The organism is Pseudomonas sp. MF09150, from assembly GCF_059862355.1.
On record NZ_JCBCUS010000004.1, the window covers coordinates 228,415 to 285,473 of the forward strand.

The following is a 57,059-nucleotide window of genomic DNA, read 5'->3' on the forward strand; positions in this document are numbered from 1 at the left end:
GCTGGTTGACGGTCGGAAACTGGGCCTGATCCTCGACGTCGGCGGCTACTACAAGAACGTGATCACCCTGGCACCGTCCCTGGAGATCAGCTACCCGGAAATCGACCTGGGCCTGAAGCTGCTTGAGCAGTTGCTGGTTCGAGCCATGAAGCGGTGAACGTGGCAGGGATCGATCTGGGTCAAGGCGACTCGGGCTTCGTTCTCGGCAATGGTCCGGTCGGGGTCCTGTTGATCCACGGCCTGACCGGCACCCCGACGGAGTTGCGTCGGGTGGCCCAGGGCCTGGCCAAGCAGGGCTGCACGGTGTATGTGCCGACCCTGGCCGGGCATTGCGGGGACAACAGCGACCTGCAGGCCACCGGCTGGCAGGACTGGTACGAGGGGGTGCGCAGAACCTTCGTCGGCGTGCGTCAGCGTCACCAGCAGGTATTCGTCGGCGGCTTGTCCATGGGTGCAGTCATGTCGATGTACGTGGCGTCCGAGCATCCGGGGCAGGTCACCGGCCTGCTGATGTATTCGACCACCCTCAAGTACGACGGCTGGAGCATCAACAAACTGGCGTTCCTGACCCCGTTGCTGATGAAGATTCCGTTCGGCGTGCACATGTGCAGCTTCGAGGAAAAACCGCCCTACGGCATCAAGAACCAACGCCTGCGGGCTATCGTCGAGCGGCAGATGAAAGCCGGCGAGAGCAGCAATGCCGGGCTGCTGACCATGGAGGGGGTGACCGTGCGCGAACTGCATCGGATGAACGCCGTGGTGAAAAAACGCATGCCGTCGATTACCACGCCGGCCCTGGTGCTGCACTCGATCGAAGACGACATCACCAGCCGCTGGAACGCCGATTATGTGGAACGCAAACTCGGTGGCCCGGTGACCAAGATCCTCCTCGACAACTGCTATCACATGATCACAGTCGACCTGCAATACCGTCGGGTCGTGGAGTTAAGCCTCGCGTTCATCGAGCAACAGGCTCACTCGCCAGCCGTGCGCGAAGACTATCGACAGCTGGCGTAACTTAAGGACGAGACGTGATTACCGCCCAAGCCTATTCGACCATCCAGGCCATCGACCGCCGTGCCTGGAATGACTGTTTCCCGAATGCCTTGGAGGACTGGGACTATTACCTGGCGGTGGAAAACGCCGGGATCGAAGACTTCCAATGGCGCTACCTGGCGCTCTATGAAGGCTCGACCCTGGTGGCGGTGGCGCCGGCCTTCACCACCGGGTATCGGCTCGACACCACGGTCCAGGGAATCGGCAAGCGCATCACCGAGCGCCTGCAGCGCTATTGGCCGGGGCTGTTGCAACTGCGCCTGTACGCCATCGGTTCGCCGGTGGCCGAACAGTGCAATGCCGGCACCGCCAGCCATGTGCCGGTCGAACGGCGCCAGGCCTTGCTGGAACACCTGTTGCTGATCGCCCAACGCGATGCCGACGCCCTCGGCATCGGCCTGCGGGCGGTCAAGGACGCCCCCAGCAGCGACCGGCAATGGGCCGACAGCTGCCAGGCCGCAGGTTTCCAGGCGATGCCCAGCCTGCCGAGCGCGCTGCTGCCGATTCCCTTTGGTTCCATCGACGCTTACCTGGGCACCCTGGGCAAATCCACCCGCAAGGACCTGCGGCGCAAACTGCGCGCGCCGGGCCCGCGGATTGAATGGCGGCGCTCGATCGACGACGTCATGCCCGACATCATGCGGCTGTATGAGGCGACGCTGGCGCGCAGCGACCTGCAATTCGAACGCCTGCCGGCGGACTACTTCACCGGCATCCTCGAACACCTGGGCGAGCGCGCGGCCTGCGTGCTGTACTGGATCGACGAACAACTGGTGGCGTTCAACCTGATCCTCATCGACCGGCATCGGCTGATCGACAAGTTTTTCGCCCACGACCTGGACCTCACCCGGGAGCACAACCTGTACATGCGTAGCTGGCTGGCCAATGTCGACTACTGTATCGAACACAAGATTGCGCTGTACGAGTGTGGCCAGGCCGGCTACGCCAGTAAACTGCGCCTGGGCTGTTCCTTTACCGGCAATACGCTGTTCTTCCGGCATCGAAACCCCTTGCTCAACACCCTGCTCAAACTGATAAAACTGTTTGTCCGCCCGGATCGATCCGACCCCGCCATGGCTGCTGCAATAAGCGAAAGTTCATGACCAAAAAAGAACGCCGTCCCCCGCGCCCGTTTGCCATCTCTCGCTGGAGCCTGCAGCGCAAGCTGGTATTGGCCTTCTGGATGGTCAGCGTGATCCCGACCATGATCGCCGCCGAGCTGGCAGCGGCCACCCTGTCGGAAATCTTCGACAGCAACGTGCGTATCTGGCTGCAGGAGTCGACCAAGATCGTCGAGGACGAGATCACCGAAATCCTCCACGACAACGCCCGTATCGCCCAGCTGTTCCTGCGCTACACCCGCCCGCCCACCGATCGCAATGCGGCCAAGCACGACAAGCTGACCGCCGACATTGCCGACTCGATGGGTATCGACGTGGTGGCGCTGATCCGCAAAAGCGACCACAAAGTGGTGTTCAGTACCGCTGCCGACAACATCGTCGGGCAGATCAGCACTGCGTCCAATGCCGTGCTGCAGACGGTCCAGGTCGGCGGCGTGGCGACCGGCGTGGTGGTCTCGACCTTCCAGACCACCCTGGATGGCATCGACTACCAGCTGCTGATCGCCACCTACCTGGATGCCAGCTTCCTCACCAGCGTGGCCGAAGTGCACTCCCTCGACCTGCGCCTGTACCTGGCCAAGGCCGACGATTTTGCCGAGATCTTCGCCACCCAGCGCTTCGAGGATCACCCCAACCGGGTGCCGGAAAAAATCGAAGCGATCCTGCGCACCACGCGCCAGCCCAGCGAACAGTTCACCAGCCGCTACAGCGGCCTGTATCGGCCGATCTTCAATGACAGCGGCGACCTGGTGGGGGTGATTTTCAGCGGCCTGCTGCGCCACAGCAGCCTGGTGGGGCTGGTCAACCAGAGCAACCTGTTCATCCTGATTTTCCTTCTCAGCTCGGCAGCCTCCCTGGCCGTCGGCTGGCTGGTCTCGCAACGCCTGACCCGGCCCTTGCGCGGCCTGTCCAAAGGCGTGCAAGCGGTGATTGCCGGCGACTACCGACAGCGGGTGCCGGTCAGCGGCGGCGATGAACTGGCCGAGTTGAGCAGCACCTTCAACCACATGACCGAGCGCCTGGGCGAGTTGCAGCACCTGGAGTCGCAACTGCGTCGCCGTGATCGACTGCATGCCCTGGGCGAGGTTGCCATGGGCCTGGCCCATGAAATCCGCAACCCGCTGGGCATTATCAAGACCGCGACCCAGTTGCTGCACCGCCGTGCCGACTTGCCCGACGGCGATAAGCGCCACCTGGAATACGTGATCAGCGAAGTCAGCCGCATCAACGACCTGATCACCGACTTCCTCGATTTCGCCAAGCCCAGCGCGCCCATGCGCTCGACCCAGCCGGCCCGGCCGCTGATGGAAGAACTGATCGGCTTCTGCGAACCGGAACTGGTCCTGCACAAGATCGATGCGCGGATCGACGACCAGGCCCCGGGCGCGACCCTGTACGCCGATGCACGCCAGCTCAAGCAGGCCTGCCTGAACCTGGTCCTCAATGCCATAGACGCCATGCCCGAAGGCGGACGCCTGACCCTGGGCATCGCCCAGGACGAGGACTACACCATCATCAGCGTCACCGACACCGGGCAAGGCATCGAGCCGGACATGCTTGAACGCATCTTCACGCCGTTCGTCACCACCAAGGCCTCGGGCACCGGCCTGGGCCTGGCGAAGGTGTTCTCGATCATGGAAAACCATGACGGGCACATCGAATGCAGCAGTGAAAAAGATGCCGGCGCCACGTTCAGCCTGTACATTCCGGCCAACGGTGAAGATGACGAAGAGGACGCTGATGACGCATAACCTGCTGGTGGTCGATGACGAGCCCAAACTCTGCGACCTGCTGTCGTCGGCCCTGAGCCAGAACGGCATCCAGGTGTTTACCGCCAGCAACGGCCTGCACGCGCTCAAGGTCCTGGAGCAGGAAGACATCGACCTGGTGATCAGCGACTGGCGCATGCCCGGCATGGATGGCCCGCAACTGCTGGCCGAGATCAAGCTGCGCTACCCGCAGTTGCCGGTGATCGTGATGACCGCCTACAGCACGGTGAAAAACGCCGTGCAGTCGATGCGTGACGGCGCCTACGACTACATTGCCAAACCCTTCGATATCGACGAGCTGGACATCACCGTCAGCAAGGCCCTGCAGTTTCGCGACATCCTCAAAGACAACCAGCGCATGCGCGCCGAGCTCGACGAGCACCAGCAGATCGACAGCCTGGTGGGCGACAGCCCGACCTTTCGCCGGGTGTTGCAAGCCGTGGATTCGGTGCGTGAAAGCAGCGCCACCATCCTCCTGACCGGCGAAAGCGGCACCGGCAAGGAAATGGTTGCCCGAGCCATCCACAAGCACGGCAACCGCGCCGGCCGGCCGTTTGTGGCGGTCAACTGCGCGGCGATTCCCGAAGGTCTGCTGGAAAGCGAGATGTTCGGCCACCGCAAGGGCGCCTTCACCGGCGCCGTGGCGGACCGGGTCGGGCGTTTCCAGCAGGCTGACAAGGGCACCCTGTTTCTCGATGAAGTCGGCGACATGCCCCTGGCGTTGCAGGCCAAGATATTGCGCGCCCTGCAAGAACGGGTGATCGAACCGGTGGGCGACCCGCGCGAGCGCAAGGTCGATGTGCGGGTGATCGCCGCGACCAACAAGAACCTGCTCGAAGCGGTGGCCAACAAGGAGTTTCGCGAGGACCTCTACTACCGCCTGAATGTCTTCCCCATCCCCCTGCCCGCCCTGCGTGAGCGGGTCGAAGACATCGCGCCCCTGGCCCGCCACTTCGCCCATACCCTGGGCGCCACCGCCGGCAAACGCATCAGCGGCTTCAGCCCGCAGGCCCTGCAGGCCATGGCCAACTACAGCTGGCCGGGGAATATCCGTGAACTGCAGAACTGCGTCGAACGCGCGACCATCGTCGCCAAGGGTGCAGTGATCGAAGAGAACGACCTGCCCGATTACCTGTTCACCCCAGCACCGGCCGACAGTGCTCCGGGGGTCGCGCTGAGCGCAGGGGCCAGCGTGCCCAGCGACCTGGAAGCGGCCCTGGCCGAGGTGGAAAAAGCCTACATCCTCAGCGCCCTGCAACAGAGCAATGGCGTGCAAGCCGCCGCCGCGCAATTGATCGGCATCTCCGAGCGCAGCTTCTGGTATCGCCTGAAAAAGCTCGGGATCCAGGTCGATAAAATCATTCGCTGAGCCTCAGCCTGTGGCCGCCCCTGCTCACAGCAGGTTCGGTGCGGCCAGGGGTTCGATCTGCGCCCAGTGCGAGGTGTCTTCACGGTGGGCTTGCAGGTACGGCAGCACCGCCGCCAGCAACGGCGCCTTGAACGCCTCCTGGAAACGATGGGCCAGCCCCGGGATCAGCTTCAATTGGCTGCCCTGGATATGCGCGGCCAGGTGCACGCCGTGCATCACCGGCAGCAGCGGGTCGGCGGTGCCGTGCACCACCAGGGTCGGCACCCGCAATTGGTTGAGCAGGGTGACCCGACTCGGCTCGGCGAGGATCGCCATGATCTGACGCTTCACGCCTTCGGGGTTGAATGCACGGTCGTAGGACTCCGCAGCCTGGTGCAACAGCACCTGGCGATCGTCACTGACTTCGGGGCTGCCCAGGGCCGCCAGCAAATCGGCCTGCTGCTCCAGGGCCACCGCGCGGTTTGGCGCACCGCGTCGCGAGAGCAACTGCACCAGCGCCGCATTGGGCGCGGGCAGGCCCTCGGCGCCGGAGCTGGTCATGATCAAGGTCAGGCTTTCCACCCGCTGCGGCGCCATGGCGGCCAGGTGCTGGGCGATCATCCCGCCCATGCTCGCGCCCAGCACATGAAACTGCTCGATATGCAGGGCATTCATCAGGCCCAGGGCATCGTCGGCCATGTCCGTCAGGGTGTAAGGCGCCGCCACCGGCAGGCCGAGCTTGTAGCGCAGGACCTCGAAGGTCAGGTTGGCGCTGTCCGGCACCTGGCGCCAGGTGGACAGGCCCACGTCGCGGTTGTCATAGCGGATCACCCGAAACCCCTGCTGACACAAGGCGACCACCACCTCGTCGGGCCAGTGGATCAGTTGCCCGCCCAGGCCCATCACCAGCAATAACGCCGGGTCCGAGGCACGGCCGATGCTCTGGTACGCCAGGCTGACCTGCTCCAGTTCGACCCGTTGGGTGAGGACATTGACGTCGCAACGCGAAGCGCCAAAAGACAACTGGCCGAGCGTCAGCCCGGCCAGCAACAGCATCATTGAAAAGAATCGTACCCGCATGAACAAACACCGAAACGCAGAACCCCAGTAGAGCGCGAGTCTGATGAAGTCTGTTCAAGCGCGCTGCCACAGTTGCGTGACAGTTTGATGAAGATTGCCCAGCGGTCGTCTTTCGACGACACCTTGTAGCCGCTGCCGATAGGCTCGGGCCGCGTTCGGACGCTGGCCCGTACCCGCGCCGGGGTTCCAACGGGTGTAATCAACCCAACTGGCTGCGCAGTTGCCGGGCGGCGGCGACCATGTTGATCAGGGCCGCTTCGGTCTCGGGCCAGGCGCGGGTTTTCAGGCCGCAGTCCGGGTTGACCCACAACCGCTCGGCAGGGATGCGTTTGACCGCCTTTCTCATCAGCTTGACCATTTCCGCGGTGTCCGGCACCCGTGGCGAGTGAATGTCATACACCCCTGGCCCAATGTCGTTGGGGTAGTCGAACGCCTTGAACGCCTCCAGCAGCTCCATGTCCGAGCGCGAGGTCTCGATGGTGATCACGTCGGCGTCCATGGCGGCAATCGACTGGATCACGTCGTTGAATTCGCTGTAGCACATATGGGTGTGGATCTGCGTCTGGTCCTGCACCCCGCTGGCACTGAGGCGGAACGCCTGCACCGCCCAGTCCAGGTACTCCTGCCACTGCGCCCGGCGCAGGGGCAGGCCTTCGCGGAACGCCGCTTCGTCGATCTGCACGATCTTGATCCCGGCGGCTTCCAGGTCCAGCACTTCATCCCGCAGGGCCAGGGCCAGTTGCTGCGCCTGCACCTTGCGCGACACATCTTCGCGGGGGAAAGACCACATCAGCATGGTCACGGGACCGGTGAGCATGCCTTTCATCACCTTGTCGGTCAGGCTCTGCGCGTATTGAATCCAGTCCACGGTCATGGCCTTGGGCCGACTCAGGTCACCGTAGATCACCGCCGGTTTCACACAGCGCGAACCGTAGCTCTGGACCCAGCCGAAGCGGGTGAACAGGTACCCGTCCAGTTGCTCGGCAAAGTACTCGACCATGTCATTGCGCTCGGCCTCGCCGTGCACCAGCACATCCAGCCCCAGCCTTTCCTGGACCTCCACCGCGTGGCGGATCTCGCTGTGCATGGCATCGGTGTAGTCGTTGGCCGACAACTTGCCCTGCTTGTAGGACTGGCGCGCCAGGCGGATCGAGGCGGTCTGCGGAAAGGAGCCAATGGTGGTGGTCGGGAACAGCGGCAACTGCAAGCGTGCGCGCTGCACGTCGATGCGCCGGGCAAAGGGTGACTGGCGCTGGCTGTCGGCCTCGCGGATCGCGGCGATGCGGGCCTGGACCTGGGCCTTGTGGATACGCGGCGAACGCGCCCGGCTGGCCTGTACTTCACGACTTTGGGCCAAGGCAGACTGAACGCTGGCGGCCTGTGGATCGTTCAGCGCATCACGCAGCACGGCAATTTCGCCGCACTTCTGCACGGCAAACGCCAGCCAGCTCTTCAACTCGGTATCGAGCTGGTCTTCACGCCCCAGATCCACCGGGCTGTGCAGCAACGAGCAGGAACTGCTGACCCAGAGGTTGTCGCCGAAACGTTCCTGGGCCACTTGCAGTTGCTCCAGGGCCTGCTCCAGCTCGCAGCGCCAGACGTTGCGCCCGTTGACCAGGCCCACCGACAGAATCTTGTAGGTCGGCAGGCGATCCAGTACCTGGCCCAGTTGCTCCGGGGCCCGCACGGCGTCGATGTGCAGGCCGTCCACCGGCAGGCCGACGGCCAGGCCAAGGTTGTCTTGCAGGCCGCTGAAGTAGGTCGCCACCAGTTTTTTCAGCGGTGAGTACTGAAGGATGTGATAGGCGCGCTCAAAGGCGCTCTTCCATTCCAGGGGCAGGTCCAGGGTCAGGATCGGCTCGTCGATCTGCACCCATTCCACGCCCTGGGCCTGAAGCCGCTTGAAGATTTCGCCGTACAGCGGCAGCAGGCGCTCCAGCAGCGTGAGCTTGTCGAACTCATTGCCCTTGGCCTTGCCCAGCCACAAGTAGGTCAGCGGGCCGATGATCACCGGTTTGACCTGGTGACCCAGGGCGTGGGCCTCATCGACTTCGTCGAACAGCTGGTTCCAGCTCAGGCTGAACCCCTGGTCAGCGCTGAATTCCGGGACCAGGTAGTGGTAGTTGGTGTCGAACCACTTGGTCAGCTCCTGGGCGTATTGCGCCTGGCCATGCTCGCCGCCGCAGCAGCCGGTGCTGGCGCCACGGGCCATGGCGAACAGGGTGTCGAGGGTCGGCAGGCCCTGGCCGTCCTGGGTGCTGGCGAAACGCTCGGGAATCACGCCGAAGCTCAGCGAATGGGTGAGCACCTGGTCGTACCAGGCGAAATCGCCCACCGGCAGCAAATCGATGCCGGCGGCTTTCTGCAACTGCCAGTGCCGGGCCCGCAGCTCACGGCCGACGCTCAGCAAGGCGCTCTGTTCAAGGTCGCCCTTCCAATAGGATTCGAGGGCTTTTTTCAGTTCGCGGTCAGCGCCGATACGTGGAAAACCGAGGGTGTGGGCCAAGGCCATGAGGTGTTCCTCCCTATAAAAGATGGCGCCATTGTCGACAGCCAGCCCAACATGAGACAAACTCAACCTTTTCGTGTTGATCACAAAATTTATTCATGGAGAACCTGGTGCTCGAAATCCGTCACCTGAAGACCCTGCACGCCCTGCGTGAATCCGACAGCCTGGTGGAAGCCGCCGAGCGCCTGCACCTGACCCAGTCGGCCTTGTCCCACCAGTTCAAGGAACTGGAAGACCGCATGGGCATGCCATTGTTCGTGCGCAAGACCAAGCCGGTGCGCTTCACCAGCGCCGGCCTGCGCCTGCTGCAACTGGCCGATGCCACCCTGCCCCTGCTGCGCGGCGCCGAGCGTGATATCGCGCGCCTGGCCGGCGGCACCGCCGGACGCCTGCACATGGCCATCGAGTGCCACAGCTGCTTCCAGTGGTTGATGCCGACCATCGACCAGTTCCGCGACGCCTGGCCGGAAGTCGAACTGGACCTGGCATCGGGTTTTTCCTTTGCGCCCTTGCCAGCCCTGGCCCGGGGCGACCTGGACCTGGTGGTGACCTCCGACCCGCTGGAGCTGGCGGGCATCACCTACGTGCCGCTGTTCACCTACGAAGCCATGCTCGCGGTGGCCAACCAGCACTCGCTGGCAAGCAAGGCCTACATCGTGCCCGAGGATCTGATCAACGAAACCCTGATCACCTACCCGGTCGAACGCGATCGTCTGGATATCTTCACCCGCTTCCTGGAGCCAGCGGACGTCGAGCCGGCGCAAGTGCGCACCTCGGAACTGACGGTGATGATGATGCAACTGGTGGCCAGTGGGCGCGGCGTGTGCGGCATGCCCCATTGGGCGCTGCATGAATACAGCTCGCGGGGTTACGTCAAGGCCAAGCGCCTGGGGGACAAGGGCTTGTTCGCCACGCTGTATGCGGCGATTCGCGCCGACATGCTGGATGCGCCCTACATGCGCGACTTCCTGCTGACGGCCAAGGACACCTCGTTCTCGACCCTGGACGGGGTCAGCGCCGTTCGCTGATCCGGGCATTCCCGGTGGCGCGGCGTGCGGCGGGTGCCGCTAAAGCTCGCGGGCTTCGCGGCACATATGGATTTTGTCGAAGTAGTCATCGCCGACCCGCACTGCCAGGGATTCGAGGCCTGACTGCATAAAACCGCAGCGACGATACAAGGCGATGGCCGCGTCGCTGCCGGCGGTCACGGTCAGCTGAATCAGGCGCACCTGGGGCTGCTCGCGCGCCTCGGCGAGAACCCCCTGCACCAGTTGGTAGCCCACCCCGCCTTGACGCCAGGCCTGGCTCACATACAGACCGAACAGGGTCGCCTTATGCCGGGCGTGCGCCTCAAGCTCCAGGGCCAGGCCGACAATCCCCACCAGCACCTCGCCCTCGAACGCCCCCAGCAGCAGGTCCAACTCATCGTCCAGGCGCGCCGCCCACCAGGCCAGGGGGATCGCCGCACGGTCGCCGATGCTGGAGGCAAACGCCTGGGGATGGCGCGCGTAGGCTTCCAGGGACAACGCCCGATATTGCGCGGCGTGGCGCCCGTTCAGACGCTGGATAAGCACGTCGCTCACGGCGGGCTCAGGTTCCGCGACCCGGCGCGGGCAGCAGGCGCAAGACCGGGGCGGCCAGTAGCGTCAGCAATGAAGCGGCGGCGAAGATCAGGTCATCGTGGCGTGAAATCATGGCAATCCTCGGCGAGGGCCCAGGTCAGGCCGGGGGTGTCAGCGAGGCACGATAAAACGGCAGGATCAGATCCCTTGTCAATGGCGCCAGGTGCAGGTTGATATCACTGTGCGGGTCGACCCAGCACACCTCCTCGATTTCTGCAGCCGGGGCCACTTCGGCGTCGATCTCCAGCAAAAACACCTCGGCCTGCACCACGTAACCGGGCTCGTTGGCCGCGGGCGCCGAGAACTGGCCGAGAAAGCGCGCCTGGGCCGGATCCACCTGCAAGCCCAGTTCCTCCTCCAACTCCCGCGCCAGGGCGACGGCCGGTGATTCGCGGGCTTCGATCTTGCCCCCCGCCTGCATAAAGGCCTGGGTTCCGCGCTTGCGTACCAGCAGCGTGCGGCCATCCGGGCTGAGCAGGAGGCCGGCGGCGATGTGAATAATGGCGTTCTTGGAGTCGGTACAGGCAGTCATGGGAGCGGGTCGGCCTTGAATGAAAGGCGCAAGGATCCCACGCACGGCCCCTTCGCGTCACGGCGCCAGGGCTGGTTTTTCGCTGCCGGACTGCTCCTGGACCACCCTGACAAATACGCTGTAGCGCGCGCCCTCCATGGTCTCGAAGGCAATCAGCTTGTCCACCAGGGGCAGGTTGAGCACCTTGCCGGCATTGAGCAGGAGCATGCCGTTGTCGGCGTTCAGGTTGCGCGCCAGCAGCATTCCGGCTTGCAGTTCCCGGGTGCCGAGAACCTTGACCGAGGGGTCGCCCAGGGTCACGTCCGTGAGGTAGACCGCGCACACCTGGACAAAGTCTTCGACCAACTGCGGGTCATAGAACTTGCCCGCGAACTTGCGGATAAACACCAGGGCCTCGTCGCTGTTCATCTGCCGCTCGAGGATCAGCCCGCGCTGCAATTCGATGAAATCCACCGCCAGCTTGAGCAAGCGCGAGCCAAAGGGAATGGTTTCGCCCTTGAGGTGATCGGGGAAGCCGCTGCCGTCCCAGTGCTCCTGATGGTGAAGAATCAGCCGGGCCGCATCCTGCATCGGCTCCAGGGTCATCAACAATGATTCGCTCTGCTTCGGATAGGTACGGTACAGCTCGCGGTCGTGGTGGTGCATCAGGTCCGCCGGGGACCTCATCATGCTGTCGCTCCAGCTCAACTTGCCGATGTTGTACAGCGCGGCAGCCATGGCCAGGTCCCGACTGCTGCCTTCGTCCAGGGCGTGCACCCTGCAGTAGGCGCGCACCAGCTCGATGATCTGGCGGTTGGTCTGCTTGGCCGGTGGCAGGCGCTGGTTGACCAGCAGCGAGAACAGCTCGGTGCCGGTCGCATAACTGTGCTTGAGCTCCTCATAGGCCAGGTCGAGCATGTCGGCGGTCTGCTGCAGCTCGGCGGTGCGGGCAGCGACGCGTTTTTCCAGCTGGCTATTGAGGGCCCTGAGTTCGCCGTTGCGGGTTTGCGCGAGGGTTTCCAGGCGCTGGCGCTCACGCTCGCTGTGCTGATGGGCCAGGGCCTGGCGCAGGGTCAGCAGCATCTCCTGGTCGTTCCAGGGTTTGCTCAGGTAGCGGTAGATCTGGCCTTCATTGATCGCCTTGACGATCAGCGCCAGGTCCGGATCGCCAGTCAGCAGAATGCGAATGGTCTGGGGATAGTCCTGATGAATGCGCGCCAGCAGGCTGGCACCGTCCATCTGCGCCAGGTGCGCGGCGCTCATGACCAGGTCGATCGGGTGCTGCGCCATCAGCTCCAGGGCCTGGGCGCTGCCATGGGCCAGGTAAAGGTGGTAGGGCTCTTCACTCAGCAGTTCAGCCAGGCTGGTGAGAACCGAATCTTGCTCGTCAACCAGCAGCACGCCGGACGCTGGTGTGGAAATGGCAACGCTGTGCTCACCCATGGCGACACCTCGGGTCAACATCGATGCACTGATCCTTATTGGAAGGGCAACAGCAATCCGTGTTGTTTGAGCTAAGCGTAGCCAGGTTTCAGCAAGCAATGATGGCTTTTTAATACCACTGATCCGCACACCCGAGCGCACTGCTGCCACCGCAGTGCTCCCGGGGCAGCTGGTTCAGGCGTTCTTGCCGCCCGAACCGAAGGACGCAAAACGCTTGTTGAAACCGGCGATACGGCCTTCGGACTGGGTCTTGCGCTGTTGGCCGGTGTACACCGGGTGCGAGGCGCTGGACACGTCCAGGGTCACATAGGGGTAGGTCTGGCCATCGCTGTGGGCCAGGGTGCGATCGGTGTCGACAGTGGAGCCGATCAAAAAGAACACATCGGCTGCGGTGTCGTGGAACAGCACGGTGCGGTAGGCGGGGTGGATTCCAGGTTTCATCTGTGGCCTCCGAGGGCTTGGCATGTGATTAATACGTTATATAGTAACATATAACGCCCACCCAAACGAGAACCGATTGCAATAAGCGCCAAAGCAAATCGTCTATCCGACCACCGAAACCCGCGGGACAGACGCCAGCGGGTTGCCCCGAGACGGAGATCGCTCGTAAGCTCCACCCTTCGCCAACACCGTGAACCACCCTGAGCGCCCCGACCGCGACAAGCTGGACACCCCGTTCCGGCCCCCGTTGTCTGCCTATTTCCACAGGCCCCGAGCCTGACTGGATTGATGAGTCCGAACCCAAGGAAACCGTATGAGCCTGTCACTCCTGAGCCGCTACGCCTTCTTTGCCGCCTGTGTGATCTTTACCCTCGCCAGCCTGCCCTTTCTTGAACACGACTGGCTGTGGCCGATCACCCTGGTCACTGGCCTGCTCAGCCTGCTGGGTATTTTCGACCTGATGCAAAGCCCTCATGCGGTGCGCCGCAACTACCCGATCCTGGGCAATATCCGTTACCTGGTGGAAGGCATCCGCCCGGAAATCCGCCAGTACCTGCTGGAGTCCGACAGCGACGCCCTGCCCTTCTCCCGGGCCCAGCGCTCCCTGGTCTATTCCCGGGCCAAGAATGAAAGCGCCGACAAACCCTTCGGCACCCTGATCGATGTGTACCAGTCGGGCTTCGAATTCATCGGCCACTCCATGCGCCCGGCGCCCCTGAGCGACCCCAGCAGCTTTCGCGTGATCGTCGGCGGCCCGCAGTGCACCCAGCCGTATTCGGCCTCGGTGTTCAACATTTCGGCCATGAGTTTCGGCTCCCTCAGCGCCAATGCGATCCGCGCCCTCAACCAAGGCGCCAAGCTCGGCAACTTCGCCCATGACACCGGCGAAGGCAGCATCAGCCCCTACCACCGGGAAAACGGCGGCGACCTGACCTGGGAGCTGGGCAGCGGCTACTTCGGCTGCCGCACCGCCGACGGCCGTTTCGACCCGGACCGCTTCGCCGCGCAGGCCCAGAACCCGCAAGTGCGGATGATCGAAATCAAGATGAGCCAGGGGGCCAAACCCGGCCACGGCGGAATTCTGCCCAAGCACAAAGTCACCGAGGAGATCGCCGAGACGCGCGGCATCATGATGGGCGAGGACTGCATTTCGCCGTCACGTCACAGCGCCTTCTCGACGCCGATCGAGCTGATGCAGTTCATCCAGCAACTGCGCGAACTCTCGGGCGGCAAGCCGGTGGGCTTCAAGTTCTGCCTGGGCCACCCCTGGGAATTCATGGGCATCGCCAAGGCCATGCTGGAAACCGGCATCCTCCCGGACTTTATCGTGGTCGACGGCAAGGAAGGCGGCACCGGCGCGGCACCCGTGGAGTTCACCGACCATATCGGCGTGCCGATGCGCGAAGGCCTGCTGTTTGTGCACAACACCCTGGTGGGCCTGAACCTGCGGGACAAGATCAAGCTCGGCGCCAGCGGCAAGATTGTCAGCGCCTTCGACATCGCCAGCGTGCTGGCCATCGGCGCCGACTGGGCCAACTCGGCGCGCGGCTTCATGTTCGCCATCGGCTGCATCCAGTCGCAGTCATGCCACACCAACAAATGCCCGACCGGTGTCGCCACCCAGGACACCCTGCGCCAGCGCGCCCTGGTGGTGCCGGACAAGGCCCAGCGGGTGTTCAACTTCCACCGCAACACCCTCAAGGCCCTGGCCGAGATGCTTGCTGCCGCCGGCCTCGACCACCCTTCGCAACTGGAAGCCAAGCACCTGGTGCGGCGCATGTCGGCCACCGAAATCAAACTGTTCTCGCAGCTGCATGTGTTCCTCAAGCCCGGCGAATTGCTCACCGGCGAGGTGGACGGCGCGTTCTACTCGCGCATGTGGCAGATGGCGCGGGCCGACAGTTTCGAACCCAATGAACAAGCCGCAGCTTGATTGACCGGATTACGTGTGCCCGCCCCGCAAGGGTCGGGCGCAGCGACAAGGATTGCCATGCTCAAAGTCATCGCTGAAGACTTCATCCTCCCCGAACACCTCGACACCGTACGCCCGTGGTACACCGAGCTGGTGGAAAAAACCCGCCAAGAACCGCTGTGCATTGCCTACGAGCTGTTTGTCGACCAGAAAGACCCCGGGCACTTTATCTTTATCGAGCTGTGGCCCGACCAGGCAGCACTGGATGCCCACTGCCGGACGGAGCACTTCACCCGGCTGGTGCCGCAGATCAATCAGTTCCAGGCCCGGGACTGCCGGGTGCTGCTGATGAACCCGTTCTGATACGCCCCCTTACGCTGACCGGACCACCGAAAGCACCGCCCCCCCTGCCCCTTTCGGAGTGACCCCATGCCGTTATTACCCTTTGACTCACTGGCCAGCCAACTGCCGGGCACCTGGCGCTCGCAAGTGCTTGGCCAGGTCGGCCCCGCACGCATCAAGGTGCTGCGCATGGACCCGCAGGCCTACATCGAAGAAACCCACGACTACAACGAAGGCCTGCTGGTCACCAGCGGCTGCCTGCAACTGACGGTGGCCGGCGAGCCGGTGACCGTGGAGGCTGGCCAGATGTACCTGGTGGAAGCCGGCGTGCCCCACGCGGTGCTGGCTGGCAGCCATGGCACCCTGGTGATCATTGACCTGTAGCGCGCAACCCTCGGCGCTACTCGGCAGGCAGCGGCCTGGGGCCCCAGATTGACTCCAGGGTCCGGCCGATCGCCAGCAGGCGCGCGTCGCTGCCCGGCAAGCCATCGATCTCCATGGCCACAGGCAAGCCGCTGTCCGCCCCCAACCCCACTGGCAGGCTCAGGCCGGGCATGTCGACCTGGCTGCCGGGGTCGGTGTTACGAATGATCCGGGCAAAATGCTGCGCGCTGCTGGCCTGTTCGTCGGCCTTGATCGCCACCTCGGGCACCGTGGGGAAGACCAGCGCATCCAGCTGGTGATCGGCGAAAACGCTGTGATAGAGCTCGCGCAAGGCCGGCAGGTGGCGAGTGATTGCCTCCTGATAGGCCTCGGCACCGGGCTGCAATTGCCCGTCCGGCCCCGGCACCCGCCCAGGCACGATCATCCGGGTAAAGATGGCCTGGACATCGGGGCTGGCGATGCCCTCGACCAAGGCCTCGAACGACACCCCGGCGGCCTGTTCCTGCAGATACGCGGTTAGCGCCTGGCGCGTCTCCATGATCACCACCGGCAGCGCGACCTTGGCATGCAATTGGGTCAGCCCGGGCATGGCCACTGGCACCAGCTGCACCCCGGCCAGGCGCAGTTTTTCCAGGGCTGCCCGGGCCTGGGCGGCGACTTCAGGGTCCAGGTCGGCCCAGTGGAAATCCGCCACCCCCAGCCTGATGTGTGACGCGGGCACAGGCGTTGCGGCCAGTGCCGGGGCGCCACTGAGGATGGCATCGAGCAGCACAATGTCGCCCAGGGAATTGGCCATGGGGCCAGGGGTGTCACGCCGCGGCGAGATCGGCGTGACGCCCTGGCCGCTGTAGCGACCCACGGTCGGGCGAAAGCCGACGCAGCCATTCAGGGCGCAGGGTTCGCGCGATGAGCCGCCGGTATCGGTGCCCATGGCGATCGGGATCAGGCGCGCGCCCAGCGCCGCCGCACTGCCTGAAGATGAGCCACCGGCAATCCGCGATGGATCGAATGCGTTGCGCACGCCCACCGTTGCCCCATGGAACGCCCGGTTGTAGCCACTCGCGCCAAATGACAGTTCGTGCATGTTGGTCTTGCCCAGCACAATCGCGCCGGCAGCCTGGAGCCTGTCGATCAGCGGCGCATTGTGGGCCGGAAAGAAACCGGCCAACGCTGGAGTGCCCGCGCTGTTGGCAAAGCCCTTGACCTGGATATTGTCCTTGATGGCGATGGGCACGCCGCCCAGGGGCAGGCAGCCCTGGCCCGCGGCCAGGCGCGCATCGGCGGCACGCGCCTGGGTCAGCGCGGCCTGCGGCGCCAATGAAATAAAAGCGTTGAGCTCGGGTCGCGCCTCGATACGGGCCAGCCAGAAAGCCACCACCGTCGCACTCGAGACCTGGCCCTCGCAGATCGCACGGGCCGTGTGTTCAGCGCTCAACGACAGCAGGTCCAGCGGCGCTTCGACAGCAGGCGTGGCACCGCTGGCCAACAGGCCAAGCGCCAATAGGCAGAGTCGGGTATTCATAACGATCCTGGGTATCGGTCGAGCTCCACCATGGCGCTCGGAGCCCGCATTAATGCCTCGCCGGAGACCCGTCAGACATCCTCAGGATTGAGGAGGCGCGCCATGCCGTGCCCGCCACAGCGCCAGTTCGGTACGATTGCGGGCCCCGGTCTTGGCCATGGCGTTTTTCAGGTGGGTGCGCACGGTGGTGAAGCCGATATTCATCAAGCGGGCAATCTGCTTGTCGCTGCAGCCCTGGGCCACATGCCCCGCCACCCGCTGCTCGCGTGCCGTCAGCAGCGGCGCCGCACCGGCTTCTAGCACCAGGGCTTGCTGCAAATAAGGGTTCAGCGCATCCAGCAGGCACACTTCGCGCTGGCCGAACGCCGGCTGACCAGCGCCGCGCCAGACCCGGAAATCCCCCAGGTCGCGCTCCTGATCGAACACGAACAGATTGATCCCATGGTGCATGCCACAGGGCTGGAGAAACTCACGGTAATGGGCCCCCTGCTCCAGCTCCCGCCGGCTGATGACCTCATCGACCCGGGTCGCGCGCCGCCGAGCCCGCAGTAACGGGGTGATCCTGTCGTGCAGGTGCACGCGTTGCTCGTAGTCGCGCAGGCGGCTGGCCTCGATATTGATCGCGGTGCCCTGCAGCGACCGGTTCAGCCGGCTGTCCCAGATATAAGAGGCGGCAAAATCGGCCCGCAGCAACTGCGCAAGGTCACCCAACACCTGCTCCCGTACGGATGGGCCTGTTTCCGCGCTGCGCAGGCGCCACACAATGCTCGCGAACAACTCGACTTCAGGACCGGTCATTTTTACGCTGTGCATCGCAGTACTCCCTGATCTGACATTGATGACCCTGCGCCGGGGTAAAGCTGCCCTGTGCCTCGGACTCGTCCGATTAGCCCCCGGGCGCTGCTCCGCCCTTTGCAATTGGCGAGCAATCACGCCACCCTGCGCGCCGCCGATAGGTGGCGCGCAACCTTTTGCGCCGCCCGCGACTCCTTATTAGACCTTCGCTCAAGAGCCCGACGCCATGCTTAACGGACGCGACCCGCGCATCGACTTCTTTCGTGGCCTGGCGCTGATCTTCATTTTCTGGGATCACGTGCCGCAGAACCCCCTGGCCCAATTTACCCTGCGCAATATCGGTTTCAGCGACGCGGCGGAAATCTTCGTATTCCTTGCCGGCTACGCGGCGGTACTGGCCTACGGCAAGGTCGTGCAGCGCGATGGCTACCTGGTGGCCTGCGTGAAAATCCTGCGCCGGGCCTGGGTCCTGTATGTGGTGCATATCTTCCTGCTGGCGCTGCTGATGGGCATCGTGTTCTTCGCCAACAGCCATGTGCAGACCCGCGACCTGGTGCAGGAGATGGGCTTGCAGTACTTCCTCACCCACCCGCAACAGGCGTTGATGGATGAGTTGCTGCTGCGCTTCAAACCCAGCCTGATGGACCCCTTGCCGCTGTATATCCTGCTGTTGCTGGGCCTGCCGCTGGTGCTGCCGATGCTGCTGCGCAGGGCGCAGTATGTGGTCGGGCTGTCAGTGGTGCTGTACCTGCTGGCGCCCTGGTTCCAGTGGAACCTGGCGGCCCAGGAAGGCGGCGTCTGGTTCTTCAACCCGATGGCCTGGCAGCTGCTGTTTATCCTGGGCGGCGCCGCGGCCATCCATGGGCAAAGGCCCGGGTTGGCTGAGCGGCGGCCACTGCGCCGGCAGCCGATGTTTGTCGGTGCTACGGCGTATCTGCTGCTCAGCGGATTGCTGGCCCTGTCCTGGAAATGGCCCGAAGTGCACGACGCGTTCATGCCCAGGATGCTCGGCGAATGGCTGTACCCGATCAGCAAGACCAACCTGTCGCCCTTGCGCCTGCTGCACTTCCTGGCCCTGGCCTATGTCACGGCCAGGTTGCTGCCGGATATCGGCTGGACGCGCCACTGGCTGGCGCAGCAGTGCGCGCGCATGGGCCGCTACTCGCTGGAGGTGTTCTGTTTTGGCGTATTGCTGGCGCCCCTGGCGGACATGCTCAACGCCCAGGCGGACGATGCCCTGGCCATGCAGCTGTTCAGTGCTGTGCTGGGGGTCGCGCTGATGGTAGCGCTGGCATCCTGGCTGGACTTCAACAAGCGCCTGAGCCAGCCGGCCCACGCGGCCATCGCTTAGCCGGCGCAGGACGTTGGCGCCCTGCCCGACGGCCCTTTATCGGGCGCCATAAAAAAGCCCCGGTCACTGGACCGGGGCTTTTTCATTCAGGGACGCGCGGGTTACAGCGTCGAGCCTGCCGAAGCCTGGCGGGCTTCAGTCGGTTGCAGCTTGAACACATAGAACAGCACCGTCAGCAGCACCAGGAACGCCGGCCCGACGTACAGCGCGACACGGGTTTCCGGGAAGTAGGCCATCAGCCCCACCACCAGAACCAGGAACGCCAGGGCCAGGTAGGAACTGACCGGGTACAGCCACATGCGGTATTTCAAGGCCGCACGCTCGGCAACGCTCAGGCCTTTGCGGAACTTGAGCTGGGCCAGGAGGATCATGACCCAGGTCCAGATCGCGCCGAAGGTGGCAATCGCGGTCACCCAGACGAACACCTTCTCAGGCGCCAGGTAGTTGAGCAGCACGCCCAGCAGCAAGGCACCGATCGACAGCAGCAGAGCACGCCGTGGCACACCGTTGCTTGAAGTCTTGGCGAAGCCGGCAGGGGCCTGACCGTTCTGCGCCAGGCTGTAGAGCATGCGCCCGGTGCTGAAGATGCCGCCGTTGCAGGACGACAGCGCAGCGGTGATCACCACGAAGTTGATGATGCCGGCAGCGGTCTTGATCCCCAGGCGCTCGAAGGTCATCACGAACGGACTGCCCTGGGTGCCGATTTCGTTCCACGGGTAGATCGACAGGATCACGAACAGTGCGCCGACGTAGAACAGCAGGATGCGCCAGAACACCGAGCCGATGGCATTGGGAATGGTCTTCTGCGGGTTCTTCGCTTCACCGGCGGTCAGGCCGATCATCTCCACACCCAGGTAGGCAAACATCACCATCTGCAGCGACATCAGCACGCCGCTGATGCCATTGGGCATGAAGCCGCCGTGGGTCCACAGGTTGGAAATGCCCAGCGCCACGCCGTCGTTGCCGAAACCGAAGGCGATGATGCCGATGCCACCAATGACCATGGCAATGATGGTGACGATCTTGATCAGGGCAAACCAGAACTCGAACTCACCGAAGGCCTTGACCGCGATCAGGTTGATCGAACCCATGCTGATCAACGCCGCCAGGGCCCAGATCCAGCGCGGCACATCGGGGAACCAGATCCCCATGTACACCGCCACGGCGGTGATTTCCGCGACGCAGGTCACCAGCCACAGGAACCAGTAGTTCCAGCCGGTGAGAAAGCCTGCCAATGGGCCCAGGTAGTCTTGTGCATAACGGCTGAACGAACCTGCGACCGGGTTATGCACCGCCATCTCGCCGAGGGCGCGCATGATCACCAGAATCGCCAGGCCGCCGATGATGTAGGACAGCATGATGGCCGGACCAGCCATTTCAATGGCCTTGGCCGAACCGAGGAACAGGCCGACGCCGATACAGGCGCCAAGCGCCATCAAGCGAATATGCCGTTCGCCGAGTTCGCGTTTTAGCGGGCCGCCCTGAGCGGTCTCGCCTTGGGGCAGGTGATTGCCAACTGGCATAGGGATACAACCTCATCTTGTTATTGGATATGAGCCACCGAGTCTGCGAAGCACAGGCGGATAACCTGTACGAGCTCTACCGGCCCGACCTTGTGGATCGAACCGTCTGGCCGGACAAACCGGCGAGATCAGCGGGGCGAGCAGTATAAAAAGCTCCCTACAGGGCTTTTCACTCTATAAGTAGCTAAATTCAGCGAGAAATCTCGGCAATAACCCTTTTCACGGAGGAGCATTACCTGGAGATCTGGCCGAGAGTCATTTTTAAACGGCGCCGAGTATTGCACAGCAATGGTGCAGCGTCATGCCCCTACCTAGGCCGTATTTACCGGCGCGAAGGCTCTATCACAGGCCTCAGGCCGACGCTTCGGGGCTTAGTGGGCTCTCAGATCGGAGAGGCATGCCGCGTGCTCAGCCTTTGCGACTGCTGCGCAGTCGAGTGCGAGCAAGCTCCCTCGCCATAAACGGCCGTGTCGGGCCTGGCTAACTGCAAGCGCTCAGTTGCCCTCAGCCACGTTGCGGTGAGGGAGCTTGTGCCTTCGCCACAAGGCTGAAATATCTATAAACGAGGCATGGCCCCCACTTCGAGGTCAAGCTGCTAGCGTCCAGGATTCATTTGTTCAGAACCTGGAGGCAATGGAATGCCGCACCGTCCACAGTCCCATCGATTGCGCCACGGCCGGCACTCTGAAAGCGGCCGGGCCTATCTCATTACCACCGTGGTCTACCGTCGACGCCCCTTGTTTTCCGACTGGCGCTTGGGACGGCTGGTGGTCGCCGAGCTGAAACGGGCTCAGGATTGCGGTCAGGTCGAATCGCTGGCCTGGGTGCTGATGCCGGGTCACCTGCATTGGCTGCTGCAACTCGAAAAAGCCACGTTGCCCCAAGTGGTCCAGGCAGTGAAATCCCGTAGTACCCATCAAATCAATCGACGTCTCGGTTCCGATGGGCCCTTCTGGCAAAGCGGCTATCACGACCGGGCCGTCCGTGACGGCGAAGACTTGCAACACATCGCACGCTACATCGTCGCCAACCCCTTAAGGGCCGGCTTGGTGAAAAAGGTTGGCGACTATCCACTCTGGGATGCCTGCTGGCTATAAACGCTCGTTTTTAATCCCCCTTGTGGCGAGGGAGCTTGCTCCCGCTCGACTGCGCAGCAGTCGCAAAACCTGAGTACGCGGTGTGGTTGATAGGCCTTTGGGGCCGCTGCGCGCCCCAGCGGGAGCAAGCTCCCTCGCCACAGGGGGGTAGAAAGATCGCTTTGACAATTTTTTCAGCGGCGCCAAGCACCGACTAAGCTTCATGCAAGTCCGATCAATCTGCGTGAATGGATCAATCGACTATGGGCGCTTTATGGCAGACCGATTCAAGTAAACCCCAGGTGCCCACTGATCGTGCGGATGAAGCGCCCCCTGCCCAAAAGCGCCGTCCGCGGCGCCATGCCTGGCGCCTGTTCTGGTTATTGCTGCTGTTGACCCTGATTGCCCTCGGGTTTGCCGCAGCCCGCGAGATTCGCACTTCGAAGCTGCAAGCCCGTGAGTTCAGTCGATTCGCCAAGGACCTCAGTTACTCGGTACAACCCGGGGCCAGCGATGCGGTGCTGTATCCCGGCGCCGGGCCCTTTGACAAACGCCTGGGTTACAGCGCCATGGGCGAGTTTCTGCCGCGCCTGCTCAAACGCGGTTACCTGATTGAGTCCCAGGCGCGGTTCTCCCCCGCCTTGATGGACTACAGCGAGCAGGGATTTTTCGTGCCCTATGCCGAGAAGATTCAGGCAGGACTGTCGATCACCGACTGCCGCGCCGCGCCGCTGTATCAATTCAACTACCCGCAACAGCTGTACTCCAGTTTTGCCGCGATCCCGCCGCTGGTGGTGCACAGCCTGCTGTTCATCGAAAACCGCGACCTGCTGGATGCCAGCCAGCCCTTGTCCAACCCTGCCGTGGACTGGCCGCGCTTCGGCAAGGCCGCCTGGTCCCAGTTGGCCAAGCTTCTGCACCTGCCGGGGCAGACCGCCGGCGGCAGCACCCTGGCCACCCAGCTGGAAAAATATCGCCATTCGCCGGACGGCCTCACGGTCTCGGGCGGTGAAAAGCTGCGGCAGATGATTTCCGCCAGCGTGCGCGCCTATCAGGACGGCCCGCAAACCCTCGAAGCCCGCCAGCGAGTGGTGCGCGACTACCTCAATAGCGTGCCGCTGTCGGCGGTGCCCGGGCACGGCGAAGTGCATGGCATGGCCGAGGGGTTACGGGTCTGGTACGGCGCCGACTTCAGCCAGGTCAACGCGCAGCTGGCGAGTACCGCCAGCGACCCGCCAAGCCTCGCGCAACGTGGCTTGGCCCTGCGTCAGGTGCTGTCGCTGATGATTGCCCAGCGCCGGCCCTCGCATTACCTGGCCAAGGGCCGCAGCGAGCTGGCCGACCTGACCGATAGCCATATCCGCCTGCTGGCGCAGAGCGGCGTGATCGACCCGGCCCTGACCGCCGCGGCCCTGGCCAGCAAGGTCAGCTACCGCGACTGGCAACAACAACCGACCCTGCAACCGATCGAGACCAACAAGGGCATCAGCGCGGCCCGCAGCCGCCTGGCCAACCTGCTCAACCGACCGCTGTATGACCTGGATCGCCTTGACCTGTCGGCCACCAGCACCTTGCAAAGTGACCTGCAACGCCAGGCCACCGACTACCTCAAGCACCTGGCTGACCCGGCCTTTGCCGGGCAGATCGGCCTGCTCGGCGAGCGCCTGCTGACCCCCGCCAGCACCACCCAGGTGCGTTACAGCTTCACCTTGTTCGAACTCACCGCCGACGGCTCGCGGGTACGGGTGCAGACCGACAGCACCGACCAGCCCTTCGACATCAACGAAGGCAGCAAGCTGGAACTGGGTTCCACCGCCAAGCTGCGAGTGCTCACCACTTACTTGCAGATCATCTCCGAGCTGCACGACCGCTACGCCGATCAATCCGCCGCGGCCTTGAAGAAAACCGAAGTCTCCGACCAGGATCGGCTGAGCCGCTGGGCCGTCGACTACCTGATCCAGAACAGCGACCGCAGCCTGCCGAAAATGCTCGACGCGGCCCTCGACCGCACCTATTCCGCCAGCCCTGGGGAAGCCTTTTTCACCGGCGGCGGGCTGCATCACTTCCATAACTTTCGCAACGAAGACAACGGCCGCAGCCCCAGCCTGCGCGACGCCCTGCGGGAGTCGATCAACCTGCCGTTCATTCGCCTGATGCGTGACCTGGTGCGCTACAGCACCTATGGCGGTCCCGAAAACAGCGCGCAGTTGCTCAAGGACGACGGCGACCCGCGGCGCCAGGAATACCTGGCCAGGTTCGCCGACCGCGAGGGCACATCCTTCCTGCTGCGGTTCTGGAAGAAGTACCGCAACAAGGACACCCAGGCGCGCCTGGAAACCTTCCTCGACAGCATGCACCCCACCGCCATCCGCCTGGCCGCGGTGCACCGCTACCTGCTGCCGGACGCCAGCCAGGACAGCTTCAACAGCTTCGTGCGGTCCCATCTCAAAGGCGTCAAGCAGCCGGAAAAACTCACCGATGAGCGCCTGGACAAGCTCTACGCCAGTTACGGCCCCGGTGCCTACGACCTTCCCGACCAGGGCTATATCGCCAAGGTCCACCCCCTGGACCTGTGGCTGCTGGGTTACCTGCTGAACAACCCCGACGCCAACTTCACCCAGATCGTCAAGGCCAGCGAGTTCGAGCGCCAGGAGGTGTACAGCTGGCTGTTCAAGAGCCGGCACAAGAGCGCCCGCGACAGCCGCATCCGCACCATGCTGGAGATCGAAGCCTTCCTCGATATCCACCAGCGCTGGCAACAGGTCGGCTACCCGTTCGACCACCTGGTGCCGTCCCTGGCCACGGCCATCGGCAGCTCCGGCGACCGCCCGGCCGCCCTTGCCGAACTGGTGGGCACCATCCTCAACGATGGCGTGCGCCTGCCGACCCTGCGCATCGACAGCCTGCACTTTGCCGCCGACACCCCTTATGAAACCCGGCTGCTCAATGACCCCGACAAGGGCAAGCGAGTGATGCCTTCAGAGGTCGCCACCGCGCTGCGCGGCGCCTTGTCCCAAGTGGTGGATGCCGGCACCGCGAAGCGGGTCTCGGGCAGTTTCAAACTGGCCGATGGCACGCCACTGGCCATGGGCGGCAAGACCGGCACCGGCGACAACCGCATCGAGGCCATCGGTGCCGGTGGGCGGGTGCTGAGCTCGAAGTCGATCAACCGTACCGCGACCTTTGTGTTCTACATCGGCGATCACCACTTCGGCACCCTCACCGCCTTCGTTCCGGGCGCCAGCGCCCAGTCCTTCAAATTCACCTCGGCGCTGCCAGTGCAAGTGCTCAAGGGCATGGCACCGATCCTGATGCCGTACCTGCAACCCGGCAGCAACAGCCAGTGCCTGGGCAGCGTGGCTCAACGCTGAGTTCCCCCCTGACAGCGCCGTAACAGGTGGCCGCGCTCGTCTCACAGCCGTCCCGCGATTCCGACTTTTCAAGCACGATGCAAGACACTTGCCCGTCTTTTCGAGGCCTGGGGCCTCAGTCCTCGCCAACTTGCTCTCCGACCAACGGCGGCTCTGTGCTGCACAGAAGGGCTTGCGTCTTTCTTAAGATATATCTTAAGTTATGTCTAAACCCGAAGAGAGAAGAGAAAATGAGAGAGCACCACCCCCATCACAGAGAACATGGCGACGGCCATGACGGCTTCGAAAAACGCCCCGGTCGCGAGCGCGGCGGGCGCGGGCCCCGGGTGTTCGCCCCCGGTGACTTGAAACTGCTGCTGTTGGCGCTGATCGCCGAGCAGCCGTGCCACGGCTACGACCTGATCCGCCAGATCGAGGGCATGTTCGACGGCGCCTACAGCCCCAGCCCCGGCGTGATCTACCCGACCCTGACCTTTCTGGAAGAAAGCGAAATGATCCAGGGCGATGCCGAAGGCGGCAAAAAACGCTACAGCGTGACGGAGGCCGGTCGCCTGTCACTGCACGATCAGGCGATTGCCCTGGAAGGCGTGCGCATGCGCATCGACGTCAGCAAGCGCTCGCTGCGCGGCCACGACCGCCCGCCGCAGATCCACGAAGCGGTGCATAACCTGCGCCACGCCCTGCAATTGCATCACGGGCGCTGGAGCCCTGAAGAAATCCTGCGGGTCAGCGACCTGCTGAACAATACCGCCAGGGCCATCGTCGATGGCCCGGCCAGTCAACCTGCTCAGGAGCAAGCTGAATGACCGTCGATACTTCGCAAACCATTCACCGGGTCAGCCATGAAATCAAACGCCGCCGCCTGCAAGTGCTGCGGGTCGTCGACCTGACCCCGCGCATGCGCCGCATCACCCTGGGTGGGCCGGAACTGGCGGGGTTCGTCAGCCTGGGCAGCGACGACCACGTGAAGTTGCTGTTCCCGCAGAACGCCGAGCAACAGGCCGCCCTGGAAAACCTGGTACTGGGCGCTGGCAAGGACAACGGGCCGATGCCCGCCATGCGCGACTACACCCCACGTCGTTACGACCTGGAGCGTGGCGAGTTGGATATCGATTTCGTGCTGCACGGCGACGGCCCTGCCTCGACCTGGGCCGAACAGGCCAGCCCCGGCCAATACCTGCACATCGGCGGGCCCCGTGGCTCGATGATCGTGCCGGACATCTTCGACAGCTACCTGCTGATCGGCGATGAGACCGCACTGCCTGCCATCGCCCGGCGCCTGGACGAACTGCCTGCAGGGCGCCAGGTGCTGGCGGTGATCGAAGTGGCCAACGCCGCCGAACGCCAGCCCCTGGAGAGCGCGGCGCAGGTCGAGGTGATCTGGGTTGAACGTGACAGCGGCCAGCAGGACCTGATCAGCACCGTGCGCCAGTTGCAGGTCCCGACGGGCAAGCTCTACGCCTGGGTCGCCACCGAAAGCAAGGTGTCGCGCCAGATCCGCCGCGTGTTGCTCGACGAACATGCCCTGAATGAAGAATTCGTCAAAGCGGCCGGCTACTGGCGCCTTGACGGCAGCGACGACGAGTAACCCGCCTAACCCTTGGGCTCGCGCCGCCCCAGCCAACGATCAACGCCCAGCAGCACCAGGGAAATCAGGACAAAACCCAGCAGGATCCCCAGGGCGTTGATAAACACCTGGGGATAACCCAGCTTGTCCACGTTGATGAACGGATAAGGGTAAAGCCCCAGCAAATCGCCGCGCAGCAACAGGTAAGCGAAATACAGCAGCGGGTAGATCGTCCACAGCCCGACATGCCCCAGGCGCAAGCTGCCTTTGGGCACACACCCCAGCCAATACAGCAGAAACAGCAGCGGCATCACGTCGTGCAGCAACTCATCGGCCAGCCACTGCCAGCCCTGGGGATGCCATAAGTGGCGCAGCAACAGGCTGTAGGCCAACCCCACCAGCAGCATGCTCGCGGCTATCGCGGTGCCGACCCAGGGCCGCAGCAAAAACTGCTGGCCCCTGGAGATCCGCAGGTTCAGGGCGCAGGTCAGCACGCTGGCTGCCAGGGTATTGCTGAGCACGGTGAAAAAACTGAAAAAATTCACCAGCCCACCCAGCAAGCTGGCTTCGGCGTTCCAGCGCGACAGCAGGATCAGGTACAGCTGAATCGTCAGCCCCAGCCAGCCGAGCACGGCAGCGCCGGCCATCAGGCTGCGCCGGTAGCGCGAGAGGCAAAGCGCTGCGGCAAGCATTACGCGGTCCTTAAAGCGGGCGTTTGGTGCGCTGCAGCTTCACGTACAGCTGCTCGACTTTCTCCCGGGCCCACGGGGTTTTACGCAGGAACGTCAGGCTCGACTTGATACTCGGGTCGCTTTTGAAGCAACGGATATCGATGCGCTCGGCCAGCCCCGACCATTCGTAGTGCTGCACCAGCGCCTTGAGGATCTGTTCCAGGGTCACGCCATGCAGCGGGTCGGTAGTGGTGACGGTCATGCCAGGCCTTTGAGCGAAGGGAAAAGGAAGCCGCGCACCTTAGCCGAGGCCATGCGCCCGCGCCAGAGCGCTGACCTAACTGTAGCCGCTGCCGAAGGCTGCGCTGGCCAGCACCGATGCCGTGGGCGTAACAGTTGAACGCAGACTAGGCCCTACAGAAAGCGCGAGGGGGATTTTCCAGGCAGCAGTAAAAGTTCCTGGCTTTTCGAAATAAAAGAGATGTTATATTGTATCAAATCATAATAACTCACCCGCACTCAGGGCACCCCCGTGTCCAGCCTGTTTTCTGTCTCGAAGCGCTCTGCGCAACGCTTGCCAAGGAATGACCGATGTCTCTCTCAGCCCCCCGCCCTTCTCGCTCTCTGCTGTGGCGCCTGTCGCCGCTGTCCGCCGCCTTGCTGATCGCCTCCCAAGCCCACGCCGTGGAATTGCCGCCGCAAGTGATCACCGCCAACCCGCTGGGCAGCGCGCAATTGGCTGCGCCAAGCACCGTACTGGAAGGTGATCAACTGACCCTGGAACAAAAAGGCAGCCTCGGCGAAACCCTGAACAAACAACCCGGCGTGTCGTCGTCGTACTTCGGCCCCGGCGCCAGTCGCCCGATCATTCGCGGCCTGGACGGCGATCGCATTCGGGTCCTGCGCAATGGCGTCGGCGCCCTGGATGCCTCGTCGCTGTCTTATGACCACGCCGTGCCCCTGGACCCGGTCAACGTCGAACGTATCGAAATCGTCCGTGGCCCGGCGGCCCTGCTCTACGGCGGCAGCGCGATTGGTGGGGTGGTCAACAGCTTCGACAATCGAATCCCCACCGCCTCCATCGAGGGCATCCACGGCGCCGGTGAATTGCGCTATGGCGGCGCTGACACCACCCGCAGCAGCGCCGGCAAGCTGGAAGCCGGCGACGGCACCTTCGCCCTGCACCTGGACGCCAACTCACGGCAGTTCAATGACCTGAAAATCCCCGGCGACGCCCGCAGCCGCCATGCGCCCCCCAGCGAAGACGGCGCCGCCAAGAACGGCCGCCTGGGCAACAGCGACGGGCGCCAGGACGGCGGAGCCATCGGCGGTTCCTACACCTGGGACGACGGTTATGCCGGCCTGTCCTACAGCAACTACGACTCTAACTACGGCTCCCCGGCCGAAGAAGACGTACGCATCCGCATGAAGCAGGATCACTACGCCTTCGCCTCCGAGTTGCGCAACCTGCAAGGCCCGTTCAGCTCGGTGAAACTCGACGCCGGGTACACCGACTACGAACACCGCGAGATCGAAGGCGGCGAAACCGGCACCACCTTCAAGAACAAAGGCTATGAAGCCCGGGTTGAAGCGCGGCACCTGCCCCTCGGCCCACTCAATGGCGTGATCGGAGCACAAGTCAGCCGCAGCGAATTTTCCGCCCTGGGTGAGGAAGCCTTCGTACCCCAGACCGATACCAACAGCGGCGCGCTGTTTATCCTCGAAGAGATGCAAGCCAGCGAACGCCTCAAGCTCAGCCTCGGCGGGCGCCTGGAGCACACCACGGTCGACCCGGACGGCAAAGGCAACGAGCGCTTCGCCAACGCCAACCGCTCCAGCAGCTTTACCGCCGGCAGCCTGTCATCCGGCGCGGTCTATACCCTGACGCCAATCTGGTCCCTGGCCGCCACCCTCGGCTACACCGAGCGCGCCCCGACGTTCTACGAGCTGTACGCCAATGGCGCCCATGTGGCCACCGGTACCTATGAAGTCGGCGACGCCAAACTGTCCAAGGAAAAAGCCGTGTCCAGCGACCTGGCCCTGCGTTTTGACAACGGCACCCACAAGGGCAGCTTCGGGGTGTTCTACAGCCACTTCTCCAATTACATCGGCTTGCTCGGCAGCGGTCGCACCTTGAATGACGAGGGCGAGGAAGACGCCGACGGCATCCCGGAATACACCTATTCCGGCGTGCGGGCACGTTTCGTCGGGTTCGAAGCCCAGGATCGCTGGCAGCTTGGTGAAAGTACCTACGGTAAGTTCGCCCTGGACCTGTCAGGCGACTACACCCGAGCCACCAACCTCGAAAACGGCCAGGCCCTGCCACGGATCGCCCCCCTGCGTTTGAACAGCGGCCTGTTGTGGGAACTGGATCGCTGGCAAGCACGCCTGGATGTGGAGCACGCCGCCGGCCAGGGTCGCGTCCCGGACAACGAAAGCGGCACCGATGGCTACACCACCTTCGGCGCCAGCGCCGGGTATCGCTTCGATATCGGCAGCAGCCAGTGGCTGGCCTTTGTCAAAGGCGAGAACCTGACCAACCAGACCGTGCGCTACGCCAGTTCTATCCTGCGCGACATCGCGCCGGCGGCCGGGCGCAGCGTGGAAGTGGGCTTGCGGACCACCTTCTGAACCTGAGGCAGCAGGGCTCACTGGCGACGCCTGCCTGATGGATCGCGGTGACTGCATAGGCGGCCACTGCATGCCGGACGCGAGCACGCTCCCCCGTCAAAGGGGAGCGGTGGCTCAGTAGTAACGGCGGGGATCGGTCTCGATCAGGCTCGCCAACTGGGTCAAGGCAAAGCGCAATTCACCCTGGGTGGTGGGCGACATCAGCACCACCCGCACGCAGCGGGAGTTGCCCCCGCGCTCGGCCTCGAACTGGCTGCCACTCAATACCAGCACGCCATTGGCCCGGGCCAGGTGGGTGAACTCGTCCGCGCTCCAGGGCTCGGGCAGGGTCAGCCAGATGTGGTAGCAGTGAGGCTGGGTCTGGAGTTCAAACCCTGCAAACACCTCCCGGGCAATGGCCTGGCGCGCCGCCGCCTCAGTGCGCTGGGTCTGCACCAGCTTGCGGTCCAGACCTTCGCTGATCACATTGCTCGCCAGCTGCGCGGTCAACGGCGACGGCATCCACACACTGCTGCGCACCATGGAGGTCAGGCGCGACAGCAGTTTCGGCGGGCTGTACAGGTAACCGACCCGCAGGGCCGGCATGATCGCCTTGGACAGGCTGGTCAGGTACACCGAACGTTCGGGGGCAAAGCTGGACAAGGGTTTGATCGACGGGTCGGTGGCCAGAAAGCCATAGATGTCATCGTCCAGAATGATGAAGTCGAACTCCTCGGCCAGTGCCGCGATCTGCGCCCGACGCTGCTCGGACATGATGGCCGCCGTAGGGTTCTGGCAGGTCGCGACGCACACCAGCATCGCCGGTTTTTCCCGCAGGCAGAGTTCACGCAGAGCCTCGGGGATGATCCCCTCCTCATCCATTGCCACCCCGCGCAGGCGTCGCTCCAGGCCATGGGCCAGGGAGATGATGCCCGGATAGCACAGGGCCTCGCAGAGCACCAGGTCTCCGGCGTTGGTCAGCGCGCTCATGGCCACCATCAAGCCATGCTGGGCACCGGCGGTGATCACCACCTGCTGCCATTGGGCCTCGGGCAGCGCATGGCGCAACCACTGCGCACCGGCCTCGCGATGGGCCGGGTGGCCGCCGTCCGGCGCGTAATCCAGGGCCCGGCCGAAGTCGATGCTTTGGGCCATGCCCACCAGGGCGCCGCGCAGCCAATATTCCAGGGTCTCGCTGTAAGGCTTGATGATCGACAGGTCGAGCAGTTCAGGCTGGCCCAGGGCCAGGGTCGGCGCCTCATGGCTGAGGGGCAGGGGCAGAGCCAGGGCTGGCTGGGCCTGGACATAAGTGCCGCGCCCCACTTCCCCCTGCACCAGCCCACGCCGCTGGGCCTCGCTGTAGGCGCGGCTGATGGTGCCCGGCGTGACATTCAATGTGGCGGCCAGGTCGCGCAGGGTCGGCAACCGCTCGCCGTCGCTCAACAGGCCGCTGTTGATATCACGCGCCAGGGCATCGGCGATCGACAGGTAGACCGGCTGGTTGAATTCGCTTAACTGGGGAACCCACATGGATGATCACGACCACTGGCAGCATTGGATAGCGGCGGAGGATATCACAGCGATACGCCAGGGCATCCAATCGACTCAATTTGTTTTAAATTTCTATAAATCTCAAAACAAAATCCGGTCACGCGACTTATAAATAAATTTCAATAAAACATTTAACCTTTTAAATACAGCCACTTAGTCAATAAATCACACATCACGAACCAAGCCTGCAATGAGAAACAATTGAATCGATTCAATTGTTTGAAATACACTCGCCACCGATCGAATCAATCGGCCGACGCCGCTCCCTTCGCATGCAATGCGCTGCCCACCCAGCGCCCAGTCGAGACGCCATGAGCACACTCAGAAAGGACGTATCACTCTCCGCGATCATTGCCGGCCTCATTGCCGTGATCATTTCCTATGCCGGCCCCTTGATCATCGTGTTCCAGGCCGCCAGCCAGGCCCATCTGCCCAGCGAGCAGGTGTCGTCCTGGATCTGGGCCATTTCCATCGGCAGCGGCATCACCGGGCTGCTGCTCAGCTGGCGCCTGAAGGTGCCGGTGATCACCGCCTGGTCGACCCCTGGCGCTGCGTTGCTGGTATCGATGCTGCCCACGGTGTCGCTGCCCGAGGCCATAGGCGCCTATATCGTCGCGTCCCTGATCATCGCCGTGGTCGGGTTCTCCGGGGCTTTCGACAAACTGATGAGCCGCCTGCCCAAGGCCATTGCCGCTGCGATGCTGGCGGGGATTCTGTTTCGCTTCGGCGCCGAATTGTTCACCTCGATCAAGCTGCAGCCGGCCCTGGTCCTGTCGATGATCGCCGCGTACCTCTTGTGCAAGCGCCTGTCGCCGCGCTACGCGATTCTCTCGGTGTTGATCGTGGGCTGCGCGGTGGCCGCCGGCCTGGGCGAACTCAACAGCAGCTCGATCACCATTGCCGTGGCCCAGCCGATCTTCACCGCGCCGCAGTGGAGCTGGCACGCGATTATCAACATCGGCCTGCCCCTGGCACTGGTGACCCTCACCGGGCAATACGTGCCGGGCATGGCGGTGATGCGCACCGCCGGCTATACCACCCAGGCGCGCTCGATAATCTCGTTCACCGCCATCGGCTCGCTGCTGCTGGCGCCGTTCGGCTCCCACGGGATCAACCTCGCGGCCATCACCGCCGCCATCTGCACCGGCCGCGAAGCCCATGAAGATCGGGACAAACGCTACATCGCCGGGATCGCCTGCGGGGTGTTCTACATCCTGATGGGGATTTTCGGCGCGACCCTGGCCTCGGTGTTCTCGGCCCTGCCCAAGGAGTTGATCGCCTCCCTGGCTGGCCTGGCCTTGTTCGGTGCCATCAGCGCCGGATTGACCGGGGCCATGGCCGATGAAAAACAACGGGAAGCGGCGTTGATCACGTTTCTGGTCACCGCCTCGGGCATGAGTTTCCTGGGCTTGGCGGCGGCGTTCTGGGGCCTGATTTTCGGCCTGGTGGCGCACTTTGTACTGAGCTATACCCGTGAGCGCAAAACCCTCGAGGCCGGCCAGGCCAGCCGTTCGTAACCCGCCGTGCCAGGCGCCAGGGCCAGCAGGCCCCGGCGCACTGTTACCGAATCCGAAATGATCCATGTCAAATAAAGCGCTTTCTCTCTTCAGGACGGCGCTTTATCCTTCCTGCCTCAAAGCTGAACCGTTTCATCTTCCTATTTAAAATCAGCAGCATGGGGCGTTCGATCCCGCGTGATCGACCCGGCATCTCCGCTGCTTTATCTGCCCATTCCTAAAAAAAGACCACGCCCGAATTTTATGCCTGACGTTCATCACTCCAAAGACAGCGCTGTCCGAACCCCCCTGGCCGGCACCAAAGCCATCACCCTGCTCGGCGCCCTGGGCCTGGCCACCTGCGTCCAGGCAGCGCCGGCCTTCGACAGCGAATCACCGTGGATGCTGGGCGACTGGAACGGCAGCCGCAGCGACCTGTCCCGACAAGGCTATGACTTCAAGATCGATTACGTCGGCGAAATGGGCTCCAACCTGCATGGCGGCTACGACCACGATCGCACCGCACGCTACAGCGATCAGTTCGCCTTCGGCAGCCACCTGGACCTGCAGAAGATCCTCGGCTGGGACGACGCCGAGTTCCAATTGACGGTGACCAAGCGCGACGGTGACAACATCAGCAACGACCGGATCAACGATCCCCGCGTCGGCGGCTTCACTTCCGCCCAGGAAGTCTGGGGCCGTGGCCAGACCTGGCGCCTGACGCAGATGTGGTACCAACAGAAATTCTTCGACCAGAAACTCGATATCAAGGCCGGCCGCTTCGGCGAGGGCGAAGACTTCAACAGCTTCCCCTGCGACTTCCAGAACCTGGCGTTCTGCGGCTCCCAGATCGGCAACTGGGTCGGTGGCATCTGGTACAACTGGCCGGTCAGCCAGTGGGCGCTGCGGGTCAAATATCACCTGACGCCCGAGCTCTATGCCCAGGTCGGCGCCTATGAACAGAACCCGTCCGACCTGGACCGCGGCAACGGTTTCAAGCTCAGCGGCAGCGGCACCCAGGGCGCCGTCCTGCCGGTCGAACTGGTGTGGACGCCCACGCTTGATGGCCTGGCCGGGGAATACCGCGCCGGCTACTACTACAGCAGCGCCAAGGCCAGCGACGTCTATAAAGACAGCCACGGCCAGCCCGCCGCCCTGAGTGGCGAGGCCTATCGCAGCAGTTCGAGCAAACACGGCCTGTGGCTGGGCGCGCAGCAGCAACTGACAAGCCGCGCCAGTGACCACTCCCGGGGCCTGAGCGTGTTCGCCAACGCGACGATGCACGACAAGAAGACCAACTCCATCGACAACTACGTCCAGGCCGGCCTGGTCTACAAGGGCCTGTTCGATGCACGGGCGCGGGACGACATCGGCTTTGCCCTGGCGCGGGTCCACGTCAACCCGGCGTACCGCAAGAACGCCGAGGCCAGCAACCAGGCCCACGCCGTCTACGATTACGACAACCCCGGCTACCTGCCGCCCCAGGACACCGAATACAGCGCCGAACTCTACTACGGCGTGCACGTCACCAATTGGCTGACCGTGCGCCCCAACCTGCAGTACATCCGCCATCCCGGCGGCGTCAGCCAGGTCGACGATGCGCTGATCGGCGGGATCAAGATCCAGAGCTCGTTCTGAGGCCCGGCCAGCGGCGCACTGCGCTTAAAACTGCTTTTCCACGATTTTCACCTGAACCAAGCCCGCGCCTGATCGTCATCTACAGTGAACATGCGCGGGAAAACTCTTAACGTCACGGAGAACCACACTATGAGCACTGAGGGTGCTTCAAGTCCTAGCCGCCTGCTGCCGAGCCTGCTCGGTATCCTGCTGCTGCTAATGGGCCTGGCCATGCTGGCCGGGGGGATCAAGCTGAGCATGCTCGGCGGCTCGCTGTACTACCTGCTGGCCGGTATCGGCCTGATCATCACCGGCGGCCTGCTGCTGGCGGGACGTCGCGCCGCGCTGGGCCTGTACGGGCTGGTGCTGTTGGCCAGCAGCGTCTGGGCGCTGTGGGAAGTCGGCCTGGACTGGTGGCAACTGGTGCCGCGCCTGTCGTTGTTCTTTGTCCTCGGCGTGGTCCTGCTGTTGCCGTGGTTCCGCCGTCCGTTGCTGCGCCATGGCGCAGCTCCGCTGGGCACCGCGCTGTTGAGCGTGGCCGTGGTCGTGGCCGGTGGCGCTGCCCTGGGCAGCCAGTTCACCCAGCCGGGTGAAATCGCCGGCGACCTGGGTCGCGACAGCACCGAAGTGGCCAATGCCGCGCCCGCCATCCCCGATGGCGACTGGCAGGCTTACGGTCGCACCGAATTCGGCGATCGCTACTCGCCACTGAAACAGATCACCCCGGGCAACGCCGGCAAGCTGCAGGAAGCCTGGCGCATCCGCACCGGCGACATGCCAACTGCCAAGGACCCGGTGGAAATCACCAACCAGAACACCCCGCTGAAGGTCAACGGCATGCTCTATGCCTGCACCGCCCACAGCAAGGTGCTGGCGCTGGACCCGGACACCGGCAAGGAAATCTGGCGTTTCGACCCGCAGATCCAGGGCCCCAACGGCGATGATTTCCGTGGCTGGGCGCACATGACCTGCCGCGGCGTGTCGTACTACGACGAAGCCAATTTCAATCAACCTGGCGCCATCAGCACCCCGGCCACCCTGTCCACAGCCGGCCAGGCGATTGCCACCAGTTGCCCGCGTCGTCTGTTCCTGCCGACCGCCGATGCGCGCCTGATCGCGCTGAACGCCGACACCGGCAAGGTCTGCGAAGACTTCGGCAACAAAGGCGTGGTCGACCTCAAGGCCGGTATCGGTCCGTTCACCCCGGGCGGCTACTACTCGACATCGCCGACCGCCATCACCCGTAACCTGGTGATCATTGGCGGCCACGTGACGGACAACGAGTCGACCAACGAGCCTTCTGGCGTGATTCGCGCCTTCGACGTGCATGACGGCCACCTGGTGTGGAACTGGGACGCCGGCAACCCCGACGAAACCACCCCGCTGCCTGACGGCAAGACCTACACCCGCAACTCGCCGAACATGTGGTCCCTGGCCAGCGTCGACGAGAAACTGGGCCTGATCTACCTGCCCTTGGGCAACCAGATGCCTGACCAGTGGGGCGGCGACCGCACCCCGGGCGCCGAGAAATTCAGCGCCGGCACCGTGGCCCTGGACATCGACACCGGCAAGCTGCGCTGGAACTACCAGTTCACCCACCATGACCTGTGGGACATGGACGTGGGCAGCCAGCCGACCCTGGTCGACATGAAAACCGCCGAAGGCGTCAAACCGGCGCTGATCCAGCCGACCAAGCAAGGCAGCCTGTATGTGCTGGACCGTCGCGATGGCACGCCAATTGTGCCGATCCGCGAAGTGCCGGCCCCGACTGGCGCTGTCGAGGGTGACCACACCGCACCGACCCAGGCCCGTTCGGACCTGAACCTGCTGCCACCGCCACTGGATGAAAAAGCCATGTGGGGGGCGACGCCGTTCGACCAGATGCTGTGCCGTATCCAGTTCAAGGAACTGCGCTACGAAGGTCAGTACACCCCGCCGTCGGTGCAGGGCAGCCTGATCTACCCGGGTAACGTCGGCGTGTTCAACTGGGGCAGTGTGTCGGTGGACCCGGTCCGCCAACTGCTGTTCACCAGCCCGAACTACATGGCGTTCGTCTCCAAGTTGGTGCCGCGGGCCGAAGTGGCTGCCGGCAGCAAGCGCGAAAGCGAAACCTCGGGCGTGCAACCCAACACGGGCGCACCGTACGCGGTGATCATGCATCCGTTCATGTCACCCTTCGGCGTACCGTGCCAGGCCCCGGCCTGGGGCTACGTGGCCGGGATCGACCTGACCACCGCCAAAGTGGTGTGGAAACACAAGAACGGCACCACCCGCGACAGCTCGCCGATCCCGATCGGCCTGCCAATGGGCGTGCCGAGCATGGGCGGTTCGATGGTGACAGCCGGCGGCGTCGGCTTCCTCAGCGGCACCCTGGACCAGTACATCCGCGCCTATGACGTGAAAAATGGCAAGGAACTGTGGAAATCGCGCCTGCCAGCAGGCGGCCAGGCCACGCCGATGAGCTACACCGGCAAGGATGGCAAGCAGTACGTGCTGGTAGTCGTGGGCGGCCACGGCTCCCTGGGTACCAAAATGGGCGACTACATCATTGCCTACAAACTGCCGGAATAAGCTTTACCGGCAGGCATGAAAAAGGCGGCTACCTTCGGGTAGCCGCCTTTTTTTGTGCGCCGAGCGCCTCCCCATTTGACCGACCAACACCTGTAGCCGCTGCCGCCAGGCTGCGCTGGCCCGCGGGCGCCGTGGAGTGTCAGGTAGATCACGGTGTGTGTGAGGGCCAGCGCCCGAATGCGGCCCGAGCCTGGCGGCAGCGGCTACAGGGGCCGGATGGAAAATTCCTACAAAACGCGTCCACTTCCATCACCTTGTCCCGGAGTGCCTCGGGCTCTATGGTCTGGTCTGTCACTGCCAATTCAGTGGCAGGGCGTAGGAACCCTTTTGATGACCCTTGGCGCGTACGCGTCCCGACTGATTGCGGCACCCTTGAGGTGTCCGTAAGATCAGCCGCGGCGGCCGTGCGCGGGCACGTTTCGACGTGGCCGAGTCCCTGGGTATTCGGTTCCTACCCCGCGCACGGCTGCCACCCAAGCCCGTAGGAAGGCCGCTGGCGGCTCAGACCCCTACCCGGAGCCAGTTCAATGAAAAAAATCGTTCCCGATCCACCCGTGCAACCCACCTCACACCGTCGCTACATGCCCCTCACCAGCAACGACTGCACCATCCCCGCCTTGCTGGCTGACACCGAGGCCCCGTTGGATGTGCTGCATGAAGCCGCCACCCATCGCATTCGCGCGGCCACCCAGTTGCTGGAGAACATCGCCAGCATCGACGACCTGCATAACCACCCGGCCCTGCTCCAGGATTTCGCCCAACTCTGCGTCATTCCCCTGCGCGATGGCTGTGACCTGCTGGACGTGCTCGGCCGCCGCCTGCAGCACCAGTTGCTGACCTGAACCCCCGGCCCGGCTGCATCCAGCCGGGCCCATCAGGCGCTCTGCCTCCCCCCGCAGGCGCCGTAATTGCAAAGCGACACTAGCCCATTTGTGCTAATCGACCTTCCCCTGCCTCGGCGCTAGAGTGCCGACCACTCGCCCCGTTCTCTTCAACACCGCCGTCCAGCGGTAAGGGGAGCGGCTGCGCCGTAGAAAACACAACAAAACAGCAAGGAAGAATCATCATGAAGCTCCACTCCAGCGTCCGCCCCCTCGTCCTGTTCAGCGCCCTGGCATTCGCCCTGGGCGGTTGCGCCATTGCCAAGCCGAGCAATGACGACCTCAAGAACCGCGCCCAGACCACCATCGGCAAGCCCGTCTCCACGGTCTCGAACGTGCGGAGCGACGCCTCCCAGACCTACTTCACCGCCAACACCAGCAAGGGCGGATACGAGTGCGTATTGCCCAGCGGCGGCATGGTCGCCTTCGCCAGCATGGGCGGAGTGGTAGCGCTGCCGGCCCAGTGCACCAAGCAGTAAACCGCTAGCCCCTGGCCAATCAGGTTCGCCGCGACGGGCTGCCCCGGTGTAGCAGCAGGGCAGCGTCGGGCGAGCACCGCCCCTTCTTGAAAAGGTCCTGAGTTGATGAAACCCCGTCTCTTCATGGTGACAGGCCTGGCCCTGCTCGCCTGTACCCTGACTGCCTGCGCGCCGCGCCAAGGGCGAACCCTGGACGAATACCCGCCAGTCAAGACTCCCACCGTGCAGTACCCCGACGAGCCCTTCGACACCCAGGCCGCGCGCGCCGCCCTGCAACCCGGCACCGCAACGCTCACCGGCAAGTTCTGCATCGTCGGCAACGACGGCATCGAGGACAGTCGCGACGTCAAGATCTATCTCTACCCGGTCACCCCGCACTTGCAGGCCTGGCATAAGTTGCGCTCATCCCAGCCAGAAGGCGCGCCGGTGAGCATGCTTCCCGAGGCCGTGGCCGTACACCGGATAACCCGAACCAACGGCAACGGCATCTTCCAGTTCACGGGTCTGCAACCGGGCCGCTACTTCGTCCAGGGCCAGGACATGGTGTACGGCACCAGCCGCTGGAACGAGTACGTGGGCACCGGCCAGAGCAACACCAACTACGGGCCGGTGACCACCCACTACTACACCGAGCGCAGTTCGACCTCTTCGTCCTCGGGCATGCTGGATGAATTCGTCGAACTGGCCAGCGGCGAGAACAAAAAGCTGACCATGACCAACTATCCCCTGCTTATTCCGTGCCGGACCTGGTAACCGCCTCTGGCGCCGCAACCCTGTGGGCAGACGCCAGCGGCGTCTCGCGCAGGGCGCGCAAGGTCGCCCGCAGCTCCACCGGGTGTACCGGTTTGGACAGGATGGCGATGTTGCGATCATGCAGCGCCGCCTGGATTTTCTCGATGTCATGCCCGGTGATGATCAACGCCGGCACCGCCCAGCCCCGCTGCTCGCGGATGCTGTCGATGCACTCGATGCCCGAGGCACGGGTGCCCAGGTCATAATCGGCGACGATGATGTCGCAGTCGGTCAGCAGGTCTTCTGCCGCCGTTTCCGCCTGGACCACACAGCCCCAGCGCTCCAGCAATGCCGAGGTGGCCAGCAGCACGTTGCGGTCATCTTCCACCAGGCACACCCGCAGCCCGGTCAGCAAACCACTTTGCAACGCATCATCGCGGCTGCGCAGCCGCTGCGGCGCGGCGGCCTGCAAGCCGTGCAGGCTGACTGCGGTACCACGATCGAGGCGCGACTTCAGCGTCACCTCCAGCCCGACCAACTGCCCCAGGCGCTTGACGATGGACAGGCCCAGGCCCACCCCTTCGACGTCCTTGTCCCGCAGCTGCCGGACCCGGTAGAACTCGTCGAAAATCTTCGGTAAATGCTCCCCGGCGATCCCCCGGCCCTGGTCGTAGATGACGATGGCCAGGCCGTCGCCGTGGCGACGCACGCCGATCAACACCGGGCGCTCCGCCGCGTACTTGAAGCAATTGGACAGGACGTTCTGGACCATGGTGGCGAGCAGCCCCGGGTCGGCCCGGACCCACTGGGCACAGGGACGCAGGCGCAGTTCCACCCCGGCCCAGCGCGCGGCCTCGGCGTTCTGGCGTACCAGGTCACCGAGGAACTGCCCCAGGTGCACGGTTTCGTATTTGGGCAGGATCCGGCCGTTGTCCAGGGTGTAGAGGTCGAGAATCGAGCGGAACAACTGCGACACATTCAGCAGCGAGCGATCGATGTTATCCACCAGGCGCCGCTCATCGACCCCCAGGTTGGCTTCGCGCAAGCAGGCGGTGAACAGGCCGATGGAGTGAATCGGCTGGCGCAGGTCATGGCTGGCCTGGGCCAGGAAGCGGGACTTTTCCAGGTTGGCGGCAATCGCCTCTTCCGACGCCAGGCGGGTGCGTTTGAGCAGGATATGGGCGTACACCGGAATCACCGTACTGGTGATCATCAGCATCAGCACCATATAGGGCTGGGCCTGCCAGAACGGGGTCAGCAGGAACACCATAAACAGCGCGAACAGCGCCAGGACGGTGGCGATGGCCAGGTAGCGCGAGCCGAAGCGCATGCCATTGCCCAGGTTGACCCAGACCATCACCGCATAGATCGGCAGCGCCCCCTCCCCGCCCACCACCAGGCCGTAAGAGGTGCCAGTGTAGTCGTAGACCATGCCCAGGATGCGCCGTGCCGGGTAGTGCCCGGGCCAGCGGGCAATGGCCATGCGCAGGGCAATCGAGCCGAGCATGAACAAGAAGATGTAAATGATCACCGGCACATAGGTCTCGACGTTCTGCCCCGGCAGAAAACCGATCAGCCCGACATAAACCAGGGCACAACCGGCGACGATAATGCGCAAAGTGGCTTGATCGAGTTCGCTGTCTTTTTCAACTTTCATGCACTCACCTCCTTGTGTAATCCGCGCTGTCGTGGTCTTTTCCTGTCCCTGCCGAACTCGACAAGCGGACAGGTACAACGCCGGGACGCCAAGGTAGCATGCCCCCAGGATTGGGTGACTCAAGGAGCTTCAACACATGACATGCCGGATTATCGTAGCCGACGACCACCCGTTGTTTCGCGAAGGCATGCTGCGCACCATCCAGCGTCTGCTGCCCGAAGCGGTGCTCGAAGAGGCCGGCGACCTGGCCTCGGTACTGGCCCTGGCCAAAAGCGGCGCGGAGCTGGACTCACTGATTCTCGACCTGCGCTTTCCCGGGCTGAGGTCGGTGAGCATGATTGCCCAATTGCGCCAGCAACTGCCACGGACCTCGATCATTGTGGTGTCGATGGTCGATAACCAGGACCTGATCGGCGAAGTCATGGCCTGCGGCGCAGACGGTTTTATCGGCAAGAGCATCAGCCCCGAGGAAATCGGCCAGGCGATCCTGGCCATTCGCGAGGGCGAAGTGGTGGTCAAGTACGCCCCGTCAGGCCTGCTGCTGCCGCTGGAAGCCAGCGACGAATTGAGCCAGTTGACCACCCGCCAGCAGGAAGTGCTGCGCCTGATCGCCCAGGGCCAGACCAACAAAGAGATCGCCCGCGAACTCGATATTTCGCCCTTCACCGTGCGCATTCACGTGTCCTCCCTGCTGCACACCCTGAAGGTGTCCTCGCGCGCGGCGGCAGCGGCAAAATTTGCCGAAGCCTGGCAAGGGGCCGACAGCTCCCCGGCAGAACCGACGCCCTTGAGTACCCGCCCGATCGAGCCCGCGCCAACGCCCACGCCGCTCCCGACGCAAGCATTTGCCCAGCTGGAACACTGGCTGGGCGACTCACCCAGCGCCCCCTGGAATGAGTACATCACCGAGCAGGTGGCCAAAGGCGTGCTGCACGGCTTCTCGCCCGCGCAATGGCAGCAACTGGCCGATGTGCTGCCGGGCAAACCCGAGTATTGGCAACAACGCTGCGCCGTAAGCCTCGGGGAAAACCGCTCGGCACCGGCCATCGCCCTGCTCAAGAGCCTGTTGCAGGACTCGCCCTACCTCGATGTGCAGGTCACGGCCATCCATGAACTGGACTGGTCAGAAGCCCCTATCGAAGCGTGCTACGCGCCGCTGATCGAAGCCGTCATTCAAAGGCTGGCCGATGAGCAGATTGAACCCGAATTGAACAACCTGCTGGCCAAGGCCGCTGCGCTGTGAGCCTGCCACAGAGAGACGCGTTGATCCTGAAGTTGCAGCACTGCATCGGTGACTCCGAGGCGTCCAACTGGACCGAATACAGCACCCAGCGGGTGGCCAAGACCGTGCTGTGCGACTTCACCGCGGTGCAATGGCAACGGCTCGAGCAGATGCTGCTGCAGCAGGCGCAATACTGGCAACAGCGCTGCGTGGTGTGCCTGGGCGAAGACCGCTCGGCAGCGGCCATTGCCCTGCTCAAACGCCTGTTGCTGGAGTCGCCCTACCTCGACGTCCGAATCCTCGCGATCTACGAACTCGACTGGTGCGAAACCCCCATGGACAACCGCTATCGGGCGAGCATCGAGCAGGTCATCGCCAGCCTGCCCCCGGCCGAGGTCGAGCCCGAGCTGACCAGGCTGCTGGCCAAAACCGAGGCCGGCGTCCCATGAGCGCCGCCCACACCCAACAAGTGCCCTCCATCGACCAACTGACCCAGGCCCAGCACAGCACGCTGGACAACTGCCTGCTCGATCACCTGCTCTGTGCCTCGAGGCTGGAGGGCGCCACCTGCCTGCACCTGTTGCTCGACGACTTGCTGATCCCCACCAGCGGCGGCACCGAGATGTCCAGCCTGACCATCGACTGCGACGTCGACCCGGACAACATTGCCCCGCATCTGCTGGGCGTGCCTGGAATCACCTTCGAGTTCATGGACGAGCAGGTCACCCTGCCCACCGTGCACGCCATCCGCTACCTCTGCCACTGGTGCGAGACCCAGGTCGAGGAAGACCGGCAGAATATTCTGGCAAAGTGCCAGGCACTCAAGAATCACTACCAGGCCTGAGCCGCCTGCCTCACCCTTTGCAAAGGAAGCCAACAGTGTTCGACCTGAGCCTGCTCACGGGAAATATCCGCTTCGACGACTTGTCGTCCCTGTCAGACCAGCCGCTGGCGCGCCAACTCGACGCGCTGAAGGAGGACCTGCTGCAAGTCGAGTACGGCGAGCACTGGCTGCTGGACGTGGGCTGGTACCCCGAATTCGCTGAGCACGGCGCCTTTCGGGTAGCGGTGATCAAGGATCAGGACTGGCAGCAACCGCTGTCGAGCGAACAGGCCCACAGCCTTGGACAACTGCGCGACTGCCTGGCCCGTGCCCAGGGCATGCTGGACGCGCTGCACCACACCCCATGATCGAGCACCGCAGCATGAAGCACCGCCCCCTCTACCCGCTGCAACCGTTGCGCATTAGCGGTGGCTGGCAGATCACCCTCAACACCTTCCATCAACTGCCCTTCACCCCGGAGACCCTCGAATGGTTCGATGCCTCGGTGCTGATCGGCGGCGTGCATCGCCAGGGCCAACGCTGCTTTGACTGCGCCTTCCTGCCCGAAGACGACCCCGGCGGCGAGTTCGTGCTCAGCTTGATGACCTACCCCCAGGACCGCTCGAACACGGCGCTAGGCCAGGAAGAGTTGCTCGAGGAGTTCAGGACCCGCGACACCGCGCAGCTGATTGCACGACTCGAAACCTTCATGCTGGACACCACCCAGCAGGCCGACCCTGACTCGGGCCACGGAGCTATCGCGCCCTTGCAGGCCATCCGCCTGCCGGCAGGCTGGGAAATCAGCCATCACCAACTGCCGCAGGTTGCCTTTGGCGCCGACACCCTGCCCGCCTTCAACCACCCGTTGCTGCTCGCCGGTGCCGGCCGCGAACATGGCTTTACCCTGGGTTTTGAGCCCGCCCCCCAAGGGCTCGGCGAATTTGTGCTGCGGGTTGAGCGCTTCAAGCGCAACCGCCAGCGCCAGGCCTACAACCGCACCTCGGCGGGCGAACTCAGGACCCCGGACCCGCACCGGGCACTCGACGCCATCGAGCAGTTCGCCCAGGGCATTGAATGGCCGCTGGCGGGGCCCGATGCCTGCCTCTTGCCCACCCACTCGGAGCCCGGCCCATGAAGCAGATTGTCGTTCCCTTGAGCCCGGCGGCGATGCACCGCCTGGACCTCGATCAGTGCCTGCCCGGTGATCTGGAGCAATGCTCCCTGAGCGCCGAACACTATCAACAGCTGTGGGACTCGGGCTTGATCGAGCGCCTCAATCGGCAGTTGGGTTGCCTGATCGACGAGCATGAAGACGCCAGCATCCAGGGCGCCGAGGCGCTGGCCACGGCCCAGGCGCTGATCGAGCAAACGCCTCTGGCGCCCGCGCTCAAGACCTCATTACTGCAACTCACAACCCGCGCCCGCGCCAAGGCCAGCGGTCTTTTTTTCTACTTTTAAATGCCCCCTGGATCGCCATGAGCCCAGCCAAACCCAAATCCCCCAAAAACCCGCCCTCCCTGCGCGAAGCCAATCAACAGATCGTGCTGTCGGGGGCGGTAGCCCTGGATATCCTGCGCGAGCTGGAATTCATGCTGATTTCCCTGCGCAAGATGTCAGACCATGCGATTTTCAACCCCGAGTTCGATTTCGACACCGCCACCGGCAACTTCGTGATCGAGGGCAAGTTGCGCGACCGCCTGGCCAAGGTGCGCGCGCTGTTGTCCGAGCCCTTTGACGGCACCCTGGGAGACGACGATATGGGCGATATCGAACGTTATGTCGAGGACCTGGAATTCTGGAAACCGAGCTGAGCCCGCCGGCTCAGACCGATAGCCGTGTTTTGCCCAGCCAGGCCTCGAACGCTCGGGCTTCCAGCGGCCGGCTGATCAGGTAGCCCTGGGCCGTATCACAGTGCCAATGCTTGAGCAGGCGCAGGCTGCCTTCGAGTTCGACGCCTTCGGCCACCACCTTGAGCCCCAGGTTGTGGCTCATCTCGATGGTCGAACGCACGATCACCGCGTCGCCGCTGGTTTCATCCAGGTTGCGGATAAAGGACTGGTCGATCTTCAGCTCCTGCACCGGCAGGCGCTGCAATTGGGCCAGGGACGAATAGCCGGTGCCGAAGTCGTCCACCGACAGGCTGATGCCGCAGCCGCGCAGGCGTTGCAGCACGTCAAGGGCCTGTTCCGGGTTGCGCATGATGGCGCTTTCGGTGATCTCGAACACCAGTTGCTCCGCCGACACCCGGTAACGCGCCAGCAACTCGCCGACCATCGACGCCAGGCCATTGCCCTCCAGGTCTTCAGCCGAGATGTTCAGCGACAACTGCACCGTCAATGCCCGGCGGTTCCACTCGGCCAACTGGCGAATGCCCTCCTCGATCACCCAATGGGTCAGGCTGCTCATGCTTCCGGTGCGCTCCGCCAAGGGGATGAACTCGGCAGGCGAGACCACCCCGAACGCCGGATGCCGCCATCGCAACAAAGCTTCGGCCTGGCTGACCTCTCCGCGGCGGATATCGAGCTTGGGCTGGTAGTGCAGGAACAGCTCGCCTTCGGCGGCGGCGCGGCGCAGGTCGCGAATCAGGGCAATTTGGCGTTGATGCGCCAAGTCGCGGTCCTGCTGGTAGACCTGCAGGTAACCTGGCTGAGTCGCGGCGTCGTGGCGGGCAATGGCGGCTCGGCTGATCAGCTCTTCGGCGGACTCGCCGTCAGTGGGGTACACCGATACGCCGATGCACATCTGGCGCTGCACTTCATGGCCATGGATCAGTTGCGGCGGGTTGAGCAAGGCATGCAGGCGGTCGGCCAGGGCCACGGCGCCATCGACCTGGGTGTTTTCCAGCAACAGCAGAAACTCGCTGGCGGTCACCCGCGCCGCGGTGTCGCCCTGGGACAGGGAGCCCAGCAGCAGCCGGCTGACCTCCAGCATGATCTGCTCCAGCCCTTCAGGGCCAAAGCTCTCGTTGATCGCTCGGTAGTTTTCGATCCCCAGGTACAACAGCACCACGCTGCGCCGGGCGGCAATCGCGCTGCCCAGGCGCTCCATGGCCAGGGCGCGGTTGGGCAAGCCGGTGAGCGAGTCATGCAGGGCGTTGTGCGCCAGTTGCGACTCGCGGGTGGCGATGGCGCTTTGCATGGCGTTGATGCCGTCGGCCAGCAAGCCGAACTCGTCGCTGCGCTTGAGCACCACCGGCGTCTGGTAGTTGCCGGCACCGATGCGTTGCGCCGCCTGGGCCAGCACTTCAAGCGGGCGGGCCACGCGGCGGGCCATCCACAGCGCCCCACCGAGGGAGACCAGCAGCGCCGCCAGGGCGATCCAGAAAAACTCCCGATCCAGCGGCGCGAACGCATGCAGCGCCTGCTCCAGCGGGCTCTGCAACAACACCAGGACCCGCGGATCCTGAGGGTTGCCGGTGTTGGCCAATTGCAGCGCCTGATTGAGAAAACGCTTGCCCTGGATCTCGCTCAACTGCGGCCGCAACTCCCACAGCGAATCGCGCAGGGCCGCCGTGATCGCACTCCAGAACAGCTCCGGCTGGGTGGTGAACAGCTCGCCGGCGCGCTCTTTGTCCAGGGTCAGGAATGACACTTCGAGGTTGCTCATGGAGCGCAATTCGCTGGCGAACAGGTCGTCCATGCGAAACCCCATCACCACCCGTACGATGCGCAGCGGGGTCAGCACCTGGCTCTGCACCAGCAGGTAGGGTTGGCCCTTGAGGGCAACGATCAGCATGCTTTTGTTTTCACGTCGGGCCTGACGCAAGGCGCCATCGTAGGGAAAAGCCAGGCCCGGCTCGACCGCCGCCAGGGTGCTGGCCGTCACCTGACCATCGCTGGCCAGCACGAACAGTTCACTGGAACGAATGCCCGTACCGTGGCGGCGCAACGCTTCGAGAATGCCCTGGGGCTCGCCGCTGGCAACGGCCTGGCGAAACGCCGAATCCACCACCAGCCAGTCCACGCCGTACTGCAAGCGGCGTCCGCGCAACTCCAGCAAGCGCTCGAACACCTGGGTGCCGGTGGTCATCTGCACCTCGGCCTGGTTTTCCACGGCGCGGGTGGTGGCGGTTTTCATCGCGAAATACACCGCGCCGATCACCAACAACAGCAATAACGCCAGGGTCCCGGCAATCCGTGCCTGGAAGGTGTGGCGCCACCTCATGACCCGGTGCTCGCCAACGCCGTCTCCAGCAAGGGCCGCGGGATCCGCCACGAGCCTTGCCTTGAGCTGAAAAATCCTTTCTTCATACCCATTCCTCTACCAAGCCGAATACGCGCGTCAATTAAATGCCATTTTCCTAACGAGCACGTGAAGTGCTCAGATTAGTCTGAGGCAAGCAGAAGAGCACGCAATAAAACAAGGGATTAGACAGCCATTTTATTGGCGATGCCAAATTCCCGGCACTCGCCCATTCGGCGCAATCAGCCGATCAACGCTCGATCACCTCGCCGCGCATCGGTGCCAAACGCGCCAGCAGGCGGTTTTGCGCCGGCACCGGCACGCCCTGGGCTTCCATGGCGGCGATCAGGTCTTCGACCAGGGCGTTGAAGTCGCTGCGGCTGACGTTCTGGCCTTTATGACTTTCGGCCATGCTGTCGCCGGTGTAGGTGCACGGACCACCGGCCTCGACGCAGAACTGCTCGATCAGCTTGTTGCGCAGGCGCTGGATATCGATCTTGCGAAAACGCTCGACGATCCGTGGGTCGCGGGCAATGTTGAGCAGCGTGCCTTCGACGATCCGGGTGATGCCCGGGCGCTCGCCCAGGGCCCGGTACAGGCTGTCGTCACGCGCCGGCTGTTGCGCGCAGGCGCCGAGAAGCACGGCCAGGAACAGCACGGGCAGGCGCATCAGAAACTCCCTTGCAGCGACAGGTAGGGGCCGTTCTGGTGATCCAGCCCGGCGATCTCGCCCAAGCGCGCATAGGCCAGGACCAGGGACAGGTGCTTGTTGGGGAAGTAACCGAGAAACAGGTCGGCCCAGTCACTCTCGCCGGCAAACGACAGGTTGTCGGGCTTTTGCCGGTACTCCAGGCCCAGCGCCCAGCGCGGGTTGAACAGCACCGCCAGCGAGCCCTCCTTGAGCAGGCTGCGACTGTCGCGCCGGTCGCCGCCAAAGCCCAGCAGCCCGGTTTCATTGGCCCGGCTGTAGCGCACGCCGCCGTTGAGCAGCAGGTTGTAGCCAAACGCCGCGCCCAGCAGCAGGCGGCTGGCACTCAGGTAGCCCTCGGTGTCGCGGTCGCGCTGCGCACCCACCAGGCTCGGGATCAGGAAGTTGCGCTGATGTTTGTACTGCACCCCCAGGGAGACCTGGGGCCACTGATCGTAGATCAGGTCGCCGAACAGCCGCAGCTTGAGCCCGAGGACGTCCTGTCCCAGGTTGTCTTCGGGCAGGTTGAGCGTGTGCACCAGGCTGCCCAGGTCCAAACGCTGGCGGGCGAATGACAGCTCCACCCGGTTGTCGTAGGCCAGCGCCAGGCCCGCCACGTCGAGGCGGTAGTCCGGCAGGTTGACCGTGGTCGCGAAGGCGCTCGCGCCCCATTCGCCCTGCTCGCCATAACCGCCGAGCACGGCCCAGGGCGTGATGCCGCCGCCGGCGGCGCCTTCGATGCTGCTGGCCCCGCCGGTGGCCAGTAAACGGCCGTTATCGGCCACGGCCAGCGACGGCAGCAGGACGCCGAGGCCGGCCAGCAAAACAATCCAACGCATAGGCATGACGATTAATGCACCCATTCAGTCCGCGCAGTCAGGGGTAAGGCCACCCAGGCTTCGAACGCCTCGGCCGTGAGCGGGCGGCTGATCAGGTAGCCCTGGGCGGTGTCGCAGTGCCAGCGCTCAAGCAGGCGCAGGCTGTGTTCGTACTCCACGCCTTCGGCCACCACCTTGAGCCCCAGGTTGTGGCTCATCTCGATGGTGGAGCGGACGATCACCGCGTCTTCGCTGGTTTCGTCGAGGTCGCGGACAAAGGACTGGTCAATCTTCAGCTCCTGCACCGGCAGGCGCTTGAGGTGCGCCAGCGACGAATAACCGGTGCCGAAATCATCCACCGACAGGCTGATGCCGCACTCGCGCAAACGGTGCAGGACCTTCAGCGCTCGCTCGGGCTCAAGCATCACCGCGCTTTCGGTGATTTCGAAGATCAACTGCTCGGCCGGCACCCGGCAGGTTTGCAGCAAAGCCTTGACCCGCTCCACCAGGTCAGCGCCGAGCAGGTCCTGGGCCGAGATATTCAGCGACAGCTGCATGTGCAGGCCACGGCTGTTCCACTCGGCCAACTGGCGCATGCCTTCGCCGATCACCCAGTTGGTCAGGCTCTGGATACTGCCGGTGCGCTCGGCCAGCACGATGAATTCCGCCGGCGACACCATGCCCAATTGCGGATGCTGCCAGCGCAGCAAGGCTTCGGCCTGGCGCACCCGGCCCTGGCGCAGGTCGAGCTTGGGCTGGTAATGCAGCAGCAGCTCCCCGTTGCCGGCCGCGTGGCGCAGGTCGCGGATCAGGCTGACCTGGCGGCGGTGGGCCAGGTCCCGCCCATGTTCGTAGACTTGCAGGCGCCCGGGCATTTGCGCGGCGTCCTTCATGGCGATGGCCGCGCGGTCGAGCAGCTGCTCCGCTGACTGGCCGTCGGCCGGGAACGCGGCGATCCCCTGGCGACAGTCCAGGGCCACGTCCTGGCCGCCGATGCGGCGCGGCTTGAGCAACGCTTGCTGCAACTGGTCGGCCAGGGCCACGGCCTCGTCGCTGCCGAGGTTCTCCAGCAGCAGCAAAAACTCGCCGGCGATCAGGTGCGCCACGCTGTCCCCGGGACGCACGGCCTGCTGCAGGTGCTGGCCGACGTACTGCAAGGTCAGGTCCACCAGCACCGGGCCACCGGCTTCGTTGATACTGCGCAGGTTGTCGACCCCCAGGTAGATCAGCGCCATCGGCCGCTCGGCAGCGATCGCACTGCCCAGGCGTTCCATGGCCAGTGCGCGGTTGGGCAGGCCGGTGAGCACATCATGCAAGGCGTTGTGCGCCAACTGCTGCTGGCGCTCGGCAATTCCGCTTTGCATCGAATTGAATGCGGTGGCCAGCAACCCCAGCTCATCGCTGCGCCGCAGCACCAGTGGCGTCTGGTAATCACCCTGGCCGATGCGCTCGGCCGCCTGGGCCAGGGCCCGTACCGGCTGCGACACACTGCGGGCCAGGAGCAACGCCCCGATCAGGGAGCCGACCAGGGCCACCAGGGCAATCAGCAGAATGCGCTCGTCCAGCGGCAGGAACACCTGCATCGCGGCGTCCAGCGGGCTTTGCAGCAAGGCGATGACCTGGTGGTCGTTTTCATCGCTGCCGCTGGCCAGGACCAGGGTCTGGCTGAAAAACCGCTGGTCCTGGTGCTCGGCCAGCTGTATGCCGCGCCGCTGCACACTCTCGAGCATCAGGCTGACGATGCTCTCTTCCATCGCCGCTGGCTGAGTGGTGACCAGGGCCCCCGGCTGTTGCCGGTCGACCGTCAGGAACGAGACCTCGAGGTTGGTCAGCGACCGCAGCTCCGCGGCGAACTGCTCGTCCATGCTGAAGCCCATGACCACCCGCGCAATCGGCAGCGGCGCCAGTACCGGGGCCTCCACCAGCAAGTGCGGCTTGCCCTGGATCGGCACGATAAGCATGGTTTGCCGCGCTCGACGCGCGTCACGCAGGGCCTGGTCGAAACGGAAGACGGAGCCGTCCGGGGCGTCGCTCAAGGTGCTGGCCAGGACCCGGCCCTGCATGTCCAGGAGCACCATGTCGCTGGCACCGATGCGCTTGCCGTGGTTGATCAGCACCGAATGGATGGTCGGCGAGTCGCCGCTGGCCACGGCGTCACGAAAACCGAAATCGGCCGCCAACAGCTGCACGCCGTCACCCAGGCGCCGGCCGCGCACGTCAAGCAGGCGCTCGAAAACCCGCGAACCCACCGCCAGCTGTTCGTAGGCCTGGGTCTGCACCGCGCTGCCGGTGGCGGCCTTGACGCTGAAGTACACCGCGCCGATCACCACCGACAGCAGCAGGATCAGTACGCAGGCGATCCGCGCCTGAAAGCTACTGCGCAGTTTCACGGGCCGCTCGCTCGAACGCATCGCCGAAGGCGCTCGGTGCCGGGGCACCTGGCAAGCCTTCGGGCAAGGGTTCCAGGGTCATGGCAAAGGCCTTGTGCAGGCCCCCGGCCGGGATCTGCACAAGGCCGCCATCCTGTGGCTGCATCCCGTTGGCCTGGGGGTGCCAGAGGGTCAGCCGGTAGGACCCGACAGGCAACGCGTCCAGGTTCAGCGCGCCCTGGGCATCGGTGACGCCGAAGCGCGGGTCGTCGGTGACGTAGACGTAGCCGAGCATCCAGTCGTGGATATTGCAGCCCAGGACCACCACCCCCGGTTTGTCGAACAGCACCGCGTCGGAGGGCGTGCCTTCGTACAGGCGCAACTCGAACTTCTTGGCCGGGGAAAAGGAGTAGACCTGATGGCGAATATTGTCGCTGTTGGGGAATTTCACCGGGGTGCCGGTGTGAATCGCCAACACATGGGGCGCGAACTGTTTGTCACGCTGGTCCATGTCGGCCTTGAGGGTGCCGGCGGGTTGGCCCAGGGGGCCCTGCAAGGTCACCACGGCGTCGCGCACCGGCTGCCCGGAAGGTTCGAGCACCTGCACCTGCAAGCTCGCGGCAGAGGCTGCGGCACTGAGCAGCCACAGGCCGACAACAGAAAGAATCGAGTAAATCCTGGCCATGCAAATCCCGGTATTTAGATGAAAGCAGATGGCCGGCCTTGGCATGGGTGATGACAGCAGAGGCGACGCCGAGCAGCATGATGCCGCAAATAAGGCATTTTGCCACTACAACAGAAAAAGAGCTGCACAACCGTCCGTCCAACAAAAAATGATACAAACGGTCAGCTCCCGTACAGCTTTTCGGCCGCATAAAGAAAAGCTGAAGCGGGGCCGTGCCATTGAAACCACTCGCCGCCTGCCCCATCTAACTCCCATACCCAATTGCGCAGGTGCCCCATGACCGACCAGCAAGAATTCCCTGAAGACCTCAGCGACTACGCCGACCCGGAAAACGCTGAGCACCCGGCCTCGTCAGGCACCGGCCTGGCATTGCCCGGGCAGAACCTGCCGGACAAGGTCTACATCATCCCGATCCACAATCGGCCGTTCTTCCCGGCGCAAGTGCTGCCGGTGATCGTCAATGAAGAGCCCTGGGCCGAGACCCTGGAACTGGTCAGCAAGTCCGATCATCACTCCCTGGCCCTGTTCTTCATGGACACCCCGCCCGAAGACCCGCGGCATTTCGATACCTCCGCGCTGCCGCTGTACGGCACCCTGGTCAAGGTGCACCACGCCAGCCGCGAGAACGGCAAGCTGCAATTCGTTGCCCAGGGCCTGACTCGGGTGCGCATCCGCACCTGGCTCAAACACCATCGCCCGCCGTACCTGGTGGAAGTCGAATACCCCCATCAGCCGAGTGAGCCGACCGACGAGGTCAAGGCCTACGGCATGGCCCTGATCAATGCGATCAAGGAACTGCTGCCGCTCAACCCGCTGTACAGCGAAGAGTTGAAGAACTACCTCAACCGCTTCAGCCCCAACGATCCGTCGCCGCTGACCGACTTCGCCGCCGCGCTGACCTCGGCCACCGGCAACGAGTTGCAGGAAGTGCTGGATTGCGTGCCGATGCTCAAGCGCATGGAAAAAGTCCTGCCGATGCTGCGCAAGGAAGTCGAAGTTGCGCGCCTGCAGAAGGAAATCTCCGCCGAGGTCAATCGCAAGATCGGCGAGCACCAGCGCGAGTTCTTCCTCAAGGAACAGCTCAAGGTGATCCAGCAGGAGCTAGGGCTGACCAAGGACGATCGCAGCGCCGACGTCGAGCAGTTCGAGCAGCGCCTCAAGGGCAAGGTCCTGCCGCCCCAGGCGCAAAAACGCATCGAAGAAGAACTGAACAAACTGTCGATCCTGGAAACCGGCTCGCCGGAATACGCGGTCACCCGCAATTACCTGGAATGGGCCACCGCCGTGCCCTGGGGCGTGTACGGCCAGGACAAGCTGGACCTCAAGCACGCGCGCAAGGTGCTGGACCAGCACCATGCCGGGCTGGACGACATCAAGAGCCGGATTCTCGAATTCCTCGCCGTGGGCGCCTATAAGGGCGAAATCAGCGGCTCCATCGTCCTGCTGGTGGGACCGCCGGGCGTGGGCAAGACCAGCGTCGGCAAGTCCATCGCCGAGTCCCTGGGCCGACCGTTCTACCGCTTCAGTGTCGGCGGCATGCGCGACGAGGCCGAGATCAAGGGCCATCGCCGGACCTACATCGGCGCCCTGCCGGGCAAGCTGGTGCAGGCGCTCAAGGACGTCGAGGTGATGAACCCGGTGATCATGCTCGACGAGATCGACAAGATGGGCCAGAGCTACCAGGGCGACCCGGCCTCGGCCTTGCTCGAAACCCTGGACCCGGAACAGAACGTCGAATTCCTCGATCACTACCTGGACCTGCGCCTGGACCTGTCCAAAGTGCTGTTCGTGTGCACCGCCAACACCCTGGATTCAATCCCCGGCCCGTTGCTCGACCGCATGGAAGTGATTCGTCTGTCGGGCTACATCACCGAAGAAAAAATCGCCATCGCCAAGCGTCACCTGTGGCCCAAACAGCTGGAGAAAGCCGGGGTGGCCAAGACCAGCCTGAGCATCAGCGACAACGCCTTGCGCGCGGTGATCGACGGTTATGCCCGCGAGGCCGGGGTGCGCCAGCTGGAAAAACAACTGGGCAAACTGGTGCGCAAGGCAGTGGTCAAGCTGCTGGATGATCCGAATGCGGTGATCAAGCTCGGCCCGAAAGACCTGGAGGCCTCCCTCGGCATGCCAGTGTTCCGCAACGAGCAGGTGCTCAGCGGCACCGGGGTCATCACCGGCCTGGCCTGGACCAGCATGGGCGGCGCGACATTGCCGATCGAGGCCACACGCATCCATACCCTGAACCGGGGCTTCAAACTCACCGGGCAGTTGGGGGATGTGATGAAGGAGTCTGCGGAAATTGCCTACAGCTACATCAGCTCGCACCTCAAGCAGTTTGGCGGCGACGGCAAGTTCTTCGACGAAGCCTTTGTCCACCTGCATGTGCCCGAGGGGGCCACGCCCAAGGACGGCCCGAGCGCCGGGGTGACCATGGCCAGTGCGCTGCTGTCCCTGGCGCGCAACCAGCCGCCGAAAAAAGGCGTGGCCATGACCGGTGAACTGACCCTGACCGGGCACGTGCTGCCGATTGGCGGGGTGCGCGAAAAAGTCATCGCCGCGCGCCGGCAGAAGATCTTCGAACTGATCCTGCCGGAGCCCAACCGTGGCAACTTCGAAGAGCTCCCGGACTACCTCAAGGAAGGCATCACCGTGCACTTCGCGAAGAAGTTCGCCGACGTGGCCAAGGTGCTGTTCTAACCCCTGAGCGCCAGTGCCGGCGGCTGCCAGCTGTGATGCCACAGCCCGGCAGCCGCAGGCATGTCGGCCAAGAGGGCATTGTGGCCAACCTTCAGCCCCTGGCCACACCGCTTGCAATCTTCAGTTATGCTCGCCGCTCGTCATGAATGATCGGAGCTTTCTGAGCCATGTTCCCTCCTCGTCTGCTTGCCCTTCTCAGCGTCGCCCTGCTGGCCGCCTGCGCCAGCCAACCCAAGCAAAACATCACGGTCGAAAACCAGAGCGAATGCCCGCTGCAACTGAGCACTGGCCAGAACCTGATTCTGACCCTGCCCAGCAACCCCACCACCGGCTATCGCTGGGCGATCCAGGACTCGGCCGGCGGCGTGTTGCGCAAGGTCAGCCCCGAGGTCTACAGCAACCCTGAAGACAGCGGGCTGGTGGGCAATGCCGGGCAATCCACCTGGCGCTTCCAGGCGTTTGCCAGCGGCACCGGCCGTTTGTTGCTGACCTACCAGCAGCCCTGGGCCCCGGAAGTGGCGCCGGTCAAAGCCTTCGATTGCGCGATAAAGGTCAACTGACATGGGCTGGCTGATCCTGGCGCTGATGGGCGCAGTCACCTTTATCTACGGCATCAGCGTGCATGCCGCCCTGCTCTGCCTGCTGGTCAAGCCGCTGCCGGTGCTGGCCCTGCTCGGCTGGCTGCACGACGCCCCACCCGGCGACTACCGGCGCTGGATCATCATCGGCCTGCTGTTCTCGGTGCTCGGCGATGTGTTGCTGGCCTGGCCCGGCGACCTGTTTGTGTTCGGCCTCGGCGCCTTCCTGGTGGCACACCTGGCCTACCTCAAGGCCTACCTCAGCGACTGTCGGCGTCCGGCGCTGCTGCCGTTGCTGGTGGCGATCGTCATTGGCGGCGCGCTGCTGGCGATCCTGATTACCCATGGCCTGGGGCCGTTGCTGATCCCGGTGATTGTCTATGGGCTGACCATCAGCGCCATGCTCTGGCGCGCCCTGGCCCGCTTCGGCACCGCGGTGCCCAGGCGCTCGGCGCTGCTGGCCGGGGTGGGCGCCCTGACATTCGCCTTCTCCGACAGCCTGATCGGTATCAGCCGCTTTGTGGTGGCGTTCGAGGCCGCGCCGTACCTGATCATCATCAGTTACTGGCTGGGCCAGTGGGGCATTGCCGCGTCGGCGTTCAGCCAGAAGCCGCGCTGAACGGCCACGCAGACGGCGCACCTTGTGTCGCCCGCAGGCACCTGAGGCCCTTTCGGGCCTTATCGCAGCCTGCGGCAGCGGCTACAATGCCGCCCCCTCTTTCACCATCCGCCGCTGGAACCGCCGTGAGCCAAGACCCCGATCGCCTTTTCGCCCAGCCCCTGGCCCAGGTGCCCGACTTCGCCTTTAACGAGGATGTGGTGCGGGTGTTCCCGGACATGATCAAGCGCTCGGTCCCGGGTTATCCGACCATTGTCGAAAACCTCGGCGTGCTCGCCGCGCAATTCGCCCAGCCCAATAGCGTGCTCTACGACCTGGGCTCGTCCCTGGGTGCGGTGACCCAGGCCCTGCGCCGCCATGTGCGGACCGACGGTTGCAAAGTGATCGCGGTGGATAACTCGGCGGCCATGGTCGAGCGCTGCCGGGAATACCTCAACGGCCAGGACTCGATGTTCCAGGAGTTGCTGCCGGTGCAGGTGATCGAGGGCGACATCCTGGCCCTGGAGTTCCAGCCGGCCTCGGTGGTAGCGCTCAATTTCACCCTGCAGTTCATTGCCCCGGAGCAGCGCACGGCCCTGCTCGGGCGCATCCGGCAGTCGCTGTTGCCGGGCGGTGCGCTGATCCTCTCGGAGAAGCTGCGCTTCAACGATGAGCAGGAGCACGCGCTGCTCACCGATCTGCATATCGCCTTCAAGCGCGCCAACGGCTACAGCGAGCTGGAAATCGCCCAGAAGCGCAGCGCCATCGAAAACGTCATGAAGCCCGACAGCCTCGAAGAACACCGCGAGCGCCTGTTGGCGGCCGGTTTCTCGAAAGTCGTGCCGTGGTTCCAGTGTCTTAACTTTGCCTCGTTGATTGCCTTGCCATGATCGATCTGTCCCCCCTCGCCCGCCGCCTGGCCGGTACGCCCCTGGCCGACTGGGCCAATACCTTGCAAGCGCAACTCGACAAGAAGATGGAAAAGGGCCACGGCGACCTGGAGCGCTGGCAGAGCGCCCTGGATGCGCTGCCGAAGATCCAGCCCAGTGAAGTCGACCTGCTCAATGGCCTGACCCTGGACACCGAGTGCGATGACGCCACCCGGGCACAGATGCGCAGCGCGTTGATGGGCCTGTCGCCGTGGCGCAAGGGGCCGTTCGATCTGTTCGGGGTGCACGTGGACACCGAATGGCGCTCGGACTGGAAATGGTCGCGGGTCGCCCCGCACCTGGACCTGGCGGGCAAGCGCATCCTCGATGTCGGGTGCGGCAATGGCTATTACATGTGGCGCATGCTCGGCGCCGGCGCCCACAGCGTGATCGGGGTCGATCCCAACTGGCTGTTCTTCTGCCAGTTCCAGGCAGTGCAGCGCTACCTGTCGCAGCCTGCGG

At 64.0% G+C, this 57,059-nt stretch carries 50 protein-coding genes and 1 pseudogene (2 of these 51 only partly in view); 33 read left to right on the forward strand and 18 right to left on the reverse strand.

All coding sequences use genetic code 11. From position 1 onward, the window contains the following. The 5 genes in view from AC19YX_RS17185 to AC19YX_RS17205 are tightly spaced (at most 14 nt apart) and all read left to right on the forward strand, a layout consistent with a single transcriptional unit that may run on beyond the window. On the forward strand, positions 1-157 hold the 3' end of the coding sequence (locus AC19YX_RS17185) for an aspartate aminotransferase family protein (RefSeq protein ID WP_500606653.1). The gene continues 1,238 nt to the left of window position 1, outside the view; only the last 157 of its 1,395 coding nucleotides appear in the window; the start codon falls outside the window, past its left edge; the stop codon is at positions 155-157. Beyond that, positions 154-1,017: an alpha/beta hydrolase gene (locus tag AC19YX_RS17190; RefSeq protein WP_500606654.1), complete on the forward strand. Its 864-nt coding sequence runs from the start codon at positions 154-156 to the stop codon at positions 1,015-1,017. Before AC19YX_RS17185 ends, AC19YX_RS17190 begins: the two co-directional genes overlap by 4 nt. Positions 1,018-1,031: 14 nt before the next feature. Next, complete coding sequence (locus AC19YX_RS17195; RefSeq protein WP_078471946.1) at positions 1,032-2,159, forward strand: GNAT family N-acetyltransferase; 1,128 nt, start codon at positions 1,032-1,034, stop codon at positions 2,157-2,159. Then, the gene (locus tag AC19YX_RS17200) at positions 2,156-3,928 is read left to right on the forward strand and encodes a sensor histidine kinase (RefSeq protein ID WP_500606655.1); all 1,773 of its coding nucleotides are present in this window, start codon (positions 2,156-2,158) and stop codon (positions 3,926-3,928) included. The genes AC19YX_RS17195 and AC19YX_RS17200 overlap by 4 nt, the downstream gene beginning before the upstream one ends. Beyond that, a complete protein-coding gene (locus AC19YX_RS17205; RefSeq protein WP_201127661.1) occupies positions 3,918-5,315 on the forward strand; it encodes a sigma-54-dependent transcriptional regulator in 1,398 nt (465 codons plus the stop codon). The genes AC19YX_RS17200 and AC19YX_RS17205 overlap by 11 nt, the downstream gene beginning before the upstream one ends. Before the next feature lie 24 nt (positions 5,316-5,339). On the opposite strand, the gene AC19YX_RS17210 is transcribed toward AC19YX_RS17205, so the two are convergent. Both AC19YX_RS17210 and metE read right to left on the reverse strand, forming a co-directional pair. Continuing rightward, complete coding sequence (locus tag AC19YX_RS17210; protein ID WP_500606765.1) at positions 5,340-6,353, reverse strand: alpha/beta fold hydrolase; 1,014 nt, start codon at positions 6,351-6,353, stop codon at positions 5,340-5,342. A 220-nt stretch (positions 6,354-6,573) separates the two neighbouring features. Then, positions 6,574-8,886: a 5-methyltetrahydropteroyltriglutamate--homocysteine S-methyltransferase gene (gene metE, locus AC19YX_RS17215; RefSeq protein WP_500606656.1), complete on the reverse strand. Its 2,313-nt coding sequence runs from the start codon at positions 8,884-8,886 to the stop codon at positions 6,574-6,576. A 107-nt stretch (positions 8,887-8,993) separates the two neighbouring features. Here metE and metR point away from each other — a divergent pair, with 107 nt between their 5' ends. After that, positions 8,994-9,911, forward strand: a complete 918-nt coding sequence (gene metR, locus AC19YX_RS17220; RefSeq protein WP_500606657.1) for a transcriptional regulator MetR — start codon at positions 8,994-8,996, stop codon at positions 9,909-9,911. A 39-nt stretch (positions 9,912-9,950) separates the two neighbouring features. On the opposite strand, the gene AC19YX_RS17225 is transcribed toward metR, so the two are convergent. From AC19YX_RS17225 to AC19YX_RS17240, 4 genes are all read right to left on the reverse strand, one after another. Further along, positions 9,951-10,457 (reverse strand): GNAT family N-acetyltransferase, encoded by a 507-nt coding sequence (locus AC19YX_RS17225; RefSeq protein WP_201132059.1) that lies wholly within the window; start codon positions 10,455-10,457, stop codon positions 9,951-9,953. A gap of 145 nt (positions 10,458-10,602) precedes the next feature. Then, a complete protein-coding gene (locus AC19YX_RS17230) occupies positions 10,603-11,037 on the reverse strand; it encodes an NUDIX hydrolase (RefSeq protein WP_500606658.1) in 435 nt (144 codons plus the stop codon). Positions 11,038-11,094: 57 nt separating this feature from the next. Then, entirely contained in the window at positions 11,095-12,459 is a 1,365-nt protein-coding gene (gene nosR, locus AC19YX_RS17235; RefSeq protein ID WP_500606766.1) for a response regulator c-di-GMP phosphodiesterase, NosR family, read from the reverse strand. A gap of 174 nt (positions 12,460-12,633) precedes the next feature. After that, positions 12,634-12,900 carry a type B 50S ribosomal protein L31 gene (locus AC19YX_RS17240; RefSeq protein ID WP_201127672.1) on the reverse strand — a complete coding sequence of 89 codons (267 nt, stop codon included), beginning with the start codon at positions 12,898-12,900 and terminating at the stop codon, positions 12,634-12,636. Positions 12,901-13,213: 313 nt separating this feature from the next. Between AC19YX_RS17240 and AC19YX_RS17245 the strand changes: the two genes are divergently transcribed. The 3 genes from AC19YX_RS17245 to AC19YX_RS17255 all read left to right on the forward strand — a co-directional run bounded on the left by AC19YX_RS17245 (position 13,214) and on the right by AC19YX_RS17255 (position 15,538). Further along, a complete protein-coding gene (locus AC19YX_RS17245) occupies positions 13,214-14,833 on the forward strand; it encodes an FMN-binding glutamate synthase family protein (protein ID WP_078471952.1) in 1,620 nt (539 codons plus the stop codon). A 57-nt stretch (positions 14,834-14,890) separates the two neighbouring features. After that, complete coding sequence (locus tag AC19YX_RS17250; protein WP_078471953.1) at positions 14,891-15,175, forward strand: putative quinol monooxygenase; 285 nt, start codon at positions 14,891-14,893, stop codon at positions 15,173-15,175. A 66-nt stretch (positions 15,176-15,241) separates the two neighbouring features. Then, positions 15,242-15,538: a cupin domain-containing protein gene (locus tag AC19YX_RS17255; protein WP_078471954.1), complete on the forward strand. Its 297-nt coding sequence runs from the start codon at positions 15,242-15,244 to the stop codon at positions 15,536-15,538. A gap of 16 nt (positions 15,539-15,554) precedes the next feature. On the opposite strand, the gene iaaH is transcribed toward AC19YX_RS17255, so the two are convergent. Further along, on the reverse strand, positions 15,555-17,060 hold the full coding sequence (gene iaaH, locus AC19YX_RS17260) for an indoleacetamide hydrolase (RefSeq protein WP_500606659.1): 1,506 nt from the start codon (positions 17,058-17,060) through the stop codon (positions 15,555-15,557). A gap of 81 nt (positions 17,061-17,141) precedes the next feature. Next, positions 17,142-17,873 carry a helix-turn-helix transcriptional regulator gene (locus tag AC19YX_RS17265; protein WP_500606660.1) on the reverse strand — a complete coding sequence of 244 codons (732 nt, stop codon included), beginning with the start codon at positions 17,871-17,873 and terminating at the stop codon, positions 17,142-17,144. A 208-nt stretch (positions 17,874-18,081) separates the two neighbouring features. Here AC19YX_RS17265 and AC19YX_RS17270 point away from each other — a divergent pair, with 208 nt between their 5' ends. Continuing rightward, positions 18,082-19,206, forward strand: coding sequence for an OpgC family protein (locus AC19YX_RS17270; protein WP_500606661.1), 1,125 nt, complete (start codon positions 18,082-18,084; stop codon positions 19,204-19,206). A 101-nt stretch (positions 19,207-19,307) separates the two neighbouring features. Here the strand turns inward: AC19YX_RS17270 and AC19YX_RS17275 are convergent, their stop codons facing one another. Continuing rightward, on the reverse strand, positions 19,308-20,729 hold the full coding sequence (locus AC19YX_RS17275) for an amino acid permease (RefSeq protein WP_020298537.1): 1,422 nt from the start codon (positions 20,727-20,729) through the stop codon (positions 19,308-19,310). Positions 20,730-21,367: 638 nt separating this feature from the next. On the opposite strand from AC19YX_RS17275, the gene AC19YX_RS17280 reads away from it, so the two are divergent. From AC19YX_RS17280 to AC19YX_RS17295, 4 genes are all read left to right on the forward strand, one after another. Beyond that, a complete protein-coding gene (locus tag AC19YX_RS17280; protein WP_500606662.1) occupies positions 21,368-21,826 on the forward strand; it encodes an REP-associated tyrosine transposase in 459 nt (152 codons plus the stop codon). Positions 21,827-22,068: 242 nt separating this feature from the next. Beyond that, a complete protein-coding gene (locus AC19YX_RS17285) occupies positions 22,069-25,176 on the forward strand; it encodes a transglycosylase domain-containing protein (RefSeq protein ID WP_500606663.1) in 3,108 nt (1,035 codons plus the stop codon). Positions 25,177-25,406: 230 nt separating this feature from the next. Then, a complete protein-coding gene (locus tag AC19YX_RS17290) occupies positions 25,407-25,982 on the forward strand; it encodes a PadR family transcriptional regulator (RefSeq protein WP_201127680.1) in 576 nt (191 codons plus the stop codon). Next, entirely contained in the window at positions 25,979-26,764 is a 786-nt protein-coding gene (locus tag AC19YX_RS17295) for a siderophore-interacting protein (protein ID WP_500606664.1), read from the forward strand. The genes AC19YX_RS17290 and AC19YX_RS17295 overlap by 4 nt, the downstream gene beginning before the upstream one ends. Positions 26,765-26,769: 5 nt before the next feature. Here AC19YX_RS17295 and AC19YX_RS17300 read toward each other — a convergent pair whose 3' ends face one another. Further along, positions 26,770-27,435, reverse strand: a complete 666-nt coding sequence (locus tag AC19YX_RS17300; protein WP_078471962.1) for a Pr6Pr family membrane protein — start codon at positions 27,433-27,435, stop codon at positions 26,770-26,772. Between the two features lie 10 nt (positions 27,436-27,445). Beyond that, positions 27,446-27,676, reverse strand: a complete 231-nt coding sequence (locus AC19YX_RS17305; RefSeq protein ID WP_020298531.1) for a VF530 family protein — start codon at positions 27,674-27,676, stop codon at positions 27,446-27,448. Positions 27,677-28,005: 329 nt separating this feature from the next. On the opposite strand from AC19YX_RS17305, the gene AC19YX_RS17310 reads away from it, so the two are divergent. Then, positions 28,006-30,045, forward strand: a complete 2,040-nt coding sequence (locus AC19YX_RS17310; RefSeq protein ID WP_500606665.1) for a TonB-dependent receptor — start codon at positions 28,006-28,008, stop codon at positions 30,043-30,045. A 114-nt stretch (positions 30,046-30,159) separates the two neighbouring features. Here AC19YX_RS17310 and AC19YX_RS17315 read toward each other — a convergent pair whose 3' ends face one another. Beyond that, entirely contained in the window at positions 30,160-31,554 is a 1,395-nt protein-coding gene (locus AC19YX_RS17315; RefSeq protein ID WP_500606666.1) for an aminotransferase-like domain-containing protein, read from the reverse strand. Between the two features lie 332 nt (positions 31,555-31,886). Here AC19YX_RS17315 and AC19YX_RS17320 point away from each other — a divergent pair, with 332 nt between their 5' ends. From AC19YX_RS17320 to AC19YX_RS17345, 6 genes are all read left to right on the forward strand, one after another. Then, entirely contained in the window at positions 31,887-33,092 is a 1,206-nt protein-coding gene (locus AC19YX_RS17320; protein WP_500606667.1) for a benzoate/H(+) symporter BenE family transporter, read from the forward strand. Positions 33,093-33,335: 243 nt separating this feature from the next. Further along, positions 33,336-34,709, forward strand: a complete 1,374-nt coding sequence (locus AC19YX_RS17325; protein ID WP_500606668.1) for a carbohydrate porin — start codon at positions 33,336-33,338, stop codon at positions 34,707-34,709. 129 nt (positions 34,710-34,838) lie between these two features. Continuing rightward, positions 34,839-37,259, forward strand: a complete 2,421-nt coding sequence (locus AC19YX_RS17330) for a glucose/quinate/shikimate family membrane-bound PQQ-dependent dehydrogenase (protein ID WP_020298526.1) — start codon at positions 34,839-34,841, stop codon at positions 37,257-37,259. Positions 37,260-37,786: 527 nt separating this feature from the next. After that, the gene (locus AC19YX_RS17335) at positions 37,787-38,101 is read left to right on the forward strand and encodes a hypothetical protein (protein ID WP_500606669.1); all 315 of its coding nucleotides are present in this window, start codon (positions 37,787-37,789) and stop codon (positions 38,099-38,101) included. A 224-nt stretch (positions 38,102-38,325) separates the two neighbouring features. Continuing rightward, positions 38,326-38,619: a hypothetical protein gene (locus AC19YX_RS17340; protein WP_500606670.1), complete on the forward strand. Its 294-nt coding sequence runs from the start codon at positions 38,326-38,328 to the stop codon at positions 38,617-38,619. A 105-nt stretch (positions 38,620-38,724) separates the two neighbouring features. Continuing rightward, positions 38,725-39,372, forward strand: coding sequence for a peptidase associated/transthyretin-like domain-containing protein (locus tag AC19YX_RS17345; protein WP_201127688.1), 648 nt, complete (start codon positions 38,725-38,727; stop codon positions 39,370-39,372). Here AC19YX_RS17345 and AC19YX_RS17350 read toward each other — a convergent pair. Continuing rightward, positions 39,350-41,008 carry an ATP-binding response regulator gene (locus AC19YX_RS17350; RefSeq protein ID WP_500606671.1) on the reverse strand — a complete coding sequence of 553 codons (1,659 nt, stop codon included), beginning with the start codon at positions 41,006-41,008 and terminating at the stop codon, positions 39,350-39,352. The two genes, AC19YX_RS17345 and AC19YX_RS17350, sit on opposite strands and share 23 nt — an antisense overlap. A gap of 136 nt (positions 41,009-41,144) precedes the next feature. Here AC19YX_RS17350 and AC19YX_RS17355 point away from each other — a divergent pair. The 7 genes and pseudogenes from AC19YX_RS17355 to AC19YX_RS17385 form a co-directional block, all read left to right on the forward strand. Next, a pseudogene (locus AC19YX_RS17355) lies at positions 41,145-41,750 on the forward strand (LuxR C-terminal-related transcriptional regulator); the annotation flags it as partial. 497 nt (positions 41,751-42,247) lie between these two features. Further along, positions 42,248-42,679: a hypothetical protein gene (locus AC19YX_RS17360; protein ID WP_078471972.1), complete on the forward strand. Its 432-nt coding sequence runs from the start codon at positions 42,248-42,250 to the stop codon at positions 42,677-42,679. Next, positions 42,676-43,074, forward strand: a complete 399-nt coding sequence (locus AC19YX_RS17365) for a hypothetical protein (RefSeq protein ID WP_500606672.1) — start codon at positions 42,676-42,678, stop codon at positions 43,072-43,074. The genes AC19YX_RS17360 and AC19YX_RS17365 overlap by 4 nt, the downstream gene beginning before the upstream one ends. 35 nt (positions 43,075-43,109) lie before the next feature. Then, positions 43,110-43,421 (forward strand): hypothetical protein, encoded by a 312-nt coding sequence (locus tag AC19YX_RS17370; protein WP_500606673.1) that lies wholly within the window; start codon positions 43,110-43,112, stop codon positions 43,419-43,421. A gap of 14 nt (positions 43,422-43,435) precedes the next feature. After that, entirely contained in the window at positions 43,436-44,188 is a 753-nt protein-coding gene (locus AC19YX_RS17375) for a hypothetical protein (RefSeq protein WP_500606674.1), read from the forward strand. Further along, complete coding sequence (locus AC19YX_RS17380; protein WP_421548661.1) at positions 44,185-44,511, forward strand: hypothetical protein; 327 nt, start codon at positions 44,185-44,187, stop codon at positions 44,509-44,511. Before AC19YX_RS17375 ends, AC19YX_RS17380 begins: the two co-directional genes overlap by 4 nt. A 17-nt stretch (positions 44,512-44,528) precedes the next feature. Beyond that, on the forward strand, positions 44,529-44,864 hold the full coding sequence (locus AC19YX_RS17385) for a hypothetical protein (protein WP_201127698.1): 336 nt from the start codon (positions 44,529-44,531) through the stop codon (positions 44,862-44,864). Between the two features lie 10 nt (positions 44,865-44,874). Here AC19YX_RS17385 and AC19YX_RS17390 read toward each other — a convergent pair whose 3' ends face one another. From AC19YX_RS17390 to AC19YX_RS17410, 5 genes are all read right to left on the reverse strand, one after another. Further along, positions 44,875-47,217: a putative bifunctional diguanylate cyclase/phosphodiesterase gene (locus tag AC19YX_RS17390; protein ID WP_500606675.1), complete on the reverse strand. Its 2,343-nt coding sequence runs from the start codon at positions 47,215-47,217 to the stop codon at positions 44,875-44,877. Between the two features lie 268 nt (positions 47,218-47,485). Next, positions 47,486-47,905: a group I truncated hemoglobin gene (locus AC19YX_RS17395; protein ID WP_078471979.1), complete on the reverse strand. Its 420-nt coding sequence runs from the start codon at positions 47,903-47,905 to the stop codon at positions 47,486-47,488. Beyond that, complete coding sequence (locus AC19YX_RS17400; protein ID WP_500606676.1) at positions 47,905-48,762, reverse strand: DUF3034 family protein; 858 nt, start codon at positions 48,760-48,762, stop codon at positions 47,905-47,907. Before AC19YX_RS17400 ends, AC19YX_RS17395 begins: the two co-directional genes overlap by 1 nt. Before the next feature lie 11 nt (positions 48,763-48,773). Next, complete coding sequence (locus tag AC19YX_RS17405; protein ID WP_500606677.1) at positions 48,774-51,131, reverse strand: putative bifunctional diguanylate cyclase/phosphodiesterase; 2,358 nt, start codon at positions 51,129-51,131, stop codon at positions 48,774-48,776. Further along, positions 51,115-51,795 (reverse strand): methylamine utilization protein, encoded by a 681-nt coding sequence (locus AC19YX_RS17410; protein ID WP_500606678.1) that lies wholly within the window; start codon positions 51,793-51,795, stop codon positions 51,115-51,117. The genes AC19YX_RS17405 and AC19YX_RS17410 overlap by 17 nt, the downstream gene beginning before the upstream one ends. 276 nt (positions 51,796-52,071) lie before the next feature. Here AC19YX_RS17410 and lon point away from each other — a divergent pair, with 276 nt between their 5' ends. The 5 genes from lon to cmoB all read left to right on the forward strand — a co-directional run. Continuing rightward, complete coding sequence (gene lon / locus AC19YX_RS17415; protein WP_421548667.1) at positions 52,072-54,492, forward strand: endopeptidase La; 2,421 nt, start codon at positions 52,072-52,074, stop codon at positions 54,490-54,492. A gap of 167 nt (positions 54,493-54,659) precedes the next feature. Continuing rightward, on the forward strand, positions 54,660-55,052 hold the full coding sequence (locus AC19YX_RS17420) for a protease inhibitor I42 family protein (RefSeq protein ID WP_020298512.1): 393 nt from the start codon (positions 54,660-54,662) through the stop codon (positions 55,050-55,052). A 1-nt stretch (position 55,053) separates the two neighbouring features. Beyond that, positions 55,054-55,689: a lysoplasmalogenase gene (locus tag AC19YX_RS17425; RefSeq protein ID WP_201127707.1), complete on the forward strand. Its 636-nt coding sequence runs from the start codon at positions 55,054-55,056 to the stop codon at positions 55,687-55,689. 86 nt (positions 55,690-55,775) lie between these two features. After that, on the forward strand, positions 55,776-56,558 hold the full coding sequence (gene cmoA / locus AC19YX_RS17430) for a carboxy-S-adenosyl-L-methionine synthase CmoA (protein WP_178102973.1): 783 nt from the start codon (positions 55,776-55,778) through the stop codon (positions 56,556-56,558). Beyond that, positions 56,555-57,059 carry the 5' portion of a tRNA 5-methoxyuridine(34)/uridine 5-oxyacetic acid(34) synthase CmoB gene (gene cmoB / locus AC19YX_RS17435; RefSeq protein ID WP_078471985.1) on the forward strand. The gene runs 452 nt beyond the window's last position, so only the first 505 of its 957 coding nucleotides appear in the window; it begins with the start codon at positions 56,555-56,557; its stop codon lies off the right edge, out of view. Before cmoA ends, cmoB begins: the two co-directional genes overlap by 4 nt.

What these genes read in the sequence shown, in the direction of transcription:
- AC19YX_RS17200 (WP_500606655.1), top strand. Translation starts at nt 2,156, where the DNA reads ATGACCAAAAAAGAACGCCGTCCCCCGCGCCCGTTTGCCATCTCTCGC.
- AC19YX_RS17205 (WP_201127661.1), top strand. Translation starts at nt 3,918, where the DNA reads ATGACGCATAACCTGCTGGTGGTCGATGACGAGCCCAAACTCTGCGAC.
- AC19YX_RS17210 (WP_500606765.1), bottom strand. Translation starts at nt 6,353, where the DNA reads ATGATGCTGTTGCTGGCCGGGCTGACGCTCGGCCAGTTGTCTTTTGGC.
- metE (WP_500606656.1), bottom strand. Translation starts at nt 8,886, where the DNA reads ATGGCCTTGGCCCACACCCTCGGTTTTCCACGTATCGGCGCTGACCGC.
- AC19YX_RS17230 (WP_500606658.1), bottom strand. Translation starts at nt 11,037, where the DNA reads ATGACTGCCTGTACCGACTCCAAGAACGCCATTATTCACATCGCCGCC.
- nosR (WP_500606766.1), bottom strand. Translation starts at nt 12,459, where the DNA reads ATGGGTGAGCACAGCGTTGCCATTTCCACACCAGCGTCCGGCGTGCTG.
- AC19YX_RS17240 (WP_201127672.1), bottom strand. Translation starts at nt 12,900, where the DNA reads ATGAAACCTGGAATCCACCCCGCCTACCGCACCGTGCTGTTCCACGAC.
- AC19YX_RS17245 (WP_078471952.1), top strand. Translation starts at nt 13,214, where the DNA reads ATGAGCCTGTCACTCCTGAGCCGCTACGCCTTCTTTGCCGCCTGTGTG.
- AC19YX_RS17250 (WP_078471953.1), top strand. Translation starts at nt 14,891, where the DNA reads ATGCTCAAAGTCATCGCTGAAGACTTCATCCTCCCCGAACACCTCGAC.
- AC19YX_RS17255 (WP_078471954.1), top strand. Translation starts at nt 15,242, where the DNA reads ATGCCGTTATTACCCTTTGACTCACTGGCCAGCCAACTGCCGGGCACC.
- iaaH (WP_500606659.1), bottom strand. Translation starts at nt 17,060, where the DNA reads ATGAATACCCGACTCTGCCTATTGGCGCTTGGCCTGTTGGCCAGCGGT.
- AC19YX_RS17265 (WP_500606660.1), bottom strand. Translation starts at nt 17,873, where the DNA reads ATGCACAGCGTAAAAATGACCGGTCCTGAAGTCGAGTTGTTCGCGAGC.
- AC19YX_RS17270 (WP_500606661.1), top strand. Translation starts at nt 18,082, where the DNA reads ATGCTTAACGGACGCGACCCGCGCATCGACTTCTTTCGTGGCCTGGCG.
- AC19YX_RS17275 (WP_020298537.1), bottom strand. Translation starts at nt 20,729, where the DNA reads ATGCCAGTTGGCAATCACCTGCCCCAAGGCGAGACCGCTCAGGGCGGC.
- AC19YX_RS17280 (WP_500606662.1), top strand. Translation starts at nt 21,368, where the DNA reads ATGCCGCACCGTCCACAGTCCCATCGATTGCGCCACGGCCGGCACTCT.
- AC19YX_RS17285 (WP_500606663.1), top strand. Translation starts at nt 22,069, where the DNA reads ATGGGCGCTTTATGGCAGACCGATTCAAGTAAACCCCAGGTGCCCACT.
- AC19YX_RS17290 (WP_201127680.1), top strand. Translation starts at nt 25,407, where the DNA reads ATGAGAGAGCACCACCCCCATCACAGAGAACATGGCGACGGCCATGAC.
- AC19YX_RS17295 (WP_500606664.1), top strand. Translation starts at nt 25,979, where the DNA reads ATGACCGTCGATACTTCGCAAACCATTCACCGGGTCAGCCATGAAATC.
- AC19YX_RS17300 (WP_078471962.1), bottom strand. Translation starts at nt 27,435, where the DNA reads ATGCTTGCCGCAGCGCTTTGCCTCTCGCGCTACCGGCGCAGCCTGATG.
- AC19YX_RS17305 (WP_020298531.1), bottom strand. Translation starts at nt 27,676, where the DNA reads ATGACCGTCACCACTACCGACCCGCTGCATGGCGTGACCCTGGAACAG.
- AC19YX_RS17310 (WP_500606665.1), top strand. Translation starts at nt 28,006, where the DNA reads ATGTCTCTCTCAGCCCCCCGCCCTTCTCGCTCTCTGCTGTGGCGCCTG.
- AC19YX_RS17315 (WP_500606666.1), bottom strand. Translation starts at nt 31,554, where the DNA reads ATGTGGGTTCCCCAGTTAAGCGAATTCAACCAGCCGGTCTACCTGTCG.
- AC19YX_RS17320 (WP_500606667.1), top strand. Translation starts at nt 31,887, where the DNA reads ATGAGCACACTCAGAAAGGACGTATCACTCTCCGCGATCATTGCCGGC.
- AC19YX_RS17325 (WP_500606668.1), top strand. Translation starts at nt 33,336, where the DNA reads ATGCCTGACGTTCATCACTCCAAAGACAGCGCTGTCCGAACCCCCCTG.
- AC19YX_RS17330 (WP_020298526.1), top strand. Translation starts at nt 34,839, where the DNA reads ATGAGCACTGAGGGTGCTTCAAGTCCTAGCCGCCTGCTGCCGAGCCTG.
- AC19YX_RS17335 (WP_500606669.1), top strand. Translation starts at nt 37,787, where the DNA reads ATGAAAAAAATCGTTCCCGATCCACCCGTGCAACCCACCTCACACCGT.
- AC19YX_RS17340 (WP_500606670.1), top strand. Translation starts at nt 38,326, where the DNA reads ATGAAGCTCCACTCCAGCGTCCGCCCCCTCGTCCTGTTCAGCGCCCTG.
- AC19YX_RS17345 (WP_201127688.1), top strand. Translation starts at nt 38,725, where the DNA reads ATGAAACCCCGTCTCTTCATGGTGACAGGCCTGGCCCTGCTCGCCTGT.
- AC19YX_RS17350 (WP_500606671.1), bottom strand. Translation starts at nt 41,008, where the DNA reads ATGAAAGTTGAAAAAGACAGCGAACTCGATCAAGCCACTTTGCGCATT.
- AC19YX_RS17365 (WP_500606672.1), top strand. Translation starts at nt 42,676, where the DNA reads ATGAGCGCCGCCCACACCCAACAAGTGCCCTCCATCGACCAACTGACC.
- AC19YX_RS17375 (WP_500606674.1), top strand. Translation starts at nt 43,436, where the DNA reads ATGAAGCACCGCCCCCTCTACCCGCTGCAACCGTTGCGCATTAGCGGT.
- AC19YX_RS17380 (WP_421548661.1), top strand. Translation starts at nt 44,185, where the DNA reads ATGAAGCAGATTGTCGTTCCCTTGAGCCCGGCGGCGATGCACCGCCTG.
- AC19YX_RS17385 (WP_201127698.1), top strand. Translation starts at nt 44,529, where the DNA reads ATGAGCCCAGCCAAACCCAAATCCCCCAAAAACCCGCCCTCCCTGCGC.
- AC19YX_RS17390 (WP_500606675.1), bottom strand. Translation starts at nt 47,217, where the DNA reads ATGAGGTGGCGCCACACCTTCCAGGCACGGATTGCCGGGACCCTGGCG.
- AC19YX_RS17395 (WP_078471979.1), bottom strand. Translation starts at nt 47,905, where the DNA reads ATGCGCCTGCCCGTGCTGTTCCTGGCCGTGCTTCTCGGCGCCTGCGCG.
- AC19YX_RS17400 (WP_500606676.1), bottom strand. Translation starts at nt 48,762, where the DNA reads ATGCGTTGGATTGTTTTGCTGGCCGGCCTCGGCGTCCTGCTGCCGTCG.
- AC19YX_RS17410 (WP_500606678.1), bottom strand. Translation starts at nt 51,795, where the DNA reads ATGGCCAGGATTTACTCGATTCTTTCTGTTGTCGGCCTGTGGCTGCTC.
- lon (WP_421548667.1), top strand. Translation starts at nt 52,072, where the DNA reads ATGACCGACCAGCAAGAATTCCCTGAAGACCTCAGCGACTACGCCGAC.
- AC19YX_RS17420 (WP_020298512.1), top strand. Translation starts at nt 54,660, where the DNA reads ATGTTCCCTCCTCGTCTGCTTGCCCTTCTCAGCGTCGCCCTGCTGGCC.
- AC19YX_RS17425 (WP_201127707.1), top strand. Translation starts at nt 55,054, where the DNA reads ATGGGCTGGCTGATCCTGGCGCTGATGGGCGCAGTCACCTTTATCTAC.
- cmoA (WP_178102973.1), top strand. Translation starts at nt 55,776, where the DNA reads ATGCCGCCCCCTCTTTCACCATCCGCCGCTGGAACCGCCGTGAGCCAA.